Source organism: Veillonella sp. T34266-5 (genome assembly GCF_002959815.1).
GTDB classification, from domain to species: Bacteria; Bacillota; Negativicutes; order Veillonellales; family Veillonellaceae; genus Veillonella; species Veillonella atypica.
In genome coordinates this window covers 1-57671 of record NZ_PPCZ01000024.1, presented here as the reverse complement: position 1 = coordinate 57671, position 57671 = coordinate 1, and the positions used below count along the sequence as shown (strand labels likewise).

General features: G+C 38.4%; 56 protein-coding genes and 1 tRNA gene (1 of these 57 running past the window's edge). 54 read left to right on the top strand and 3 right to left on the bottom strand.

Annotated elements, in window-relative coordinates; all coding sequences use genetic code 11:
• From VIHSUH07_RS08280 to VIHSUH07_RS08200, 17 genes are all read left to right on the top strand, one after another.
• Positions 1-353: the 3' portion of a hypothetical protein gene (locus VIHSUH07_RS08280; RefSeq protein WP_105084588.1), read on the top strand. 106 nt of this gene lie to the left of the window's left edge; 353 of the gene's 459 nt are visible here — the last part of the coding sequence; its start codon lies beyond the left edge, outside the window; it ends in the stop codon at positions 351-353.
• Positions 354-376: 23 nt separating this feature from the next.
• Positions 377-781, top strand: a complete 405-nt coding sequence (locus VIHSUH07_RS08275; RefSeq protein ID WP_233187841.1) for a hypothetical protein — start codon at positions 377-379, stop codon at positions 779-781.
• Positions 744-1331 (top strand): hypothetical protein, encoded by a 588-nt coding sequence (locus tag VIHSUH07_RS08270; protein ID WP_105084587.1) that lies wholly within the window; start codon positions 744-746, stop codon positions 1329-1331. The genes VIHSUH07_RS08275 and VIHSUH07_RS08270 overlap by 38 nt, the downstream gene beginning before the upstream one ends.
• Positions 1270-1719 (top strand): hypothetical protein, encoded by a 450-nt coding sequence (locus tag VIHSUH07_RS09760; RefSeq protein WP_233187840.1) that lies wholly within the window; start codon positions 1270-1272, stop codon positions 1717-1719. The genes VIHSUH07_RS08270 and VIHSUH07_RS09760 overlap by 62 nt, the downstream gene beginning before the upstream one ends.
• Positions 1720-1732: 13 nt before the next feature.
• Complete coding sequence (locus tag VIHSUH07_RS08260; protein WP_105084585.1) at positions 1733-2587, top strand: hypothetical protein; 855 nt, start codon at positions 1733-1735, stop codon at positions 2585-2587.
• A gap of 121 nt (positions 2588-2708) precedes the next feature.
• A complete protein-coding gene (locus tag VIHSUH07_RS08255) occupies positions 2709-3143 on the top strand; it encodes a hypothetical protein (RefSeq protein WP_233187839.1) in 435 nt (144 codons plus the stop codon).
• A 10-nt stretch (positions 3144-3153) separates the two neighbouring features.
• Positions 3154-3546, top strand: a complete 393-nt coding sequence (locus VIHSUH07_RS08250) for a hypothetical protein (RefSeq protein ID WP_038148034.1) — start codon at positions 3154-3156, stop codon at positions 3544-3546.
• Between the two features lie 116 nt (positions 3547-3662).
• Complete coding sequence (locus VIHSUH07_RS08245; RefSeq protein WP_016475674.1) at positions 3663-4361, top strand: shikimate kinase; 699 nt, start codon at positions 3663-3665, stop codon at positions 4359-4361.
• Positions 4318-5232 carry an ATP-dependent 6-phosphofructokinase gene (locus VIHSUH07_RS08240; protein ID WP_233187846.1) on the top strand — a complete coding sequence of 305 codons (915 nt, stop codon included), beginning with the start codon at positions 4318-4320 and terminating at the stop codon, positions 5230-5232. Before VIHSUH07_RS08245 ends, VIHSUH07_RS08240 begins: the two co-directional genes overlap by 44 nt.
• A 92-nt stretch (positions 5233-5324) precedes the next feature.
• A complete protein-coding gene (locus VIHSUH07_RS08235) occupies positions 5325-6407 on the top strand; it encodes an efflux RND transporter periplasmic adaptor subunit (RefSeq protein WP_105084583.1) in 1083 nt (360 codons plus the stop codon).
• Positions 6408-6420: 13 nt separating this feature from the next.
• Positions 6421-7143, top strand: a complete 723-nt coding sequence (locus VIHSUH07_RS08230; RefSeq protein WP_105084582.1) for an ABC transporter ATP-binding protein — start codon at positions 6421-6423, stop codon at positions 7141-7143.
• On the top strand, positions 7136-8347 hold the full coding sequence (locus VIHSUH07_RS08225) for an ABC transporter permease (protein ID WP_105084581.1): 1212 nt from the start codon (positions 7136-7138) through the stop codon (positions 8345-8347). Before VIHSUH07_RS08230 ends, VIHSUH07_RS08225 begins: the two co-directional genes overlap by 8 nt.
• Positions 8348-8474: 127 nt before the next feature.
• Entirely contained in the window at positions 8475-8939 is a 465-nt protein-coding gene (locus tag VIHSUH07_RS08220) for a PaaI family thioesterase (RefSeq protein WP_016475671.1), read from the top strand.
• A 36-nt stretch (positions 8940-8975) separates the two neighbouring features.
• Positions 8976-9998, top strand: a complete 1023-nt coding sequence (pheS, locus tag VIHSUH07_RS08215) for a phenylalanine--tRNA ligase subunit alpha (RefSeq protein WP_105084580.1) — start codon at positions 8976-8978, stop codon at positions 9996-9998.
• Positions 9999-10007: 9 nt separating this feature from the next.
• Positions 10008-12536 (top strand): phenylalanine--tRNA ligase subunit beta, encoded by a 2529-nt coding sequence (gene pheT / locus VIHSUH07_RS08210; protein WP_105084579.1) that lies wholly within the window; start codon positions 10008-10010, stop codon positions 12534-12536.
• A 79-nt stretch (positions 12537-12615) separates the two neighbouring features.
• Positions 12616-15063, top strand: a complete 2448-nt coding sequence (locus VIHSUH07_RS08205; protein ID WP_105084578.1) for a DUF3656 domain-containing U32 family peptidase — start codon at positions 12616-12618, stop codon at positions 15061-15063.
• 14 nt (positions 15064-15077) lie between these two features.
• A complete protein-coding gene (locus tag VIHSUH07_RS08200; protein WP_105084577.1) occupies positions 15078-17456 on the top strand; it encodes an endonuclease MutS2 in 2379 nt (792 codons plus the stop codon).
• A gap of 121 nt (positions 17457-17577) precedes the next feature.
• Here the strand turns inward: VIHSUH07_RS08200 and VIHSUH07_RS08195 are convergent, their stop codons facing one another.
• Positions 17578-19665: a transglycosylase domain-containing protein gene (locus tag VIHSUH07_RS08195; RefSeq protein WP_105084576.1), complete on the bottom strand. Its 2088-nt coding sequence runs from the start codon at positions 19663-19665 to the stop codon at positions 17578-17580.
• Between the two features lie 157 nt (positions 19666-19822).
• On the opposite strand from VIHSUH07_RS08195, the gene tyrS reads away from it, so the two are divergent.
• The 5 genes from tyrS (at position 19823) to VIHSUH07_RS08170 (ending at position 26216) form a co-directional block, all read left to right on the top strand.
• Positions 19823-21031 (top strand): tyrosine--tRNA ligase, encoded by a 1209-nt coding sequence (gene tyrS / locus VIHSUH07_RS08190; RefSeq protein ID WP_005376034.1) that lies wholly within the window; start codon positions 19823-19825, stop codon positions 21029-21031.
• Positions 21032-21198: 167 nt separating this feature from the next.
• Positions 21199-23580, top strand: a complete 2382-nt coding sequence (ppsA, locus tag VIHSUH07_RS08185; RefSeq protein WP_009661174.1) for a phosphoenolpyruvate synthase — start codon at positions 21199-21201, stop codon at positions 23578-23580.
• Between the two features lie 106 nt (positions 23581-23686).
• Complete coding sequence (locus VIHSUH07_RS08180) at positions 23687-24334, top strand: helix-turn-helix transcriptional regulator (RefSeq protein ID WP_005379155.1); 648 nt, start codon at positions 23687-23689, stop codon at positions 24332-24334.
• Between the two features lie 3 nt (positions 24335-24337).
• Positions 24338-25159, top strand: coding sequence for a pyruvate, water dikinase regulatory protein (locus tag VIHSUH07_RS08175; RefSeq protein WP_016475662.1), 822 nt, complete (start codon positions 24338-24340; stop codon positions 25157-25159).
• A 67-nt stretch (positions 25160-25226) separates the two neighbouring features.
• Positions 25227-26216 (top strand): deoxyguanosinetriphosphate triphosphohydrolase, encoded by a 990-nt coding sequence (locus VIHSUH07_RS08170; protein WP_105084575.1) that lies wholly within the window; start codon positions 25227-25229, stop codon positions 26214-26216.
• 69 nt (positions 26217-26285) lie between these two features.
• Here the strand turns inward: VIHSUH07_RS08170 and rpmB are convergent, their stop codons facing one another.
• Entirely contained in the window at positions 26286-26474 is a 189-nt protein-coding gene (gene rpmB / locus VIHSUH07_RS08165; protein ID WP_005386334.1) for a 50S ribosomal protein L28, read from the bottom strand.
• A gap of 230 nt (positions 26475-26704) precedes the next feature.
• Between rpmB and recG the strand changes: the two genes are divergently transcribed.
• The 32 genes from recG (at position 26705) to VIHSUH07_RS08005 (ending at position 56268) form a co-directional block, all read left to right on the top strand.
• A complete protein-coding gene (recG, locus tag VIHSUH07_RS08160) occupies positions 26705-28747 on the top strand; it encodes an ATP-dependent DNA helicase RecG (protein ID WP_105084574.1) in 2043 nt (680 codons plus the stop codon).
• 126 nt (positions 28748-28873) lie between these two features.
• A complete protein-coding gene (locus VIHSUH07_RS08155) occupies positions 28874-29059 on the top strand; it encodes a 4-oxalocrotonate tautomerase (protein WP_005379145.1) in 186 nt (61 codons plus the stop codon).
• Positions 29060-29143: 84 nt separating this feature from the next.
• Positions 29144-30601 (top strand): IMP dehydrogenase, encoded by a 1458-nt coding sequence (gene guaB / locus VIHSUH07_RS08150; protein ID WP_105084573.1) that lies wholly within the window; start codon positions 29144-29146, stop codon positions 30599-30601.
• A 12-nt stretch (positions 30602-30613) separates the two neighbouring features.
• Positions 30614-31336 carry a WecB/TagA/CpsF family glycosyltransferase gene (locus VIHSUH07_RS08145; RefSeq protein ID WP_105084572.1) on the top strand — a complete coding sequence of 241 codons (723 nt, stop codon included), beginning with the start codon at positions 30614-30616 and terminating at the stop codon, positions 31334-31336.
• A 12-nt stretch (positions 31337-31348) separates the two neighbouring features.
• A complete protein-coding gene (locus VIHSUH07_RS08140) occupies positions 31349-31990 on the top strand; it encodes a phosphatidylserine decarboxylase family protein (RefSeq protein ID WP_009661204.1) in 642 nt (213 codons plus the stop codon).
• Positions 31983-32654 (top strand): CDP-diacylglycerol--serine O-phosphatidyltransferase, encoded by a 672-nt coding sequence (gene pssA, locus VIHSUH07_RS08135; RefSeq protein ID WP_016475657.1) that lies wholly within the window; start codon positions 31983-31985, stop codon positions 32652-32654. The genes VIHSUH07_RS08140 and pssA overlap by 8 nt, the downstream gene beginning before the upstream one ends.
• Before the next feature lie 18 nt (positions 32655-32672).
• Positions 32673-33935, top strand: coding sequence for a glycosyltransferase family 2 protein (locus VIHSUH07_RS08130; RefSeq protein ID WP_016475656.1), 1263 nt, complete (start codon positions 32673-32675; stop codon positions 33933-33935).
• 17 nt (positions 33936-33952) lie between these two features.
• Complete coding sequence (gene surE / locus VIHSUH07_RS08125; RefSeq protein ID WP_105084571.1) at positions 33953-34714, top strand: 5'/3'-nucleotidase SurE; 762 nt, start codon at positions 33953-33955, stop codon at positions 34712-34714.
• Between the two features lie 54 nt (positions 34715-34768).
• Positions 34769-34852 (top strand) — tRNA-Leu (locus tag VIHSUH07_RS08120).
• A gap of 91 nt (positions 34853-34943) precedes the next feature.
• Positions 34944-35708 carry a hypothetical protein gene (locus tag VIHSUH07_RS08115; RefSeq protein WP_105084570.1) on the top strand — a complete coding sequence of 255 codons (765 nt, stop codon included), beginning with the start codon at positions 34944-34946 and terminating at the stop codon, positions 35706-35708.
• An 82-nt stretch (positions 35709-35790) separates the two neighbouring features.
• Positions 35791-36159, top strand: coding sequence for a holo-ACP synthase (gene acpS, locus VIHSUH07_RS08110; protein ID WP_105084569.1), 369 nt, complete (start codon positions 35791-35793; stop codon positions 36157-36159).
• A 2-nt stretch (positions 36160-36161) separates the two neighbouring features.
• On the top strand, positions 36162-37730 hold the full coding sequence (locus tag VIHSUH07_RS08105; protein ID WP_105084568.1) for an NAD(P)H-hydrate dehydratase: 1569 nt from the start codon (positions 36162-36164) through the stop codon (positions 37728-37730).
• Between the two features lie 4 nt (positions 37731-37734).
• Positions 37735-38673 (top strand): ComEC/Rec2 family competence protein, encoded by a 939-nt coding sequence (locus VIHSUH07_RS08100; protein ID WP_105084567.1) that lies wholly within the window; start codon positions 37735-37737, stop codon positions 38671-38673.
• A gap of 168 nt (positions 38674-38841) precedes the next feature.
• The gene (locus VIHSUH07_RS08095; RefSeq protein ID WP_105084566.1) at positions 38842-39933 is read left to right on the top strand and encodes an N-acetylmuramoyl-L-alanine amidase family protein; all 1092 of its coding nucleotides are present in this window, start codon (positions 38842-38844) and stop codon (positions 39931-39933) included.
• A 2-nt stretch (positions 39934-39935) separates the two neighbouring features.
• Positions 39936-40496 (top strand): GerMN domain-containing protein, encoded by a 561-nt coding sequence (locus VIHSUH07_RS08090; protein WP_105084565.1) that lies wholly within the window; start codon positions 39936-39938, stop codon positions 40494-40496.
• Positions 40497-40594: 98 nt separating this feature from the next.
• Positions 40595-41572 (top strand): thiamine-phosphate kinase, encoded by a 978-nt coding sequence (gene thiL / locus VIHSUH07_RS08085; protein ID WP_105084564.1) that lies wholly within the window; start codon positions 40595-40597, stop codon positions 41570-41572.
• Positions 41565-42056 (top strand): tRNA (adenosine(37)-N6)-threonylcarbamoyltransferase complex ATPase subunit type 1 TsaE, encoded by a 492-nt coding sequence (gene tsaE, locus VIHSUH07_RS08080; RefSeq protein WP_105084563.1) that lies wholly within the window; start codon positions 41565-41567, stop codon positions 42054-42056. Before thiL ends, tsaE begins: the two co-directional genes overlap by 8 nt.
• The gene (tsaB, locus tag VIHSUH07_RS08075) at positions 42040-42795 is read left to right on the top strand and encodes a tRNA (adenosine(37)-N6)-threonylcarbamoyltransferase complex dimerization subunit type 1 TsaB (protein WP_105084562.1); all 756 of its coding nucleotides are present in this window, start codon (positions 42040-42042) and stop codon (positions 42793-42795) included. Before tsaE ends, tsaB begins: the two co-directional genes overlap by 17 nt.
• A 2-nt stretch (positions 42796-42797) precedes the next feature.
• The gene (gene rimI / locus VIHSUH07_RS08070) at positions 42798-43247 is read left to right on the top strand and encodes a ribosomal protein S18-alanine N-acetyltransferase (RefSeq protein WP_005378736.1); all 450 of its coding nucleotides are present in this window, start codon (positions 42798-42800) and stop codon (positions 43245-43247) included.
• The gene (tsaD, locus tag VIHSUH07_RS08065; protein ID WP_105084561.1) at positions 43244-44278 is read left to right on the top strand and encodes a tRNA (adenosine(37)-N6)-threonylcarbamoyltransferase complex transferase subunit TsaD; all 1035 of its coding nucleotides are present in this window, start codon (positions 43244-43246) and stop codon (positions 44276-44278) included. Before rimI ends, tsaD begins: the two co-directional genes overlap by 4 nt.
• Position 44279: 1 nt before the next feature.
• Positions 44280-45647, top strand: coding sequence for a sensor histidine kinase (locus VIHSUH07_RS08060; protein ID WP_105084560.1), 1368 nt, complete (start codon positions 44280-44282; stop codon positions 45645-45647).
• The gene (locus tag VIHSUH07_RS08055) at positions 45648-46217 is read left to right on the top strand and encodes an ANTAR domain-containing response regulator (protein ID WP_038122636.1); all 570 of its coding nucleotides are present in this window, start codon (positions 45648-45650) and stop codon (positions 46215-46217) included.
• Positions 46218-46444: 227 nt separating this feature from the next.
• A complete protein-coding gene (groES, locus tag VIHSUH07_RS08050; protein WP_004696047.1) occupies positions 46445-46726 on the top strand; it encodes a co-chaperone GroES in 282 nt (93 codons plus the stop codon).
• Positions 46727-46825: 99 nt separating this feature from the next.
• Entirely contained in the window at positions 46826-48451 is a 1626-nt protein-coding gene (gene groL / locus VIHSUH07_RS08045; RefSeq protein WP_005378685.1) for a chaperonin GroEL, read from the top strand.
• Positions 48452-48680: 229 nt separating this feature from the next.
• A complete protein-coding gene (locus VIHSUH07_RS08040) occupies positions 48681-49100 on the top strand; it encodes a DoxX family protein (RefSeq protein ID WP_105084559.1) in 420 nt (139 codons plus the stop codon).
• A gap of 56 nt (positions 49101-49156) precedes the next feature.
• Positions 49157-50413 carry a diaminopimelate decarboxylase family protein gene (locus VIHSUH07_RS08035; RefSeq protein ID WP_105084558.1) on the top strand — a complete coding sequence of 419 codons (1257 nt, stop codon included), beginning with the start codon at positions 49157-49159 and terminating at the stop codon, positions 50411-50413.
• A gap of 273 nt (positions 50414-50686) precedes the next feature.
• Entirely contained in the window at positions 50687-51430 is a 744-nt protein-coding gene (gene sufC / locus VIHSUH07_RS08030) for a Fe-S cluster assembly ATPase SufC (RefSeq protein ID WP_105084557.1), read from the top strand.
• Positions 51431-51438: 8 nt separating this feature from the next.
• Complete coding sequence (sufB, locus tag VIHSUH07_RS08025; RefSeq protein WP_005379968.1) at positions 51439-52848, top strand: Fe-S cluster assembly protein SufB; 1410 nt, start codon at positions 51439-51441, stop codon at positions 52846-52848.
• Between the two features lie 9 nt (positions 52849-52857).
• Entirely contained in the window at positions 52858-53904 is a 1047-nt protein-coding gene (locus tag VIHSUH07_RS08020) for a SufB/SufD family protein (RefSeq protein WP_105084556.1), read from the top strand.
• Positions 53905-53915: 11 nt separating this feature from the next.
• Complete coding sequence (locus VIHSUH07_RS08015) at positions 53916-55145, top strand: SufS family cysteine desulfurase (RefSeq protein ID WP_105084555.1); 1230 nt, start codon at positions 53916-53918, stop codon at positions 55143-55145.
• Between the two features lie 11 nt (positions 55146-55156).
• Positions 55157-55582 (top strand): Fe-S cluster assembly sulfur transfer protein SufU, encoded by a 426-nt coding sequence (gene sufU, locus VIHSUH07_RS08010; protein ID WP_005378700.1) that lies wholly within the window; start codon positions 55157-55159, stop codon positions 55580-55582.
• A 2-nt stretch (positions 55583-55584) separates the two neighbouring features.
• On the top strand, positions 55585-56268 hold the full coding sequence (locus VIHSUH07_RS08005; RefSeq protein ID WP_005378705.1) for an HAD hydrolase-like protein: 684 nt from the start codon (positions 55585-55587) through the stop codon (positions 56266-56268).
• Positions 56269-56361: 93 nt separating this feature from the next.
• Here the strand turns inward: VIHSUH07_RS08005 and VIHSUH07_RS08000 are convergent, their stop codons facing one another.
• The gene (locus tag VIHSUH07_RS08000) at positions 56362-57474 is read right to left on the bottom strand and encodes an IS256-like element ISVat1 family transposase (RefSeq protein WP_105084554.1); all 1113 of its coding nucleotides are present in this window, start codon (positions 57472-57474) and stop codon (positions 56362-56364) included.
• Between the last annotated feature and the right edge of the window lie 197 nt (positions 57475-57671).

Below are 57671 nucleotides of genomic sequence, written 5' to 3'. Positions count from 1 at the left end.
TTACCATACCATCCCGTCATGAGTTGAATAGAAGTACTGAAGAAGTCGTATTAGCTATTAAGAAGGTTCAATTATGGGCTATGTTAGGTCATCGGGATGAGCGGATGGCACAAGGTGAATTTATTTTAAAGAAACATTCCTATTCAATTCAAGAAGGGCTTATGCAGCATCATGTAGAGATAGAATTACCTGAACATATAGAAAGTGCTCATACGATGAAGCGCGTTTATTTTTCTGCGTATGGATTGCCTTATGATGGAACCGAATTTATTTTACAAGACATACAAACAGGTGCGACAAATCGCATATGGATCTCTGTACAAACAGGGCGTATTCGGTGGGAATCATTGTGATTATGATATGTGTACAAATAAGAATGTATTCAAACTACAAACATAGATTACGAACAGAACAATCTGGATTTTTATATGGTGATGCACTTATGGCGGTAACCTTAGTATTACTCATATTGCCAACCATTCTTTATGTCTTGAGCAGTACCTTATCGATGGTAAAGACTACATATACTCATGACTATATATTGCAGGATTCAGTATCTTATATAGAAGCAGGGAAAGCGGTATATGATGCTGGCGGTATACCAACAACAGGAATTATCTCATCATCGAATGGACATAATTTATCTAATATAACATTTAAACAAAGTGTTACAGAAGAAATGGTAAATGGTGTATCTATACTACGATTTAGCGTACAAGCCGTTGATAATGGAGTTACTCTTTATGAGATATCTACGTTTCTTGGACCGAGTCATCATTGAAAATCATAGGACAAAATCATTCAATGGATTTATATTACCATCTCTACTTATTAGCGTTTTGATTAGTTCCTTCGTGATTCTCGTAATCATGACAATATGCATGACGTGTTATATATGGACCGAGCGAATTGATGATAGCCTGGCCATGTTAGAGGATGGCCGTTATACAAGACGCGCCATCGTGTCTCATATTATTTGGAATCACTCTATGGTATCCATCAATGATAAGGGAGACCTGTTATCTATCAATGATACAAGCCGTACCGCGTTTACCGTTACTAGAAGAGCCTTATATAGAAAATTAAGTGATGGTAGCTTACAACCCTTGAGTGGAAGCCGCATCATAGGTACTGAAGATAAGCGTAAACTGGATGCTACCAAACCGTTTTCTATGAATTCTAATAGACTAGTTACTTTTAAATGGTCTATAAATAACCGTTTTAATAGTCAAACAGAGTATGCAAAAGGGTATGGAGGCATAGCACAGTATGAGGTGGCAACGGCGGTATCAACACATTCAGATTGGTTTAAAAGAACGAAGCATCTCTGACTATTCTTCTGGCATGGTTAGCTATGTAGCCATATATATTATGCTCATTTTATTAGTACTTATTTTAGGAATGAATAGGCTTGTAACCCTGTCACTAAGTAATACAACAGATGAAATGAGACTGATTGCATCTCATTATGCAGCAGAGCGTGGTGCACGATGGTTTTGTACATATTGCAATAACGATGGCCGTTGGGATTATAGCGAGGATATTGATGTGGAAAAAAACGATACTATCCATATATTTATTAAGGCAGATCCAAAGGTTACTAATCCAAAACATGTGATGAGCTATGCTGTATTAGATGGTGTATCAAGTCGTGTTCACATATATGTAAAAGAAAAAGAAAATCATACATTAGAGGTTATTAGTGTAAAACCATATTAAGGAGGACATCACTATGAAAGAGAAAAAACAGATACATACAGGGCTTTGTATTACTGACGATAGGATTGTTGCCACTACAGCACATATTGAAAATAAAACTATGATTATTACTGATGCAATGGAGATGAAACGGTCTAGCACAATTGATGAAGATATAGCTGAATTTATTAATACATATGATTTAGAAGAGGGTGAATATAGTATTGTCGCTTGTATACCTACGGAAATGACGATGGCTAGTTTTGATCCTCATGATTTTGATGTAAAGGAATTTATAAAGTGGAATATAGAAGATACATTTAATTTTGGCGAACATGAATTTGAACTTGATGCTTGTCGTAGAGAGTATCCACGACATAATTATTATTTGTTTTTAGCCGCCGTAGACCGGCATGAACTTGAATTACTACGCCAAGGTATACGCGATACATGTGCACCTGTTGATACTATTGATTGTTGGCCATTACCAGTTACGTATGGATTGATGCATAGAACAGGAACGGTTACGGGTATCGTAGAACCAGCCGGTATGCATTTATGGGCTTGGTGGAAGGATACTTGTGTGAAGGAATGTATTGTAAAGATAAATGGTGCAGATATTAGTACCGCATTGATTGAAATGGAAGAAATGTTGCAGCGATTTGGCGTAGAAGAAATTCAAGGTATACATTTTTATAATACTGATGATTTAAATGAAGAGCAGCGTATCGATATTAGTGCATTACAAGAGGTATACGGAAATACCGAATATATACCTATGATGTTTCTTGGACGAGGTCGCACGCGTTGCACATTAGGTGAATTGGATTGGGATATGGCGATTGGAATGGCTACGCGGGGGTTACGGTGGATTGGACAAGGATGGTAATGAAAGATTAATAAATTTTATGCCCCGTTCATTACGATGGTATATTTGGCTATGTAAATATAAGTTGTATATATACGCTACTGCAGGAGTGATTATATTACTCAGTGCTTTTTGTCTTGGTATGGGGGTCTATTCTTATAAAACTTATACTGAACAGGTAGCGAAGTACGAACAAATACAGATGGATGAACAATCCAAGCATATACGAGATCAATATCATGCTATGGAAGATACCATGTCTCGGTTATTACAACATGGCGCACAATTAGACAATCAATATTGTCTTGTTACATTATTGGATGGAGCTATGTCAACAAGAGGAACCATTACGTTACGACATATAGAATTTTCTGATGGAGGGTTTACTGTTGATGGTGATGCAACAAATGATGAAGCTTATCATTCGTATGTTCAATATATTCAAGCTCATATGAAACAGGTGATTTGTGATGGAAAACAACAAGTGGAAAAAGCAGATGGACCTTGTTCATTCCATTTGGATGGACATACAAAACAGCATGACACCAAACCTAAGGAGGATATTCCTAGCGTGTAGTATAAGTATTATGATTGCTTTTTCTTCATTATGGATATATAGATACTATACAGAGCAATGCGAAGCGGTGGTAGAGAACATTGAATATTACCAATTAGAAACAACAGTAAAAGAGCAATTTTTATCTTCTCATACATATGAGTTGATTTCATCCTTATTGCTGCATGAATATTGGGTAGATGATATATATCAAAGTATAAATAGAGAACCTTTAATTATAACGAGTAGTTCTCATCATGATGATGCATTAGATCTTACTCTAGTTGGAACCAGTCAATCCTTTTTATCTTGGTATAATATGGTGCAACAGAAGATAAAGTATTGTCATATACAGATTATGTCTATTGATACAAAAGGAAATAGTATATTTTTTACATGCAAGGTTACGCCATTAGTGATGTAAAGAAAATGAACATACAATAATGAGTAATAATTCTCATTATTGTATGTTCATTTTTGTTTTTATGCCAATTTTATAGTAAAATAAATTTTAACGTAAGAATAAGGGGCAATAGTAACATGATAGTAAAACGAAATATTATTCTCATTGGGTCCATGGGAAGTGGAAAAAGCCATTTTGGACGTAATCTAGCAGATTTAAAAGGATGGCAATTCGTGGATACCGATCGAGTATTGGAAGGTCGTTTTGGGTTGCCCATTGCAGAAATTTATAAAAAGATTGGCGAAAAAGCATTTCGTCGTGCTGAATTAGAGGTTCTAAAAAAAGTTTCCCTATATCACGAGGCGGTTATTAGTGTAGGTGGAAATTTTCCTATAGAGCATAGAACGCTTAGATCGCTTAAGAAATTTTCTTTTATTATAGGTATACGAGCGGCACAATACCGAATTGTAAGCCGCGTCAATCGTCGTGTGGGCAAACGACCAACGATGGATTATACCAATGTTTCTGCCTTTGTTCATAATATGATTCAGGCATGGAAGCCAGTATATAAACAGTGTGATTATGTATTGGATACGACTAATGGACGTACCTATGATTTTATGAAAGCAATTGAGCGTCAATTGGATACTATAGGTGTTCAATTTAAGGCGCGAAGACAACCCAAAACAACTGAAATTGTGTCTAAAGACATACAAGCTGAACCAAAGCAGCAGAAGGGAAATAGACATGAAAAAAATAGCATTACTAACAAGCGGCGGAGACGCACCAGGAATGAACGCAGCCATTCGCGCCACCACAAGAAAAGCAATCCATGAGGGCTTTAGCGTATATGGTATAGAACGAGGATTTGAGGGCATTATTAATAGTGAAATAAGACCCTTACACGCTCGTGATGTGGGCGGTATTATTACCACTGGCGGTACGATTCTTAGAACGGCTCGCTATCCAGAGTTTAAAAATTTAGATGTGCAGCAACGAGCCTATCGAATATTACAAGATTTTGGTATCGATCATTTAATCGTTATTGGCGGTGATGGATCACAAGCTGGTGCAGAGGCTCTGATGCGGCTCGGTCAATCTACGATAACCATTCCTTGTACCATAGATAACGATATGAATGGTACTCAATATACGATTGGTTTTGACACCGCACTTAATACTGTAGTTGATGCGGTAGGACGTATTCGCGATACATCAAACTCTCATGAACGAGTGGCTATAATCGAAGTCATGGGGCGTCATGCGGGACACATTGCATTACAAGCTGGGTTAGCGAGTGGTGCAGAGCTTGTATTAGTACCTGAATACCCAATGCCATTAGATGAGGTATGTGAACATATTAACAAAACCCATCAATTAGGTAAGGAATACAGTATTATACTCGTTGCTGAAGGGGCCTACTCTAGTGGTGAGGTTAAAGAGTATATTAAACAACATACATACTTTGATCCAAGTTTAACAGTTCTTGGCTATTTACAACGCGGTGGGGCACCATCTGCATTAGATGCCATTTTAGCCGCTCGTATGAGTGAGTTGGCAGTAGATTGCTTAGTACGCGGAGAGCATAACTGTATTACTGGGTATGTTGATGGCCAAATTCGAGCTATACCATATGATATTGCCAAAACAATGAAGTTTGGCATTGATAAACGTCAGTATGAATTAATCTCTATATTGAGTCATTAGAATGAATTCGTAAAATTATATTGTATAATCGATAAAATTCTAGTACAATATGGTAAATAATAATGAAATGACTCATTTATTAAGGAGTATATATGAAAGAATTATTTCAGAAGCACCGTAAACGTATTATTGGTGGTGTTATTGCTATCTGTATATTAGGTGGTGGTGGCTATTATTATGTTCATACAAATGATAGTGCACAGACTCAACAAAAATACACCACCGGTAGGGTTGAAAAGGGCGATGTAAAAACGAGCATCAGTGCTACAGGTACTATCAATCCTGTTAATTATGTGGACGTATCCACAAATGTAGCGGGTAAACTTGAAAAGGTATTGGTCAAGGAAAATGATCATGTTACGCAAGGTCAAATTATCGCCTATATTGATACACGACAATTACAAGCTCAGGTCGATAATGCAAAGGCGGCTCTTGATAAAGCACGCTTAGATATGAATCGTTATAAAGCGCTAATCGATCAAAATGCTGTAGCAGCGCAAACTTATGATGATGCTGTGACCGCATATGAACAAGCTCAATCTACATATGATAGAGTATCTGCTGACTTAAGTGATGCTACTATTACTGCACCTATGTCGGGTACCGTAGTAGGGACACCTCTTAAGGCGGGCCAAACGATTAGCACCGGTATTTCGACACAAATGATTATTGCGACTATTGCAGATTTGTCTGATTTAGAAATTTATTTGACAGTTGATGAAACTGATATTGGCAATGTAAAAAATGGCTCTAAGGTAGAATTTACAGTTGATTCTAAACCAGGTCAAACTTTCACAGGCTATGTTTCTGAAATTGCAAAGGGCACTAAGGGGAATATGGGTGTTACGAGCAATAGCGTAGTGTATTATACTGTGAAAGTATCCATTCCTGCTGATATATCTTCGAATTTCTTACCATCTATGACCGCACGTGCCACAATCTTTGGCGATGATATTAAAAATACACTTGTAGTACCATTGACGGCTGTACGTACTGATAAACAAGGTGAATATGTATATGTCATCAAAGATGGTCAACCTGTTAGAACTGCCGTTTCTACAGGTGTAACTGGAGATACAAATGTTCAAATCTTAAGTGGCGTTTCTGAAGGTGATGAAATTATTGTTAGCGGCGATGTAACAGGCCCTAAAAATAACTCTCATGGACCATTTTAAGCGTAGGTGAACTATGAATCATTCAGTTATTGATATTCAAGGTATCACAAAAACCTATGTAAATGGTAAATTAACGGTTCCCGTTCTACATGGCATAGATTTACAGGTACAAAAAGGCGACTTCGTGTCTATCATGGGGCCTTCCGGTTCTGGTAAATCAACGTTTATGAACATTTTAGGGTGCTTAGATAGACCTACGTCTGGATCCTATTGCTTGAATGGAAATGAAGTTGCTAATCTCAGTGATGATGAGTTAGCGTACGTACGTAACAAAGAAATTGGCTTTGTATTTCAAAGCTTTAATCTATTAACGAAATTAACGGCTATTGAAAATGTGGCGTTGCCCATGGTTTATGCAGGCATCGATAAAAAAACACGTACTGCTCGTGCAGAGGCTTTGCTTACATCTGTAGGCTTGGGTGACCGTATGGATCACTTACCGGCAGAACTATCTGGTGGTCAACGTCAACGTGTGGCGATTGCTCGTGCATTGGCCAATGACCCAGCTATCATCATGGCCGATGAACCGACAGGAAATTTGGATTCGAAATCGACGATTGATGTTATGAACATCTTTAGAGACCTTTATGATGAAGGTCGTACCATAATTCTTGTTACCCATGAACCTGAAATTGCAACCTATGCAAGTCGCAATGTAGTGTTACGGGATGGATTAATTGTAGAAGACAAGAAGAACTTAAATATGACTCCTGTTCAGGAGGTGACACATGTATAAAGAAAGTTTCTTAATGGCCTGGGCATCGTTGATTGCCAATAAAATGAGATCCATTTTGACGATGCTAGGTATTATTATTGGTGTAGCTGCTGTTATTGCCCTTGTGTCAATCGGGAATGGTGTAAAGCAGGATATTCAGAACTCCATTTCTAGTTTAGGTTCCAATCTATTGATGGTTATGCCGGGTGCTCCACGTACACCAGGTGTGCGTCCATCGCAAGGGTCAATGAAATCCTTGAAGGTTTCTGATTATCAAGCTATTAGTAAGTTAGATGGCGTTAAAGCAGCTAGCCCTTATACGGCTAATTCCTACGTATCTATATATCAAAGTAAGAACTGGACTACCACTGTTAGTGGTGTAAGTAGTAACTTTCAAGATGTAAATAACTGGACCATGTCGGAAGGTCGTTTTATATCTAGCAAGAATGTAGAAAATCGTGAGCGCGTAGCTGTTGTGGGTCAAACCGTAGTTAAGAATTTATTTGCTGGTGATGATCCAGTGGGTAAGGAAATACGTGTTAAAAATATTCCATTCCGCGTTATCGGTGTCCTTAACAGTAAAGGTAATGGAACTATGGGGAATGACCAAGATGATGTCATCTTTATTCCCTATACAACGGCTATGGAACGTGTAGAAGGTGTTGACTATCTTCGCATGGTTTACGTCGTTGCTAGTGACGATAATGGTATTGACCGTTTGCAATCGGATATAGAAAATCTGTTGCGCGTTCGTCATGGCATTAAGGATACAAACCTCGATGATTTCAACATTCAAAATATGAAATCGATTATGGAAACGATGGAGCAAACCACAGGAACCTTGACCTTGTTCTTAGGTGCTGTAGCGGCTATTTCCCTTGTTGTAGGCGGCATTGGGATTATGAATATCATGCTCGTTTCCGTTACCGAACGGACCCGTGAAATTGGCATTCGTAAGGCCCTAGGTGCTACATACTTTGTTATTGTTACACAATTCTTAATCGAAGCTGTTGTAATCAGTCTTATGGGCGGTCTCATAGGCATTGCACTCGGTATAGGTGCTTCAAAACTGATAGGTTTAGCATCTGGTATGAGTACAGTTATTTCGGTACCGACCATCATTTTATCTTTCGCATTCTCCATGGCCATCGGTTTGGTATTCGGTATTTATCCGGCTCGAAAAGCGGCTAAATTGAATCCAATTGATGCGCTACACTATGAATAGTATGGGTAGGTGCAGATATTTCAGGGCGTAATATTTCCATAAATTAATAGACGTATTCGCATATAGTGCGTTGCATGATACAATTAAGTATGATGTAACGCACTATTTTTAATTTAGTGAGGAAATTATGGCAACAACATTATTGGAATATTTTAATGAATTACGTACGCAGAATCCTTTTTCCTGGGTGAAAGATTCTGAGGTGACAACTGTAGAACCGGGTCATGCAGAAATGACGTTACAAACAAATGAAACCGAGTACTGCAATTTTAGAGGGCACTTGCATGGTGCTGTTTGTATTGGTTTTGCAGATAGCTTGATGGGAACAGCGTGTTTTACACTAGGAAAATCTGTGAGTACCATTGATATTAATGGTAATTATTTGAAAGCTGTCAAAGGTGGCACCGTATTGCGTGGTGTAGCGAATGTAGAGCACAGTGGTAAAACTACGATGGTAGCCACTGCACGTATTTATAACGAATTAGGTGAAGTGGTACATATAGCGAGAGGTACGTTTTTTGTGGTAGAAGAGCGTCCTTTACCGGATTTACCTTGGAGATTCATTGAAGAAGATGACCCAAATTTGATATAATGGGGGTTGAACTTTGTAATTTAGGAGGACGGTTGTATGGAACAAGAATTACAACGCATTAAAGAAGAAGCGTTATCTGCTATTAAAAGCGCTTCTGATGAACAAGCGTTGCAAGACGTACGCGTAAAATATTTAGGTAAAAAAGGTGAAGTAACGGCATTGCTAAAAGGGTTGGGGAAACTTTCCCCAGAGGAACGCCCTAAAATGGGGGCCCTTGTTAATGCAGTTCGTCAAGCATTAGAAGAAGAAATTGATGCATTAAAAACGTCTATGGAAGTAGCGGCTATGAACGCTCGCTTGGAAGAGGAAAAAATCGATATTACTCTACCTGGTAGAGCTCCAAAAACAGGTCATATTCATCCGTTGACAACAGTAAACGAAATGATTGAAGATTTCTTCATGAAAATGGGCTATACTGTTGAAGAAGGTCCTGAAATTGAACAAGACCACTTTAACTTTGAGTGTCTTAATTTACCAAAAGATCATCCAGCACGCGATATGCAAGACTCTTTCTATATTACAGAAAATTTCTTGCTTAGAACTCATACATCTCCTGTACAAGCACGTACCATGCAACGTCATGAGCCGAACAGTCCGATTCGCATGATTGCGCCTGGTAAGGTATATCGCTGGGATTATGATGCTACGCATTCCCCAGTATTCCATCAAGTAGAAGGCTTGATTATTGATGAACATATTACATTCGCTGATTTGAAAGGAACTATCGAAACATTCCTACGTCATATGTTTGGCGATGACACAAAGGTACGTTTCCGTACAAGCTTCTTCCCATTCACAGAACCATCTGCAGAGGTAGATATTTCCTGTGTAATGTGCGGTGGTGAAGGCTGTCGTGTATGCTCTCATACAGGCTGGCTTGAAATCCTTGGCTGTGGTATGGTACATCCTCGTGTACTTGAACTTAATGGCTATGATCCTAATAAGGTGAAAGGTTTTGCCTTTGGTATGGGCGTAGAACGTATTGCTATGTTGCTATATGGTATTGGCGATTTACGTCTATTCTTTGAAGATGATATCCGTTTCTTGGAACAATTTTAGGAGGTAGAAATGAAAGCAAGCTTACAATGGATGAATGAATACGTACCTCTTGATCTAAATCGTCCTGCCCAAGAATTAGCGGATGAATTAACACAAGCAGGTATTCCTGTAGAAGAAGTACTTTCTATGGATCCAGGTTTGAAAAAAATCTATACTGGTAAAATCGTAGAAATTACAAAACACCCAGATGCAGATAAATTACAAGTATGCCAAGTACAATGCTTATCTGAAGATGGGGAAGAAATTACTAAGCAAATCGTTACCGCTGCTACTAATGTAGCTGTAGGTCAAATCGTACCAGTTGCGTATCATAAATCTCGTTTGGCAGATGGTACAGAAATTAAAAAAGGTAAATTACGTGGTGTTGTATCAGAAGGTATGTTCTGCTCTGTTGCTGAATTTGGTATTTCCAGTGATTTGGTAAGACCAGAAGAAGCACAAGGCATTTATATTTTCCCTGAAGGCACACCAATCGGTTTAGATATTAAAGAAGCACTTATGCTTAACGATACTGTGTATGAATTTGAATTGACAGCTAATCGTGCAGACTGCTTCTCTATGGTAGGTTTGTCCCGTGAATTTGGCATCATGACAAATCAAAAAGCTTTATTCCCAGTTATTATGGTGAATGAAAATGGTGAGTCCATCGAAGGTAAAGCATCTGTAGCTATCGAAGCGCATGATCTTTGTACGCGATTTACATCCCGTCTTGTTACGAATGTTACCATCGAACCATCTCCATTGTGGATGCAAAATCGTTTGCGTAATAGCGGTATTCGCCCTATCAATAACGTAGTAGACGTAACAAACTACGTTATGCTTGAATTAGGTCAACCAATGCATGCTTACGATTATGATTGTGTAGCGGACCATACCCTTATTGCACGTCGTGCAAAAGCCGGTGAAACACTTACTACATTAGATGGTAATGAACGTGAACTCAATGAGTCCATGCTTATCATTGCAGATACAAAGGGTCCAATCGGCGTAGCTGGCGTTATGGGCGGTCTTACTAGTGAAGTAACAGATAAGACTATGAACGTCTTGTTCGAAGCTGCTGTATTTAATGGACCATCTATTCGTCGTACATCTAAAGCATTAGGTATGCGCTCTGAAGCATCTGGTCGTTTTGAACGCGGTGTAAACCATAAATATACGGCATATGCTATCGACCGTGCCGCACAATTGTTGCAACAAATCTGTCCTTCTTGTAAGGTAAGTGTTGGCGTTGTTGATGTATATCCTGAACCAGTAGAACAACGCACTGTAACTTTCACAGCAGAACAAATCAATGACTATCTTGGCACTTCTATTGAAAAAGATAGAATGATTGATATTTTAACGAAGCTTGAATTTGGCATTACTGAATCTGGCGATACCATCGAAGCACTCGTTCCAACATGGCGCGATGATGTCACTGTTATGCCTGATATTGCTGAAGAAGTGGCGCGCATCGTAAGCTATGATAATATTGCACCAACAATTCCTGTGGCTATATTATCCTCCGGCGGTATGACACCTAAGAAAGCGTTAACGAAAGAAGTAACGCATTACTTAGCCCATGCTGGTTTAAGTCAAATTATTACATTTAGCTTTATGCATAAGGATGGTCTTACAAATATGATGTTGCCAGAAGGTGACAGTCGTTATACGGCAATTCCAATCTTGAATCCTATTTCTGAAGAGTTCCCATATATGAGAACTACGTTGGTACCAGCTGTTATTGAAGCAGCTAAACGCAATATTGCACAACAAAACAAGGATTTGTGGTTGTTTGAAACGGCTAATGTGTATGAACCAAAAGCATTGCCATTAACAGAAGTACCGCATGAACGCCCTATGGCATGTGGTATTATGATGGGCAAGGTTACCGAGGCTGCATGGAATCAAGCACAACGTGATACTGATTTCTATGATGTAAAAGGTGTAGTAGACGGTTTACTAGCTAAACTAGGATTAGCAGAGTCTCTAAATAATGCAACTTATAAAGATCCTATTCAGAGTAAAACTATTGCAACACATTTATTAAATAAGGGTAATTTGAATGTTGCTGATATTCAACCATCTAGTGAAAGCTATTACCATCCAGGTGTAAGCGCACATTATACAGTCAATGGTATAACGATTGCAAACTATGGTGAATTACATCCACAAGTGGTTAAAAACTTTGATTTGTCTGGTAAAGTGTATATGTTTGAAATCGATTTGGAAGCAGTATTGTCTATTACAGTACCACCATTTAGATATCAATCATTCAGTAAATTCCCAGGTACAAGTCGTGACTTGGCTATTGTAGCACCAGTATCTGTTACAAGTGGTGAAATTGTAGCACTTATTAAGGAGCATGGCGGAGAATACTTAGAATCCGTATCTATCTTCGACGTTTACGAAGGGGAACATATTGAAGCAGGCTATCGTAGCTTAGCTTATAACTTACAATTTAGGTCGATGGAAGGCACATTAAATGATGAAGACATCGATGGTGCAATTCAAGCGATTATTGATGCACTAACAACTAAAAATTGTAAATTACGATAAGTCATCGTGAAAGGGTTTACCTTATGGTAAACCCTTTTATGTCTATCTATCCCCTGTTGTATAATAGAAGGTATAGGTAATGAGTCAGAAAGGATTTATTATGGAATTATTAGCACCAGCGGGTACGATGGAAAATTTTATGGCCGCCTTGGAATCAGGGGCGGATGCTATATATTTAGGAGGCAAGGTCTTTAATGCACGGGCTCATGCAGCCAACTTTGGTATCGATGAATTGCGCGAGGCTGTACGGTTAGCACATATTTTAGATGTGTCTGTGTACGTAACCGTTAATATTTTAATCGGCGATACGGAACTGAAGGATCTTGAAAACTATATTAAGGATTTAGATTCCATTGGCGTAGATGCTATTATCGTGCAGGACTTAGCTGTTGCAGAAATTGCAAAACGTGTTGCACCGAACATCCACCTTCATGGGAGCACACAAATGACGGCGGCTACGCTTGATGCTGTTCGTTTTTATGAAAGTCTAGGCTTTACGCGCGTTGTACTGGCCCGTGAATTGAGTCTTAAGGAAATTCAGCATATATGCAAACATTGTAAGGCTGAAATTGAGGTATTTGTTCATGGTGCTTTGTGTGTATGCTACTCCGGTCAATGTTTGATGAGTTCCTTTATCGGCGGACGAAGCGGCAATCGAGGTGCTTGTGCACAACCTTGTCGGTTGCCTTATGAATTATTGGACTCTAAAGGGACTAGCGTATTACCAAAACATGAATCTTATTTGTTAAGTCCAAAGGATCTTAATTATAGTGAGCATATGAACGAACTGGTAGCGGCTGGTGTTACATCCTTTAAGGTAGAAGGGCGTATGAAAAAAGTGTCCTATGTTCGCCAAGTTATAGGTACTTATAGAGAGATATTGGATGAAGCCTCGATTCATGAGAACCAACGTAAAGCACTAGCCTCTGGATTTAATCGTGGATTTTCTACGGCTTATTTAGAGGATACGGTAGGTCGACAAATGATGACCGTCGTAGCGCCAAATCATCAAGGCAAGCCAATCGGTGAATCCTATACGAAAAAAGGTGAGGTCTACTTATCCTTAACAGAACCTATTGAACAAGGTTCATTAGTTAAGATATTACAATCCAATGGTAGCGTTACCTATTATACGGTAGATGATGAATGGACACGTGTATCCGATACGCTGTATAAGGGACAACCTGCAGAGGGCTCTGCTATAGGGCAACTGTATTTGGCATCGACTCCAAAGAATACAAAGTCTCGAGGTTTACAAGAGTTTACTCGTAAGTACGATATGTCTGTATATCTCGGTATAGGTTCTGATGGGGAAACAAATTATACAGAACTAACTGCTATTTTAGATTCTGGACTTAGTGTAACTGTTACTAATGAGTATGTGCCAGCTATTGCGAATAAAGTACCAACCTCATTAGAAAAGGTATCTGAACAATTGGGGCGTTTAGGAAACACATTATTTAGACTTTCCTATGTAGATATTCCTGATGGGCCGTATATGTGGCCTGCTAGCGTTCTTAATGCATTACGCCGAGATGCCGTAGCTGCTTTGGAAGAGGCCTTAATTTCACATCACGTAGAATCATGGCAAGCATTGCAAGTTACAGGTGATGTAGCGTATGATTTCAAGGCACAACATAGCTTATCCTATGATAATTGTCCGATGATTTCAGCTCGTGTTGATGAAATAGAAGGTGTGAAAGCAGCAATTGCTGGTGGAGCACAGAAAATCGTTTTTGGTGGTGATAGACTCAGTCGTACACCATATGCGTTATCTATATATGATGAGGTAGCCCGTTTATGTGCTACATCTGATGTGCTTTGTACCTTTGTAACACCACGAGTTGTGAAAGATGATGAAGTAGAAGCATATAAACATACATTAGAGGCAATCGTAAAGGCTAATCCAGATAGTATTTCTATCCACGTGCCACAAGCATTACTTTGGCTTCGTGAATTAGGTTATACCGGTGCCATTGAGGCTGATACAGGTCTTAATATTTTCAATACCCCTACATTGCATTTCTGGGAACAGTTACACATCAGTTGTGTAAATCCATCTCAAGAGTTGACCTTAAAACAAATTACAGACATAGCTAAACATAGTCATGTTCCTATTGAGACGATGGTGCATGGCTATACGGAAATGATGATTTCAGAATATTGTGCTATTGCAAGTTTTGTTGGAACCGGTAGCAAAGTAAATTGCCCTATGCCATGTGTTAAGGAATCGTATTCCTTAAAGGATAGAAAGGGTGAAATATTCCCAATTCGTACGGATCCATACTGCCGTATGCACATCATGAATAGTCATGAAATGGATATGCGAGCCTATGTTCCTATGTTATTGCAAAAAGGTATTTCCATATTGCGTGTAGATGGTCGTCATATGGAGCCAAGTTATGTAAAAGCCATTGTATCCCAATATGTCGGTATAGCAAAGGGTACGATGGAGGCCCCACCTAAGAAAATAGATTCCCAAGGCGAATCTATTACGCGGGGCCATTATTTTAGAGGTATTTTATAGAACGAGGTAGTACATTGTTTAATGAAGATGTATTAGATTTTATAAAAATTAAAGAAGAATTAGCCAATCATTGTAGTTCTATTATTGCTAAAGAAATGGCTTTAGCGTTAGAACCTATGACGAATCGAGAAAAGATTCAAGAGGCTTTAGATGAAACCGCAGAAGCACTGCGCTCTTGGCAAACAGAAATTGAGCAACCGTTAGGCGGCACGCGGGATATACGCGAAGCTTGTAAAAAGAGTCGCAAGGATTTTGTGCTTTCACGAGAAGCCATATGGGATGTATATATAACTATAGGCGCCTACAAGCGTATGGTGAAGTTCTTTAGGGCGAAATATATGGAATATCCATTATTGTCCTTATGGATGCAAGACATGCCGAATATGGATCGTGTAGAACAGCGATTAAAACGGGTGTTTGATGATAAAGGGGAATTGCTCGATACAGCATCCCCTAAATTAGCGAGCTTGCGGAATACGATTAGTAAGACGCGGGACCGTATCAAACACGATATTCAAGCTATATTGCATGACAAGGATAATCAGAAATATTTCCAAGAAACGATTATTACGCAACGTAACAATCGGTATGTAATTCCTGTTAAGCAAGAGTATCGCCAATATTTTGATGGTTTGATTCACGACCGTTCTGCAACAGGGCAAACATTATATATTGAACCAATGCGACTTGTAGAACTCAACAATGATTTGCAAGAAGCTTTGATAGGCGAGGAACAAGAGGTCTTACGCATTTATAAGGAACTGTCAGCCCTTATCAAACAACATAGTAACGATTTGATGGATGCCTGTGAAAAGGTATCCCATATTGAGTTTGTCTATGGTAAAGCAAAACTCGGTATGGCTCAAAAGGCGGTGCAGGCCACATTGAGCGAAGGGCGTGACGTCAATTTAATGCGTGCTCGCCATCCGTTGATTCCTGCTAATACAGTGGTACCAACGGATATTCGCTTGGGGACGGACTATCGAATTCTATTGATTACAGGCTCCAATACGGGTGGTAAAACGGTGTCCTTAAAAACACTTGGTTTATTATCCCTTATGAACCAAAGTGGTTTATTTATCCCTGCTGACCACGGTTCTATATTGCCGATTTTCCACAATATTTTTGCAGATATTGGGGATGAACAAAGCATTGAAGCTAGCTTGAGTACATTCTCTGCACATATGACACAAGTGATTTCTATTATTAAACATTGCGGTCCTAATGATCTTGTATTGCTCGATGAACTCGGCTCAGGTACGGATCCAGAAGAAGGTAGCGCATTAGCTGTATCCATACTTGAATTCTTCCGTCAAAAAGGAACACTTATGATGGTAAGTACTCACTATAATGAGTTAAAGAACTATGCGTACCATACTACCGGTATCGAGAATGGTCACGTTGAATTTGATGAGCGTACTTTAAAGCCTACCTATCGATTACATATTGGCGTAGCTGGTAGTAGTCATGCATTGAGTATTGCGGCACGCTTGGGGCTACCAAAGGAAATCGTTAATCGCGCTCGTGATTACAAATCTAAGTTTGGTAGTAGTGAAATGGAAAATGTTTTATCCGATTTGAATGAACAATTACGTAAATCATCGGAACGTGAACGAGCACTCAAAAAAGAATTAGATGAAACACGACGCATGCGCGGTCAATTGGAAAAAGAAAAGAAGCAGTTTAATGAAAAACGCAAACAGATGTTAGCGAAGGCACAGGCCGATGCGGAATCTATGAAACGCAGTCTCCGTGTAGAAGGGGAGGCTATCATTAAACAATTAAAAGCTCAATTCTCTGAAACGAATAAGGATAAGCGTCAATCCGCCATCAATGCAGCCCGTAAAGGTATTTCTAATGTCCACGTGCCAGATGCCCCTATAGACGATAATCGTAAAGAGTTGACTATAGATGCTATTGCTATTGGTCAAGTTGTATATGTTACGTCATTGCGTTCACTGGGTACGGTTTTATCCATCAAAGGTAATCGTGTGACTGTAGATATCAATGGTTTATCTGCTACTGTGAAAGTAAGTGAATTGCAATCTACTACACGAGAAGAGTCCAATAAGATTCAACGCGACAATCTTAAGGCGCAACCTAAAACTCGTAAGAGAGCAGGGGGCTCTGCCGTACAACGTCAAAAAGAGGTACGTACAGAGATTAATATTCTAGGTCAAACCGTAGATGAAGCAGTAGTTTCTGTCGGTCGTTTTATAGATCAAGCGTTACTTGGCGGTGTTAATCAGGTCCGAATCATTCATGGTAAGGGCACTGGTGCATTGCGTGAAGGCGTACATCAGTATTTACGAACATTACCTCACGTAGCACATTTTGAAACTGCCGGCTATGATGAAGGCGGAGCAGGTGCTACAAACGTAGTGTTAAAATAACATACTATTTTTAAGATAATGCAATAAAAGAAGCAGACTCACATGAGTTTGCTTCTTTTTTGTAATAGAAAAGAGGCAAAACCATGTGGTTTTGCCTCTTAGCATGTCGATCTACTATAAGTTAGCGATCTTTCTTCTTATCTTTTTTAGACTTCGATTGACTAGGTTTAGAATCGGTAGATTCTACCTTGGATGATGAGTCATCATCTTTTGAGATTGCATCATTTTTATCCTTATCATCCTTTTTATCTTTGTCATCTTTTTTGTCTTTGTCGTCTTTTTTCGGAGCTTCTTTCACCGGATTATAATGTCCTTCACTAACAGCTGCTTGAGCGCTAGCTGGTACATTAAAGTCGGAAGCAGGGGTATTGGCTAATGCGGCCGACATAAATTGTCTCCACATTACAGCTGGCGTTGAACCACCAGTAATACCTAATGTTTCAGATCCGTAGTCATCACCAATCCAAACAGCAGCAACTAAATCAGGCGTATATCCAACGAACCAAGCATCTTTTTCATCATCTGTTGTACCTGTTTTACCAGCTGCAGGTCTACCGATAGCAGCATTGCCACCAGTACCACCATTGATAACGGACTCTAACATATCTGTGATGATAGCGGCATCTTTCTCTTCAACGACGCGTTTTTCTTGGATGGAATTTTCTTCCACTACTTGTCCGTTGCGGTCTACGATTTTTATGATTGCTGTAGGTTGAACCTTAACGCCACCATTAGCGAGTACGCCATAAGCTTCTGCCATTTCTAATGGTGAAACACCATGAGTTAAACCACCAAGTGCTGTTGATAAGTTGTTATCTTCATCAGTTAAGGTAGTAATACCCATCTTCTTAGCTAAGTCGATAATCTTAGACATACCTACTTCATCAGCAATTTTTACAGCTGGTACGTTACGAGAATGTTGTAATGCATAACGGTAAGTAATATTGCCTTCATAGTTTCGTTCATAGTTTTGAGGACGCCATCCATTAAAATCAACAGGGCTGTCATCAACAATGGAACCTGGAGTTTTACCAGATTGAATAGCAGCTAAGTAAACAAATGGTTTCATAGCAGAGCCTGGTTGACGTTCCGCTTGTGATGCACGGTTAAAGGCATCATCTCCACGACCACCGACCATGGCAACGATATAACCATTATGTGGATTCATTGCTACGATAGCACCTTGTGGTTGGTGTAGACCATTTTGGTCAGTATACATAGTTGGTAGATTTTGCATTGCTGCAACAGCAGCATTTTGTGCATCCATATCGAGAGTGGTATAAATTTTTAAACCATCTTTGTAGATTGCATCATCGCCATATTTTTCAGAAATTTGAGCAATTACGTAGTTGATAAAATAGGATGCATTGTTGTTTTCGTGAGTTTGCTCTTGTTTAGCAACCAAACCTAAATCTGCTTCGCGAGCTGCATCGGCTTTATCTTGTGAGAGGTAACCATACTTAACCATTTGGCCCAATACAACGGCTTGGCGTTTTTTACCAGCTTCTAAGTTGTTGAATGGGGAATAGTAGTTAGGACTTTGAGGTAACCCAGCAAGCATAGCACATTGGGCTAATGTTAAATCGCGTACATCTTTACCGAAGTAAACATGAGCAGCAGATTGAACACCATACGCACCTTGACCAAAATAAATTTGGTTCATATACATTTCAAGAATTTCTTGTTTTGTATAGTGTTGTTCAATTTTAAGTGCTAATAAAGCTTCAGAAATTTTACGTTTGAGCGTTCTGTCTTGGGAAAGAAATGCATTACGAGCCAATTGTTGTGTGATTGTGGAACCACCTTCGGCTACACCACTATGCACAACATTAACCCAGATAGCACGTAAAATACCGATAGGGTCGATACCATGATGGCTATAAAAACGAGAGTCTTCAGTAGCTACAAAAGCATCTTGTAATTCTTTTGGTACTTCGTTAATTGGAACTGGCAATCGATTCTCTGTGGAATGAACCGTAGTAATTAAATTGCCATGTACGTCATAGATCTGAGACGATGCAGATGGTCGTACATTCGATACATCTGGAAGGTTAGACATGGTAGCACTTATAAATCCACAACCGCCACCGGCTACAATAAGAACAAGTAATAATACAATCATCCAAATCGTCTTTTTAGTTGATGCCTTTGGATTGCTCGGGTTAGGAGCTGGTTTACGACGAGCTCTCATATTTGAGTTATTACCCATAGAGTCACCTCTTTTTTAAAGTAAATATAACGTAAAATATATTACGCAGTTATAAATAGTATACCATAAAAGACATAAAACAAACACTATATATAATTGTGAAAGCCTATTTATAATGGTATACTATAGAGAACAGATTTTATGTAGGAGGATTTCCATGATTACAGCACAAGAACAAGTGCGCCAAATTACACATGGCGTATCTGGAATAATTAATGAAGAAGACTTAGTCAAAAAAATAGAACGATCTATTAAAGAAAATAAACCATTGATCGTAAAATTGGGCCTCGATCCTACGGCTCCTGATATTCATTTGGGTCATACTGTACCACTTCGTAAGCTTCGCTTGTTCCAAGAGTTTGGCCATCAAGTGGTTATTGTAATCGGCGGTTTTACAGCTCGTATTGGTGACCCTACTGGTAAAAGCGTAACACGCCCCCCACTTACTAAGGAAGAAGTATTAAAAAATGCGGAAACCTATAAGACACAAATCTTTAAGGTACTAGACCCTGAAAAAACAATTGTACGCGATAATAGCGAATGGCTTGAATCCATGAACTTTGCTGATGTACTTCGCTTGGCAAGTTCTTATACAGTAGCGCGTATGATGGAGCGCGATGACTTTGATAAACGTTACAAAGAAGGTCGTCCTATTGGTGTACATGAATTTATGTATCCATTGATGCAAGGTCAAGACTCTGTAGCATTGCATGCAGATGTTGAATTTGGTGGTACAGATCAAACTTTCAACTTACTTATGGGTCGTCACTTGCAAGAATTGGCAGGACAAGAACCTCAAGTAGTTATTACTATGCCATTGCTCGAAGGCCTTGACGGCGTTCAAAAGATGAGTAAATCCTTGGGTAACTACATCGGTATCGATGAAGCACCTAAAGATATGTATGGTAAAGCCATGTCTATTCCTGATGAATTGATGATGCGTTATTTCATGCTTGTTACGGATATGTCTATCGAAGATCAAGACGATATGGAAGAACGTTTAGAAAATGGCACATTGCACCCACGTGATGCAAAAATGCAATTGGCAAAAACTATCGTTCGTTTATATCATGGTGAACAAGCAGCGCAAGAAGCGGAAGATGAATTTAAACGCGTATTCCAACAACATGCATTGCCAACAGATATTCCTGAATATGCTATTGATAAACCTAGCGAGGCTATTTTCGTACCACAATTTTGTACGGATGCTGGTTTGACTGCTTCTAATGGTGAAGCACGCCGCTCCATTAAAGCTGGTGCATTCAAAGTCAATGGCGAAAAATATGGCGAAGAAAACCTAGTTCTTGAAGATGGTATGATTGTTCAAGTAGGTAAGCGTAAATTTGTAAAAATTAAATTTAACTAATATAAAACTGTGATGAGGTTTAGAAATCTTATCACAGTTTTTTATTTTAGTTGAGTTTTATTTGTATAATAATGCCCATAAAAATTGACATAATTTTGATTAAGGTATACTATTTATATGTAAAAGGTTTAATGTGTTGCACTAATTACAAAACAGGAGGTTCTCACATGAATCGCGAAACAGCTTATGTATTATGGTTTGATGAATTAAAACGTGAAGACGTAAATTTAGTAGGTGGTAAATCCTCATCATTAGGTGAATTAACATCTTCTACGAATGTACCTGTACCTTATGGTTTTGCAACAACTGCATATGGGTATCGTGAATTTATGAAAGAAACTGGTCTTGAAGATCGTATTCGTCAAGAGTTAGATGATTTGGATGATGTAGAAAACTCTGCATTGCTTCGTGAAGTTTGTACAAAAATTCGCCGCATGATTTGCCAAGAAGAAATGCCTGCTGCATTGGCTGAAGCTATTCGCAAATCTTATGAAGAACTAGGTGAAAAGGTAGGCGAAAAAGATCCTTTCGTAGCTGTTCGTTCTAGTGCAACTGCAGAAGACTTACCAGATGCTAGTTTTGCTGGTCAACAAGATACATATTTAAATGTTCGTGGTGCAGATACAATCATTGAAAAAGTAAAAGAATGTTATGCATCTACATTTACTGATCGTGCAACATATTACCGTGTAAAACAAGGCTTTGACCATATGACAGTAGCATTGAGTGCAGCTGTTCAAATGATGGTATTCTCTAAAGCTGCTGGCGTTATGTTTACGGTTGACCTTGTAACAGGTAATGACAATAATATCTTAATCGAAGGTTCTTGGGGCCTTGGTGAATATGTAGTACAAGGTACAGTTACGCCAGATAACTTCCGTGTAGATAAACAAAAAATGGTTATCACTGATCGCATGATTAATGATAAAAATATTCGCCTTGTACGTAAAGCTGATGGCGATTGCATAGAAGAAATCGTACCTGCTGATGAAGCTAATAAACAAGTTATTTCCGATGAACAAGTATTGGAATTAGCTGAATATGCTAAAGCTATTGAAAAACATTATGGTTGCTACATGGATATGGAATGGGGCGTAGATGAAAGAAATGGTAAAATCTGGATTCTTCAAGCTCGTCCTGAAACAGTATGGTCCAGAAAAGATAAATCTGAACAAACTGCAGATACAAGCGTAGCAACTACTACAGATCGTGAAATCGTAGTTAAAGGTTTACCAGCATCCCCAGGTAAAGCTGCTGGTAAGGCACATGTTATCATTAATCCTGAAGATATTGATGAGTTCAAAGAAGGCGAAATCCTTGTTACAGCTATGACAGCACCTGACTGGGTTCCAGCTATGAAAAAAGCCAAAGCTATCGTTACAGATGCTGGCGGTATGACTTGCCATGCGTCCATCGTTAGCCGTGAACTTGGTATTCCTTGTATCGTTGGTACTAAGAGCCGTAGCCATGAAGCTACAACTTCTATTAAAGAAGGCCAAATGATTACTGTTGATGCAACTAATGGTATTGTTTATGATGGCGTATTAGAAGATGTTGTTAAACCAGCTGCACCACAAGAACAAGCTGTTGTAGCAAGTGAATATATCCCTGTAACGGGTACTAAGATTTACATGAACTTAGGCGATCCAGACTTGGCTGAAAAATACGGTGTATTGCCTTGTGATGGTATCGGTTTGATGCGTGAAGAGTTCATTTGGACTACATTCATCCATGAACATCCATTGCACCTTATCGAAACAGGTCGCAGTGATGTAGCCGTTAATACATTGGCAGAAGGTATGCGTAAGGTATGTCAAGCATTAGCGCCTCGCCAAGTAGTAGTTCGTTTGAGCGACTTTAAATCCAGCGAATACCGCGACCTTAAAGGCGGAGACAAATATGAACCACATGAATCCAGTGCATTGCTTGGTTGGCGTGGTGCTTCCCGTTACTATGACCCTAAATACACACCTGCTTTCAAATTAGAATTAGAAGCAATCAAAAAGGTGCGTAATGAATTTGGTTTCAAAAACTTACAAGTTATGATTCCATTCTGCCGTACTGTTGAAGAAGCTGAACTCGTAACTAACTTGATGGCTCAAGAAGGACTTGTACGCGGTAAAGATTTCAAAATCTGGCTCATGGCTGAAATCCCAGCAAATATTATCCTAGCTGACCAATTCAACAAATACGTAGATGGTTACTCCATTGGTTCTAACGATTTGACAATGCTTGTTCTAGGCTGTGACCGCGATAATGAAACAGTCCAACACATTTATGATGAACGTAATTTAGCCGTTCGTAGAGCTATTCGTCATCTTATCGAAGTGGCTCATAAAGATGGTAAAACTGTATCTATCTGTGGCCAAGCACCAAGTGTTTACCCTGAACTTTGTGAATTCTTAGTTAAGAGTGGTATCGATTCCATCTCTGTTAACCCAGATGCGGTTAAAAATACTAAGAAAATGGTGGCTCAAATCGAGCAACGTATGATGATGGATGCACTTACAGGTCGTGGTCGCCAAGATGTAGAAGACCTTGAATGGTAATAAAGATATACTTTATTTGATGATGTAAAGAGGAGGCGATTGAGCCTCCTCTTTTTCTAAAATGATACATAGGATATAATATTCATATGTGAAAGGAGGGACGGGTGTGAAACTTTCAAAACGACAAGAAGCAATAGCCCATATTGTACGTGAAAAAGGACCTGTTACGGGAAGTGCTATAGCGGAACATTTGGATGTGACACGATCTGCATTGCGTTCGGATTTAGCCGTGCTTACCATGATTGGCGTTCTCGAAGCAAGGCCTAATGTAGGATATTACTATGTTGGCTTGTCGCCTAAGGACCAAACTGCTGAAATTTTAAGGTCTTATAGCGTACATGATGTGCTTTCACAAGCCGTAATCGTATCGCCAGAGACTAATCTATATGATACAATCGTAACCATTTTTACAGAGGATGTGGGAACGATTTTGGTTTGCGAAGGTTCCTATCTACAAGGTGTTGTATCACGCAAAGATTTATTGCGTGCCTCCATAGGTCAAACCGATGCACATACAATGCCTATCTCAATGATTATGACACCCGTTAGCAAAGTTATCACCGTAGAACCATCGGATTCGTTGGCTGTGGCGGCGCAAAAAATGATTGACTATGAAGTCGATTGTTTACCTGTTATAGTTAGAGAAGACGATGAATCACAAGACAGTCCTAAGAAACGATTAAAGGTGGTAGGACGTGTATCTAAAACAACTGTGACTAAGGCGTTTTTAGAATGTAGTACACAAGAGGTATAAAGAATGGCAGAAAAAATTATTTATGCGATATCTGACTCCTTAGGCGAAACTGCAGAGGCCGTTGCGAGAGCAACAGCAAGTCAGTACGATAAGGAACAAATTGAAATTGTTCGCATCCCATATATTGAAGATAAGGCTCAAATTGATGAAATTATACGAGATGCCAAAAATGGTAATCACGTAATTTGTCATACAATTGTGTCGTTAGAATTGCGGAACTATTTACACGAAAAAGCGGCAGAGAATAATATTCCTGCCGTTGATATTATGGGCCCTGTATTGGATGCTGTAGGTACAGTGGCATCTACCAAGCCACGTATGACAGCTGGTATGGTTCATAAGCTAGACCAAGAATATTTCAAAAAGGTAGAAGCTATTGAGTTTGCAGTTAAATACGATGATGGTAAAAACCCATCAGGATTCGAAAAGGCTGATGTTGTGATTATCGGTGTATCTCGTACAAGTAAAACGCCGTTATCCATGTTTTTAGCGTATAAGAAAATTAAAGCGGCTAACTTACCACTAGTTCCTGAGGTGCCATTGCCAGAGGAATTATTTAAGATTCCGCCTAAGAAAATTGTGGGGTTGATTATTGACCCATATAAATTGAATAATATCCGCAGTGAACGTTTGCGTGCTATAGGCTTAGAAGATGAGGCTAATTATGCCTCTATTGAGCGCATTAATTCTGAATTAGAATATGCAAAAGCCATTATGCGTCGTCTACATTGCCAAGTGCTTGATGTTTCTAACAAATCCATAGAAGAAACAGCATCTCTTGTTATGCAATTAGTAGATAAAAATCGCATGACTGCCGGAAAATAAATAGGGGAGGCGCAAGCCTCCCTATTATTAAATATTATATTGTTAACATTTTTGATAAAGAGGTACTATGAATATTAGAGAACGTATAGAAGAACGAGAAGATATGATCTTATCTCCCTATGCGGCGAGAAGCAGTATGGCATTGCGCGATATTGATGAAGAACCAGATCCACTACGTACCGCATTTCAACGGGATCGGGATAGAATTATACACAGTAAGTGTTTTCGTCGCTTAAAACATAAGACACAAGTATATATTGCACCTGGTGACCATTATAGAACAAGAATGACGCATACCCTTGAAGTAGGACAAATCGGTCGTACTGTTGCGCGTGCTCTTAGACTTAATGAAGATTTAGTGGAAGCCATTGCGATGGGGCATGATGTAGGGCACACCCCATTTGGTCATGTCGGAGAATATGCATTGCGCGATATGGTGGGCCATTTTAACCATAATGAACAAAGTTTGCGCATGGTCGAAGTATTAGAGAAACATGGTAACAGACAAGGCCTTAATCTTACAAAAGAAGTGCGGGATGGCATTTTAGGCCATACGGGACCAACCATACCATCTACATTAGAAGGGCAGATTATACGTATTGTAGATCGTATTGCGTACTTGTGTCATGATTATGATGATGCACAACGGGCTGGTATGCTAGAAGCTAACGATTTACCAGAAGAAGTGCGATTTTATTTTGGCGATACTCCGTCTAGTATGATTACGGCCATGGTGAAAGATATGGTTGAACAATCGTTGGATAAGCCAGCGATTCAGATGTCTGCTGATATTGAAAGCACGATGAATGTTTTTAGACAGTTTATGTTTAAAAATGTATATCTAGCACCTGCATTAATTCCTGACCGTAATAAGGCAGCTCATGTAGTAAAAAATTTATTTACATACTTTATGGAGCATCCAGGTGATATAGAAACCGATGTAGAACGAAATGGTGTGTATTCCACTGTTGATATTGTTGATTATGTGGCAGGATTAACAGATCAATATGCTATAAAATTATTTAAAGATTACTTTATTCCAAATATTACGCTGTAATAGAGCGACAAAAAGACCGTTACCATTTGGTAACGGTCTTTTTGTTTAAGAGTACATGTACTATTTATTTTACGCGCGTGTAATTTTATTAGAACGAAGGCAGCGTGTGCATACATTTACTTTTTTTGTAGCACCGTCTACAACCGCCCGTACTCTTTGAATGTTCGGTTTCCAAGTTTTTCTTGTGCGAATGTGAGAGTGACTCACGTTCATACCGCTAGATGTGGATTTGCCACATACTTCGCAAAGGTTTGCCATAGTTTCCACCTCCAAGCTTAATCTATAACATAACAAAAGTATATTATCATAAAGACAAGGTTTAAGCAAGTGTTTTTACTACATGCATTGATATTTTATGAAATATACTACAATATTTGGTATACTATAGCTAATATTGTAGTCGAAATCTATGAGATATGGCAAGAGAAATATAAAAATGGATATATTTTCACTATATTCATTAAGTATGTTATATGTGAGGCATTATAATGAACGAAGCACTGACCTCTATTAAGGGAATTGGACCAGGTCGAGAAAAACAACTTCATAAATTAGGCATTGATACTGTATCCAATTTATTGGCTTATTTTCCACGTTCCTATGAAGATAGACGTAAAATTTATTCCATAAAAGAATTGGAAACTGGTATTACTGCGGGGGTTGTAGGTACTGTCGTATCCATTACGGAAAAACGTCCACGGCCTCGCTTATCCATTTTAGAAGTTATCATCACAGATGGCACTGGTCCGATGAAGATTGTATTATTCAATCAAGGATATAAAAAGAACTTTTACAAAAAAGGACAACGCCTCTATGTGTACGGTAAGGCCGAATTTCAATATGGTTCTATGCAGATGAATTCTCCTCAAATAGAAAATCTTGGGCCAGATGCTATGCCGGATACGGGCATTGTCCCTATTTATCCCTTGGTGGATGGCGTTTCTCAATATGTGGTGCGCGCATCGATTCGAAATTGGTTCGAAGCGCATCATACAATGGATGAAATTTTACCGCCTGAAATCATGAATTATCATGCGAGTATGAAGCGATATGATGCATTTAAAGAAATGCATTTTCCTTCAAGTAGTGAAAGTCATGAAAAAGCACGGTATCAATTAGCCTATGAAGAACTATTTATCATGCAGTCTGGATTGGCTCTGCTTAGAAATAAAGAGCAATGTCATGTAGGACCCAAGATGGAGCCCGATGGTACATTGATGGAACAATGTAGGACGAATTTACCCTTTCAGCTAACGGGTGATCAAGAACGGGCGGTAACAGAAATTTCACAGGACATGCAAGATGAACGGCCGATGCAACGATTATTACAAGGTGATGTAGGCTCTGGCAAAACTGTTGTAGCTACATTGAGCCTTGTAAAAGCCGTAGAAAATGGATACCAAGCTGTTATCATGGCACCTACAGAAATCTTAGCGACTCAACATTATGAAGGGATAACTGAATTTTGTAAAAATTTACCTATTAATATTGCATTGCTTACAGGATCCACATCTAAAAAAGAAAAGGATAGAATCTATGATGAGTTAGCAAATGGAACCATTCAATTGATTATCGGTACCCATGCGCTCATTCAGGACAAGGTTCAATTTAAGAACCTAGGATTAGTTATTATCGACGAACAACATCGTTTTGGTGTTAATCAGCGTGCCGCATTACAACATAAAGGAGTATATCCTCATGTTTTAATTATGACGGCTACACCGATTCCAAGAACGATGACGCTATCCGTATATGGTGATTTAGCGGTATCCCTCATTAAGGAAATGCCTCCAGGACGCAAACCGGTCAAGACATATGTAGTAGATAGTTCATATAAAGAACGATTGCGTGTGTTCTTTGGTAAAGAAATGACCGCAGGTCATCAAGTATATGTGGTTTGTCCTCTAGTAGAGGAATCCGAAAAACTAGATTTGCAAGCAGCAGAAGAACTCTTTTTGGAATTGAAAGACTATTTTTATAAAAGTTTTGAAGTGGGGCTCGTACATGGTCGTATGAATCCAAAAGAAAAGGACGAGGTTATGCAAGCTTTTCATGATGGACGCATTCAATTGCTCGTGTCTACAACTGTTATAGAGGTTGGCGTTAATGTTCCTAATGCGACTATCATGTGTATAGAAGGGGCGGAGCGGTTCGGATTATCCCAACTACACCAATTACGGGGACGTGTTGGACGTGGTGACATCCAGGCGTATTGCATATTAGTTAGCGACTCCAAGGGAGATGTCAGTCAAGAACGGCTGCGGTTAATGGAATCCACGCAAGATGGATTTGAATTAGCCGAACAAGATTTATTACTGCGTGGATCTGGCCAATTGTTTGGACTTGCGCAATCAGGATTACCTGATTTACGGGTTGCTAATATCATAAAAGATATAGATATACTAGTTACAGCACGTAATGATGTACTGTCATATATTCGAGAATTTGGTATTGATCAACTAGAAATTCGAATGAAAGAAGAATTATCAAAAAGATTTGGTGAAAAATTTCTTAGAATATTGTATAATTAAGAGGTAGGGCTAATAATTCTATAAGGTGCGATAATACTAGGTTTTATCTAGGTTTTCCCCTTGTATATAACGGCCTATTCTCGTATAATATAAAAAACAATATTTTTGTATCTATGGAGGTGCCATATGCCATTAATTCATGTTGAACTCGTTGAAGGTCGTACAAAAGAACAAAAAAAACAATTAGGTGAAGCAATCACTAAGGCTACTGTAGACATCGTAAAGGTTCCTGCAGAAGCAGTTAAAGTTATTTTTGTAGATATGAAAAAAGATGATTTTATGGAAGGCGGCATTTTGCGGTCTGAACGCTAATGAAAGCTACGATTATCCGTTCTAGCCCACTGGGCTAGAACGGGTCGTAGTTTTGTTTTTTATTATACGAGAAAGGAAAAACAAATGAGAGACGATAAATTCGGTATGCGTGGATTGACTTTTGATGATGTATTGTTAGTGCCGGCAGCATCTGATGTATTACCATATCAAGTAGATTTAAAGACACAATTAACACGTGATATTTCACTAAATATCCCAATGATTAGTTCTGGTATGGATACTGTTACTGAGTCCCGTATGGCCATTGCCATGGCTCGTGAAGGCGGTATGGGTGTTATTCATAAAAATATGTCTATCGAGGAACAAGCTCATGAAGTTGATACAGTTAAACGTTCTGAGCATGGTGTTATCGTTGATCCGATTTTCCTAAGCCCTCAGAACCTTCTCTCTGATGCAGAAGAGTTGATGCGTAAATATAAAATCTCTGGTGTACCTATTACAGAACATGGTAAACTAGTAGGGATCATTACAAATCGCGATATGCGTTTTGAAACTGATTTATCCCGTCAAATTGGCGAATGTATGACAAGTGAAGGTTTAGTTACAGCTCCTGAAGGTACTTCCTTGGAAATGGCTAAATCCATTTTGAGCAAACATCGTATTGAAAAATTACCATTAGTTGATAAAGATAGTAATTTAAAGGGTTTAATCACTATTAAAGATATTGAAAAAGCTACAAAATATCCTAATTCTGCAAAGGATACTAGCGGCCGTCTATTAGTTGGTGCTGCTGTTGGTGTTTCTAAAGATATGTATGATCGTCTAGATGCTCTCGTAGCAGCTAAAGCCGATGTTATCATCGTCGATACTGCCCATGGTCATTCTGCAGGTGTATTGCGTACCTTAAAAGAAATTAAACAAGCATATCCACATATTCCAGTTATTGCTGGTAATGTGGCTACGGCAGCTGGTACAGAGGCTCTTATTGAAGCTGGTGCGGATGCTGTTAAAATTGGTATTGGACCTGGTTCTATTTGTACAACACGTGTCATCGCTGGTATTGGTGTACCTCAAATTACTGCTGTCTATGAGTCCGCTCAAGTAGCAAGACGTTATGGTATTCCAATCATCGCTGATGGTGGTATTAAATATTCTGGTGACATTGCGAAAGCTATTGCAGCTGGTGCCAATGTTGTAATGATGGGGAATATTCTTGCTGGTACTGATGAAAGTCCAGGGGAACAAGTTATTTACCAAGGTCGCTCCTATAAGGTTTACCGTGGCATGGGTAGCTTAGGTGCTATGAAACTTGGTAGTAAAGATCGTTATTTCCAATCAGAAGCTAAGAAATTAGTTCCTGAAGGTATTGAAGGCCGCGTACCTTATAAAGGTATGTTGGCAGATACTATTTTCCAAATGGTTGGTGGTTTACGTGCAAGTATGGGATACTGTGGTTGCCATAATATTAAAGAAATGATTGAAAACACTCAATTTATTCAAATTACGGCAGCAGGCTTGAAAGAAAGTCATCCACATGATGTAAGTATCACCGTAGAAGCACCGAACTATAGTGGTTTATAATGGAGTATTATTTTGAGTAAACGTATTTCGGTATTATCCGTCCCTATTGATTGCATCACTATGGACGAAGCAGTTTCAAAAATTATAGAGATGACGAAGCAATCAGGGCTACATCTTGTAGCAACTGCCAATGCTGAAATGGTTATGCTAGCCAATCAGGATCCCGTGTTACACGGGATCTTGAATTCCGCTAGTCTAGTTGTTCCTGATGGAGCTGGTATATTATGGGCAGCGGAACGCATGGGTGAAAGAGTGCCTGAACGCGTTACTGGTGTTGATATTACCAAAGAATTGTTTAAACAAGCTGTAAGCAATCAAATCCCCATATATTGTTTAGGTGCTGCGCCTGGTGTAGCACAACAAGCAGTTTCTAATTTACAAGCAATGTATGGTACTATTAATATAGCTGGCATCCATGATGGGTTCTTTGATGAAGCAGAGGAACAACGTATTATTAACGATATTAAAACTTCGGGTGCTAAGCTCGTATTTGTTGCATTAGGTGTGCCAAAACAGGAACAATGGATTTCAGAAAAACTATCCTCTTTACAAGGCGTTGTAGCCATTGGTATAGGAGGGTCTTTTGATGTATTGGCTGGAAATATTCCACGCGCACCTCATTGGATGCAACGTAATCGTTTAGAATGGTTATATAGATTATATCTGGAACCTAAACGTATAGGCCGAATGTTGTCTATACCAAAGTTTATGTGGACTGTTATTAAGAATAAATAGGGGAGTTTAGTTGTGCCTACAGGACCAATAATAAAAGAAGGATTTCCTTTAATCGGAGTGATGCTCTTCATTACGATTATAGCGGTGTATTTTGGATATTATAGTATCGCAATCATTACATTTATTTTGGCATTATTTTTTGTGAACTTTTTTAGAAATCCAAAACGCAACATTCCTACTGACCCAGATGCTATTTTATCTCCAGCTGATGGCAAGGTAATGGAAATTGAAGATGTATATGAAGATTTGTATTTACATCGAGAATGTAAAAAGGTAACAATCTTTTTATCTGTTTTTGATGTGCATGCCAATCGAGCTCCTATTGAAGGTAAAATTACATATCGTCATTATACGATGGGGAGTTTTTTACCTGCTTTTAAAGAAGATGTGGGGTTTGAAAATGAACGTCACACAATTTGTATAGAAAACGATAAAACAGAAGTTCTGGTAACACAAATTGCAGGTTTATTGGCTCGTCGTATCGTTTCATGGACAGATCTTGATAGTGTATTACAACGTGGTCAGTTATATGGTATGATTAAATTTGGTTCATGTACTGAAATTTACATGGATAAAAATGTAGAGATTTGCATTGAAAAAGGTCAACATATTACTGGTGGCGATACAATTATCGGGAGGCTCCGTCATGAATAAATCAGTTATTCCAAATTTATTTACTAGTTCTAATTTAGCATTTGGTGTTATTGGGATTACATTGTCTGCTACGGGCAATACCTTTGGGGCAGCTATTTGCGTGATACTATCACTGATTGCAGATGGTTTAGATGGACGTGTGGCACGTGCGTTAGGCGTAGCAGGTCCTATGGGACGTGAATTAGATTCCTTATCCGATGTAGTTGGGTTTGGCGTTGCCCCTGCTTATATGCTGTATGTTAACGATTTACAAGGATTAGGCTGGCTTGGCTATGTTCCGTTATTGGCCTTTGCTGTTTTAGGTGCTTTTCGTCTAGCTCGTTTTAATATTAAAACAGATGAAGTTCATGGTTATTTTGAAGGCCTTCCTATTCCAGCAGCAGGTTGTTTAGCTGCTACCTATATTTTATGTGGTGTGCAAGTTCCACAACTAGTTGTGTTTGTGTCTATGATTCTTGTTGGTATCTTAATGGTTAGTGAAGTAAAATATCCTGACTTTAAAGGCCACAGTGCAGTTCGTATTAGAAAAATTGCTATTGCATTAGTTGCTATTATCATTATTGCTGCATTGGTATATGATTGGCATACATGGGCTGTTATGATTTTTACTGGTTATGTGTTGTTTGGTCTGTTTAATACGGCGTTAAATATAGTGCGCAAATAGACTGTGGAGGTTTGTCTTATGGATTACCTACTGGATCTGATACTGATTCCTATGCAGGTAATAATCGTAATTTATACGGTTTATTATTTCGTACTTGCCGTTATAGGTATGTGGCGGTCTCGAGTTCATAAAAACTATACGCCAAAGAATTCATTCGCCATTGTTGTGTGTGCTCATAATGAAGAGGCTGTAGTAGGAGAACTCGTAAAAAACTTAAAAGGTTTAGATTACCCAGACGAGTTGTATGATATTTTTGTTGTAGCTGATAACTGTACTGATAAAACGGCTGAAGTGGCCAGTGCTGCAGGAGCTAATGTACATGAACGTTTCAACAAAGAAGAGGTTGGTAAAGGGTATGCCATGGGGTGGATGTTTGACCGCGTGGATAAAATGGATAGGAAATATGATGCATTCCTCATTTTTGATGCTGACAACTTGGTACATCCTCAATTTATGTTAGAAATGAACGATCATCTCGAAAAAGGTGAATCTGTTATTCAAGGCTATCTTAACTCAAAAAATCCAACTGATTCATGGGTGGCTGGTACTTTTTCCATCATGTTCTGGATGGTTAACCACATGTGGCATTTAGCTAAATATCGCATTGGTTTATCCACAGCATTGGGTGGTACAGGCATGTGTATTCGTACATCTATTATTAAAGAATACGGATGGGATTGTACAAGCTTAACAGAGGACATGGAGTTCTCTATGAAGCTATTAACACATGGCATTAAGACGACATGGGCTCATGATGCCATCGTGTATGATGAAAAAGTAACGACTATGATGGCCTCTTGTAAACAACGTTTGCGTTGGGCACAAGGTCAATTTGATTGTGCAGATCGTTATATTCCTAAATTATTTGCAGCGGGCATTAAGCAAGGTAATATTGTTATTTTAGATGGTATTTTGCAAGTTAGTCAGCCATATTTCTTGTTGTTGACGACCGTATATTTGGTATTTTCTTATATCAATGCATATGTACCAATTTATACTAATATTTTGTACCAAATTATGCCTATGTCCGTATGGCAAATTATAGGTATTGGGCAATATCTATTCCCATTAATTGTATTATTGAAAATTAAGGTGCCACCTAAAATTTGGTTCTACTATTTGTTATATCCAATCTTTGTATATTCATGGGTTCCAGTAAATATTTTAGGATGGTTCCGTCGGCATAATAAGGAATGGTCTCATACGGTGCATACAAGAGCAGTTGGCTTGGGTGATGTGAAATTAACTCGTATGGGCGATATGAATAAGAATAAAAAATAGAATCTATAGGAGTGACTATGCATATCTTAATGTGTAACGATGATGGCATTTTAGCTGATGGCTTACGCCAATTAGCGACGTATTTAAGTCAATATTATCGTGTTACCGTTGTAGCACCAGCTACTGAACAAAGTGCTAAATCCCATGCATTGACGACTGAGATTCCTTTAAAATTAGATGCGTACAATGGCGAGGATGAAAATCCTCGCCTTTATGCACTTACAGGAACTCCATCAGATTGTATGAAATTTGGCCTCAGTTATTTATTAGCCGATGATATGCCTGATCTTGTTATTTCAGGTATTAATCATGGTTTTAATTTAGGTTCTGATGTATTGTATTCAGGAACTGTATCGGCAGCTATGGAAAGTGCTTTTTATGGAATTCCTGGTCTTGCTTTATCTGTAGAGCGGTATTCTGTTGAGCGTGGCCATGAAATGCATCCGTTTATTCATGAATTGATTGAGAAGGTTTATGTAAATGGTAATTTTGAAGGCCTATTAAATGTTAATTTTCCATTGCGCGGTATATGTGATTGGGACCATTTTAAATTAGTGAGCCAAGGACTTCAAACTTATAGTAATATCATTGATGCTAGAATTAATTCACGAGGACAAGATTATTATTGGTTAGCGGGTGACTTGGATTGTGGAAAGGAAGACGTACCAACAGATGTTGAATACGCTCGAAAAGGTTATATTACAGGTGTTACTTTGACCTGGAAACAGCAAGATAATGCGGCGATGCATACACTCACAAATATTTTAGAAAAAATATAAAAAATTTGTTGACAGACCTTTGTTATTCCTATATAATTACAAATGTTCCGAGACGCCGGAGTGGCGGAATGGCAGACGCACTTGACTCAAAATCAAGCGGGTAACACCGTGTGGGTTCAAGTCCCACCTCCGGCACCAACTACAAGCGGAAACGCTTGAACAGGTGATAAGAGTAATCTTATCACCTGTTTTTTGTTTATATGATTCAAGTAGAATGATAGAGGTCTATATGGATATACAACACATCATGGATTATCTACCAACAACATATGCACTGCAGCAACAAGATGTTAGTAAGGCGATAGTTGATCTAAAACTATTAAAAGAGATACCCATTGATAGTTCTGTCAATCAATGTCAAGGATTCTGTTATAACTCAAAAAAAGATGTATTTGTGTTGGCCTGTATTAATTCTGAAAATACGCGACAAATTATATATGAGCTAGATCCAAGAACATTTGATATTGTTGGCACCTATAAGTTTCGTGATGCTAGTGTATTAGCACATATGAATACGCTTACCTATAATCCGGATACTAATTTGTTATACACCACGAATGCCATGGTTAATGGTCATCGTATTACTACAATAGATGCAGATACAATGAGTATTGGCAATACTATTACGATTCCTGAACGGGTATTTAATTTAGCCTATGATAAAAAGACGAATCAGTTTATATCGATTGTCCCCATAGATGCCACAATGAGACGTATCAATTATTATAACTCTCAGTTTCAACTAATTCGGTCTAAAGATATAGATGCCCATCATGATGATTATAATAATAATGGCGCATTTGCTAATGATGGTAAGACTATATTCGCAACATTATCTACAGTTGTTACAGTAGATAAAACTGGTAATGTTACAAAGATTTCTTCGTTTCCAAAAGATCTTGAAATTGAAGATATGGATATGTGTCATAACATAATGTATGCAGCTGTTAATATGAATCATAAGGTTTTTATTTATAGTATGCTTAACTATTAATGGTCTGCACTTCATCAATGATTAATCTAACAAAATTGTGTATAATAAAATGATAGATAATCAACACATAAGAGGTTATGATATGAGATTAGGTACAGATATTATAGAAATTGATCGAATTAAACGGGCCATAGACAGGTCAGATCGCTTTCGACTGCGCGTATACACGGAACGTGAAATCGCTTATTGTGAAAGTAAACGTACAGGGGTATGCCAATCTTATGCTGGTATTTATGCAGCCAAAGAGGCTTTTTTGAAAGCATTGGGAACTGGACTGCGATATGGATCATGGCAAGATATTGAGGTGTGCCATGATGAATTCGGGGCACCATTTCTGAGCATAACAGGGGCTTTCAAAAAAATCATGCAAGAACGAATGTATACGGAATGTATAGTTTCTATTAGTCACTGTCGGTCGTACGCTATGAGTACGGTCATCATAAAGGGGTAATTATGTACAGTTTAACGAGAGAAGCATCACAACATATTGATGCCTATGTACCGCGTCATCTACATGTGCCATTGGAAGTGCTCATGGAAAATGCAGGTCGAGGTATAGCCGATGCGTTGGTAGATGTAGAAGGAGACCGTTTTCACGAGGATCCTTTTACAGGTATGGTTCTATTTGTGTGCGGTGTTGGTAACAATGGAGCCGATGGACTGGTAGCGGCTCGTCATTTAATGGAACAAAGAATTCCCGTTACCATTGCATTAGTAGGCAATGTGTCACATGGTAGTGAGCTATTTAATAAACAACTAACCATGGTTCGTGCCATGGGAATTGATATTGTTTCTTTTGAAAGTTTTAGTGATTGGTCCCGTGTTCATGTTGTCGTAGAAGGTTTGATGGGAACTGGTTTTCAAGGTGAATTACGTGAATCTATAACCTCTGTGCTACATGACATCGATGTGGAACGCAACCAATATGGATTTTCCCTATGGGCTATCGATGTGCCCGCTGGTGTTGATGCTACTACGGGGCAGGCTTCGGATTATACATTATCCTATGATGCGACAGTGACCTTTGGATCTATTAAAGAGGGGCTATTGTTATATCCAGGCAAATCCTTGGCAGGTACAGTAATCATCGCACCGCTAGGGGTGCCTTGGGAATTAGCATTAGAATCAGAGGCGCCGTTTAACACATCTCATTATGTTTTATATGATCGTTTAGCTTCATTGGAACTTAGTGATCGAATGCCACAGGCCCATAAGGGTGTTAATGGTAATGCTTTAATTGTGGGCGGTTCTGAATCAATGGTAGGAGCACCTATCATAAGCGCAGAGGCGGCCGTACACGGTGGGGCCGGTAAGGTTTCATTAGCCGTTCTTAATAGTGTGCGATTTATCGTACAGTCTAAATGCATACCAGAAATCATGGTATTGCCATTAGAAAATATAGGTTCCACCAATTTACAATCTTATGATGTCGTTGCCGTTGGCCCTGGATTAGGACGCACAGATGACGCCAAAGTATTGGTAAATTCTTTGTTAGAACGACAATCGGGACATATGATTATCGATGCTGATGGATTATATGCTCTTGGCACCATAGGACATGTTTATGCACATGGGGATAAGACTATTACTTATGAAGGCAATATGCAGTTTAAAAATTGTATTATGACACCTCATTTAGGCGAGTTTAGCCGTCTTATTGATACATCCATTAATTTTATAGAGAAGCATTATGTAGAGTTAGCGATTCAATTTGCTGTAGCTCATAATGTAGTGCTCGTTTTAAAAGGAATTCCTAGTTTAGTTGCCTTTCCTACCGGTGAAGTATATATCAATATGATAGGCAATCCTGGTATGGGAACAGGAGGAATGGGTGATAGTTTAACGGGGATTATAGCTGCCTTTGTAGCACAAGGTTATTCTTTACAGTCTGCGGCCTTATTAGGTGTCTATGTACATAGTCGAAGCGCTGATATATTGGCTAAAGAAAAACCTTGGGGCTATACACCAAGTGATGTAAGCCAATCCGTTGGTTTGGTACTACAAGAGTTATTGAAAGGATAGGTATATGACGCGATTACAACGAATACTACTCTATTTAATAGCTTTATTAGTGCCACTGTTTGTGCTAGCAGGTTGTTCGAATTCAGATGTATCCAAAGCGGCTACACAAGCCGTGTCGGCATCATCCAATTATTCTATTGATACAAAGCAGACTAATGCAGAAGGGCATGTTGATATCTATATGCTAGATATCGGCCAAGGGGATGCAATACTTCTTAAAGTTGGTGATGAGTATAGCATGATTGATACGGGAGATATAGAACATCGTGAAAATATTGTAGCCCAACTACATAACCTCGGTGTTACAAAGCTTAAAAATGTCATCATCACACATCCTCATGCAGATCATATGGGTGGTTTTTTAGCTATTGCAAAAACGATGCCTATAGAACATGTATATGATGATGGTATTTCTGTTGACAATAATATGTATAAAACATATGAAAAATGGATTGAGAAAAAGAATATTCAACGCACTACGTTAAAGAAGGGTAGTACTGTTGATTTTGGTCATGGAGCAGTATTTGTAGTATATGCGCCTTGGGATGATATATTAGTAGATAAAAAAGGGCAACCGGATTTAAATAATAATTCTATTGTTGGTAAATTTATATTTGGTAAATTTTCTATGCTCTTTACAGGTGATGCAGAATTACAAGAAGAACAACGGCTTATAAAAGAGCAAAATAGTAAGCTCTTTGCTCGTATTTTGAAGGTGGGGCATCACGGATCACGGACAAGTAGTTCTGAAGATTTCCTAAAATCCGTCAAACCAGAGAGTGCATTAATCTCTTGTGGGTTATATAATAAATATGGTCATCCTCATGATGTGACATTACGTCATTTGAATGAACACAATATCGCCATTTATCGTACAGATACGATGGGACGTATTCATATTAGTACGGATGGGAATGAATGGCAAATTTCTACAGAACGATGATAGATATGTATAATCCGTATACCTATCTTCATGTTTGTATGAAATAATCTATCTATAATCTAACATTAGTTTATGGATAGATTGGAACGATGAGACGAAACATTAGTATCATCGGCTCATCTCTATGGTTTGGACAAAAAGTATGTCAGTTAGATTGGAGTGAATGTATTGCGTAAACTATTTTTAATTTGCTTTGCTTTTCTCATGGCTGTACCACTGATGTTAAGTCAAGCAAAGGCTGCTAATTTACAGGATGCTCGTTGGGTAACGAGAACTGATGCACCTGTTCCATATGTACGTATGGTTATGGATTTATCTACTCCTGTAAAAGCGGCAGCATCCATCAGTAAAGATGGAAAAACGACAACGGTTACTTTGAAGAATACGAAGCTAAAAACGACGAAGAATACTATTTATATGGATTCTTCCATTGCTAGCGTAGCTCAACTTTCACAAGTAGGCAAAGATGTGGCAGTTACGATTAAAACTCCATCCGCATTGGATACTAATGATGTGAAGGTTTTCTCTTTGAAGAAGGATACAGTCAATCAAAAGCCGTATCGAATTGTTGTAGATGTACAGAAAAAAGGCGTGGCTCCAAAACCTATCAATTATGGTAAGAAACCATCTCCAGCTACAGCGCCAGCAAGTAGTAAAGGGTCCGGTAAATACTCTGTATCAGGAGGCTTATCCGGTAAGGTGATTACTATTGATCCAGGTCATGGTGGTAGCGACCCAGGTGCTATTGGCCCTACAGGGTTCCAAGAAAAAAGTGCAACATTACCGATTGCTAAATATTTGAAATCAGCTCTAGAAGCTCGCGGTGCAAAGGTATTCATGACGCGTACTACAGATGTCGATGTATATGGTCCTAATGCGAGTGGTGTTGATGAGTTGGGTGCTCGCGTTAATGTGGCAAATTCTCATAATTCGGATGCTTTCGTAAGTGTTCATATTAACTCCTTCAACAACCCAAGTGTAGGTGGCATTGCTACATACTACTATTCTAAAACTGGTAATGACGCTCGCTTAGCACAAAAAGTACAAGATCAAATTGCTAATGTACCAGGTTTCAATGGTGACAGAGGTATCCAAGAAGGTAATTTGTATGTATTAAGACATACAAATATGCCGGCTATTCTCGTAGAATTGGGCTTTATTTCTAATCCTAACGAAGAGCGCGCTTTGAAGAGTGAACAAACAGAACAAGACTTTGCTAATCGTATTGCTGCTGGTATTGCTAATTACTTTGGAGGCTAAGGATGAATATTCGAAATCAAATGGCAGTGATTGCTTGTATTGGTATCCTAGCTTTTTCAGCAGGCTGTAATTCCAATCAAATACCTAATAATGGTTCTCCTACAGTAAGTCAAGAGGTGAAGGTCAATAAAGATGCTGAAACAGCTAAGGCTTCTAGTGAAACTGTTAAAATGGTATTCTTTGTTCCTACTGAAGATGGTTCAGGTGTGAAACAACAATCCGTGGATATTGCAGCTGATAAGGTAACACCAAAGGCGGCATTGCTTGCCATGTTAAAAGCTGATCGCCAACAAAAGTATCCTATCTTTGATAAAGCGATAGAAATCAACTCTGTAACAGTTAAAGATGGAGTTGCTTCTGTAGAGGTAAATAAAGCTTTTGTTGATGGTAAAGGTGGCGACTTAACTGTTAAGTTGCAAATGGCTGCTATTGTTAATACATTGACCTCTTTTGATAATATCAATGGAGTGCTCTTTGTATGTGATGGCAAAAAGGTTCCTATCGTAGGTGCATTTGATACGAAGAGCCCTGTTAAACGGATGGAACAACTCATAAAAAAATAATGTACGAATCGACCTCATCGGTATGATGAGGTCGATTTTTTTTGCATTCCTATATATGTTACAATACATATAGTGTATAAGATAAAAAAGGTGATATTGTGGAACTTAAAACTCTTGGTGAATTTAATTTCATACATAGTATTGAATCGGATACAATATATGACAATAAGACGGTGGTGCAAGGCATTGGTGATGATTGTGCCATTTATAAAGCTAGTGAAGGGTATGATCAGCTCATAAGTACGGATACCATGGTGGAAGGTGTTCATTTTAGCTTTCATTATATGGTGCCCTATGATGTAGGATATCGTTTGATGACGGCTAATTTGAGTGATATTGCTGCTATGGGAGGTATACCACGTCAGGTTGTATTATCTGTATCTGCACCAGGTCATATTGACACGCGAATTTTAGATGAAATTTATAGAGGGATTAAGGATCAGTGCCAACGATATCATGTAAATCTTATTGGCGGTGACACGGTCAGTATAGATGGCCCCATGGTGTGGACCATTACTATCATAGGCGAAGTGCCTAAAGGTAAAGCGATACTACGAAGTGGTGCTCGACCTGGGGATGTGGTGGGCGTTACTAATTATATTGGTTATGCTGCCACAGGGTTAGGATCCTTATCATATAACCTTGATGGCTATCCTATGACGCGTATCGGTCATCAACGACCAGAACCTCAAATTGAATTAGGCCAATCGTTACGCGAACTTGGTATTCACAGTATGAATGATATTAGCGATGGCCTTAGTAGTGAGTTGAATGAAATTGCAAAGGCATCACATGTTTCAATCGTCATTGATGAAGCACTTATCCCATTGCATGAAGAAACATATAAACTAGCTGCTGTATTACATACTAATCCTGTTGATTATGCCTTATTGGGTGGTGAAGATTTTCAGCTCGTATTTACGGCGCCTAAGGAACTTTCACATACATTAGAACAGTTAGGTTCTATCACGCTTATTGGTGAGGTTATAGAGGGGAAACCGATGGTACAATCGGTGACTAAGGATAAAGAGATACGCTTATTAGAAGCGAAAGGATATAATCATTTTCATGAGTAAAAATAAAGTTACATTAGAAACATATTCTGTAGAGGATACCCAATGCTTTGGTGAACGCCTAGGGCAGTGGGTCAAAGAGTCTGCTAGTCCACTATGCATGGCATTAATCGGCGATTTAGGGACTGGTAAGACTCATATGTCTCAGGGCATAGCAAAGGGTCTTGGCGTGTCGGAGGATATTACAAGTCCTACATTTTCTCTTATGAATACCTATATGACATTGGCTGGTGAAATATACCATTTTGATTTATATCGCATGGATGATGTAAGTGAATTAGAAAATATTGGATTTTATGAATTTACAGAGGATCAAGTTGCCATTGTAGAGTGGGCGGATAAGTTTGAAGATGAATTGCCCGATGAAACGTTATGGATATATATTGATTCGATTGATACTCACTCTAGACGGATTACATTAGAGAGCGATGTACTTGACGTTGAAACATTGAATACTTTAGGAGGTATGTATGTGGTTGGGAATTGAAACGAGTTCTGTCGTTTCTAGTGTTGCTGTGATGAATGAAAGTCAGTTACTTGGTGAAATTACTATACAAGCAGGATTGACTCATTCTGAGCAGTTGGTACCACATATTCAATCATTGCTAGAGATGACGAGGGTTGAAAAATCTGATTTAAAAGGAATCGTTGTTGCTAGTGGTCCCGGTTCCTTTACGGGTTTACGCATAGGAATGGGGACGGCAAAGGCGATGGCTTATGCATTACATATACCTTTATATGGGGTTATGACTATGGATGGATTAGCGCGTAATATTCCATACAATACTGATACGATTTGCACGGTTATTGATGCGCAAAAGAAACATGTCTATGCTGCTCTGTATACATATGATGGAGAGTATTTACGGATTAAAGAAGAGCCATTCGTAGTGGAAGCTGCTTCATTAGTAGAACGATTACGAAACCAACATAAACGCGTCATATTTGTGGGCGATGGTATTAAGCGGATTGCTCCACTAGTAGAAGATGATGAGTTATTAATCATTGGTGATCCTATCTATCGCATACCTAAGGCTAGCTCTTTATTATTAAGCGCCCACTCTATGATTGAACGAGGTGAAAGTGCTGATCCTATGGATATGGTACCGTACTATATTAGACGGTCTGAAGCAGAAGTATTGTGGGAAGAAAAGCATAAAGATAATCCTGCTATGTTAAAGGAGAATCCTACAGTCACTGTAATCGAAGCGGCAGGTGAAAAATAGACATGACAGTCCGTAGAGCAACGATTGAGGATGCAAAGGAAATTTTTGCTATTGAAATGGAATGCTTTTCTGTTCCTTGGAGTTTAGATTCCATAGAAACAGAATTACTGAATGAAGATAAAAAACTCTATTATGTTGTAGAAGATGCCAATGGTGTTGTAGGTTATGCAGGAGCGTGGCTCGTATATGATGAAGGGCAAATTACGAATATTGCGATACGTCCATCTGCAAGACGTCAAGGCTTTGGTGCTAAACTTACAAGTGCATTGATAGAGGAATGTTTTAAACGAGGCATGCATGAAATCTTTTTAGAGGTTCGTATATCTAATTTGTCTGCTTTATCTTTATATCGACAATTGGGGTTTACTGTAAAAGGTATGCGAAAAAATTATTACTCGGAGCCTAAAGAAGATGCGTATATCATGTCTCTTATTAAAGAGGAAGGAAAATGAGTGTATATACATTAGCATTAGAAAGTAGCTGTGATGAAACATCGGCAGCTGTACTTAAGGATGGCCGTACAGTACTTTCTAATGTCATATCGAGTCAGGTGCCAATTCACCGAAAATTTGGTGGTGTAGTGCCAGAAATTGCATCCCGCCATCATATAGAACAAGTTATCCCTGTTATTGACCAAGCATTAGCGGATGCTCATGTCACATTGGATGACATTGATCATATAGGGGTTACCTATGGCCCTGGATTAGTAGGGGCCCTATTAGTTGGTGTAGCAGCTGCAAAAGGATTATCCTTTGCTACGGGGATTCCTTTAGTACCTGTTCATCATATGGAAGGTCATATTTTTGCTAATTTTTTAGCTAATCCTACATTAGAACCACCATTTTTAAGCCTTGTTGTATCCGGTGGTCATACTATGTTAGTTCATGTGAAAGGCTATGAAGAATTCGAGATTTTAGGACAAACACGGGATGATGCGGCCGGTGAAGCCTTTGATAAAATTGCCCGTGTTATGGGGTTTCCATATCCTGGAGGACCTCATATTGATGCATTAGCAACAGAGGGAAATCCAGATGCTATTGAGTTTCCGAAGGCACTTAGTGAGTCGGGAAATTTTGAATTTAGCTTTAGTGGCTTAAAATCAGCTGTTTTGAACTACTTAAATAGTAAATCTCAAAAGGGTGAAGACATAAATAAGGCTGATGTGGCAGCGTCCTTTCAAAAGGCCATCGTAGATGTCCTCGTAGAAAAAACTAAGGATGCAGCTCATACACTAGGGGAAACTAAAATAACCATTGCTGGTGGTGTATCTGCTAACCAAGGCTTACAAGTAGCATTAGAGAATATGTGTAATGAAGAAGGGTTTACGTACTATAAACCAGGTAAAATTTTAGCTACTGATAATGCGGCTATGATTGGATGCCGTGCTTACTATATGGCACAAGCCGGAAAGTTCTGCGATTTACATTTAAATGCTAAGCCTAGTGTGCCAATTGGTACCGTTGCATGGGTAGAAGGTAACTAGTATGACTGTACATATATATGATGAACTTGTTAAGGAAACAAATCTATCTAGTTTGCAAGCAGCCCTACTAGTTCATATTAGTCATATGATTCGCTTTGGCCAATCGGTGAGTAAACATAAGATTGTTTTGTTTACAGAGATTGCGAATGATGACATGATGTGTATATATGAGTCTAATGACTCATTAGTTACATCACGCATACCTAGTTCTGATATGTGGAAAAAACTAATCACCACCGGTGAAAGCTTTCAACAATCCACACAAAATGGATTTGAATATCTATTTCCTATTGTCGATAATGGCGGTAAGACTATAGGAGGCATTTCCTTCTCTTATATAGCACCTGCCAATGGTGAGGAAGGTAAACGAGGATTTATCGTAGCCGATACGATGCAACGATTAATGTTGACGGCCACAGATGAACAAATTAAAGAATATGAGCCTATATCGTATTTGGATGGGCTCATCATTTTTGACCAAAATGGGACTATCCTGTACGGCAATGATACGGCGTTACACTTGGCGGATATTGTCGGTGTTGATCGGCGGTTGGTGGGCACATCTATTTTTGGTAGTTCTTTAAAAATATCTGCTATTCATCGTGTCATAGATGAAAGAAATGATTATGTGTCTGAAGAAATCTATCACAATATGGTATTAAGACAGCATATGATACCCATTCCGATGGGGCGCAATGAATGTCGTTGCTTTTTGATTCTTCACGATTGTACCCGTGAAAGTAAACAGCAACAAGAACTGCTTGTTAAAAACTCCATTATTAAAGAGATACATCACCGTGTAAAAAATAACTTACAAACGGTAGCTGGTTTACTACGAATGGAAGCACGCCGTTCAGATTTACCAGAGGTAAAATCGGCCTTACAAGAAGGTATTTCTCGTATTGAAAGCATGGCTCTTGTCCATGATTTAGTATCCCATTATGACGAAGACTATATTTCTATACGGTCTATATATGATGAATTGTGCCGATTATTACGTCAGAGCATGGTAGAGCGTAATCAACATGTAGAATTTCGCTATCATGGAGACGATTGTATTATTTCATCTCATCAAGCCAGTTATATTTCTCTTGTATTCAATGAACTGATTTCTAATAGTATTGTGCATGGGTTGGATGGGACTGATGGTGTAATTTCATTATCTGTATCCAGTATGAATGATACTATTGCTCTAGTATTTACAGATTCAGGTAAAGGTTTGCCTCATGATTTTGATATGGCTAAAAGTAAGCGATTAGGCATGCAAATTATTAATAATTTGGTGACTCATGAGCTACAAGGTTATATGACGATTGAAAATGGTGATGTTGGGGTTATTGTTACAATTCATATTCATAAGGAGCAATAAATGCGTATTTTAATCGTTGATGATGAATCTTTAATCCGCATGGATTTGCGAGATATTCTAGAATCTGAACAACATGAAGTGGTTGGGGAAGCATCGAATGGTGTTGAAGCTATTACGATGTGTAAAGAACTAAAACCTGATGCGGTGTTAATGGATGTGAAAATGCCTGAGCTAGATGGCATAGAAGCAGCTCGTCAAATTGGATTTAACCACTTGGCACCTGTTGTACTTCTAACTAGTTATAGTCAACAGGATTTAGTGACAAAAGCTCGTGAATCTGGTGTATATGGGTATTTAATAAAACCTGTCAGAGAAGAGCAGCTGATTCCAACATTAGAAATGGCATGTGGTCGATTTTTAGATGATTTAGAATCACGTCAACAAATGGCTGATTTAGAGAAAACTCTAGAAGAACGAAAAATAATACAAAAAGCGACAGGAATTCTTATGGATTTATATAAAATTACGGAGGACGAATCATATAATCGAATTCGGCAATTAAGTATGAAGAAACGAGAGTCTATTGTCAACATATGCAAGCTAATCATTCAACAAGCATCGTCTAATTAATAAAAACTATAGGGCGATACATATAACCTTCTATATAAGATATAAAAGCTTATATAGAAGGTTATTTTATATGAATTAGTACTTGTAAAAACTAAAAAGTCAAAAAATCAAAATTAATACTTGCAATTATTTTGACATAGGTTATAATAATACATGTGATTAGCACTCGATAAGTTAGAGTGCTAATGAATTATGAATAATACATAGTAAATAAGGAGTGACATCATATGTTAAAACCATTAGCTGACCGCGTTCTTATCCGTTTAGAAGCAAAAGAAGAAAAAACTAAAAGTGGTATCTTCCTTCCTGATACAGCAAAAGAAAAACCTCAAGAAGGTGTTGTTGTAGCAGTAGGTGCTGGTAAAGTATATGACAATGGTCAACGTGTAGCTCCAGAAGTTAAAGTTGGCGATACTGTTATGTTTGCAAAATACGCTGGTAGTGAATTAGAAATCGATGGCGCTACTCACTTGATTATTAGCGAACGCGATATTTTAGCAGTATTATAATAGCTTTCAAGGCTATATATGTTAATGATACATTCTATATTGCCTTAGGGCATATATTTCTTTACATTGGATAGTGTTACTATCTAGGAGGTAATACATATGGCAAAAGAAATCTTGTTTAATGAAGAAGCTCGTCGTGCATTAGGTCGTGGCGTTGATCAATTGGCAAATGCTGTAAAAGTTACATTAGGACCAAAAGGCCGTAATGTCGTATTGGATAAAAAATTCGGTTCCCCAACAATCACAAATGATGGTGTAACTATTGCTCGTGATATCGAACTTCCAGATCCATTTGAAAACATGGGCGCTCAATTGGTAAAAGAAGTTGCTACTAAAACTAACGACGTAGCAGGTGACGGTACTACTACTGCTACAGTATTGGCACAAGCTATGATCCAAGAAGGTATGCGCAACGTCGCAGCTGGTGCTAACCCAATGATCTTGAAAAAAGGCATTGAAACAGCAGTAAAAACTTTGGTTGAAGAAATCAAAAAACGCTCCATTAAAGTTTCTGGTAAATCTGAAATTGCTCAAGTAGCTAGCGTATCTGCTGCTGACGAAGAAATTGGTGGTTTGATTGCTGAAGCTATGGAAAAAGTAGGTAACGATGGCGTTATCACTGTAGAAGAATCCAAAGGCTTGCAAACTGCATTAAACGTAGTAGAAGGTATGCAATTTGACCGCGGTTACATTTCCCCATACATGGTAACTGATCCTGACCGTATGGAAGCTGTTATGGATAACCCATACATCTTGATTACTGACCGTAAAATCAGTGCTATCGCTGATATGTTGCCAACACTTGAAAAAGTGGTAAAAGTAGGTAAAGAACTTCTTATCATCGCTGAAGATGTAGAAGGTGAAGCATTGGCTACATTGGTAGTAAACCGTTTGCGTGGCACTTTCAAAGCAGTAGCTGTAAAAGCTCCTGGCTTCGGTGACCGTCGTAAAGCTATGCTTGAAGATATCGCTATTTTGACTGGTGGTACTGTAATTACTGAAGATATGGGCCGCAAACTTGATTCTGTAGAACTTACTGATCTTGGTACAGCTCGTCAAGTTCGCATCACTAAAGATGAAACTACAATCATCGATGGTGTAGGCGATAAAGACGTAATTGCTAAACGCGTTAGCCAAATCCGTGCACAAGTAGAAGAAACAACTTCTGAATTCGACCGTGAAAAATTACAAGAACGTCTTGCAAAATTATCTGGTGGTGTTGCAGTTATCGAAGTAGGCGCTGCTACAGAAGTTGAAATGAAAGATAAAAAACTTCGTATTGAAGACGCATTGAATGCAACTCGTGCTGCTGTTGAAGAAGGTATCGTAGCTGGTGGTGGTACTACATTTATCGATATCATCCCTGCATTGAACACATTGGAAGCTACTGGTGATGTTCAAACTGGTATTAACCTTGTAAAACGTGCAGTAGAAGAACCACTTCGTCAAATCGCTTACAATGCTGGTCTTGAAGGCTCCGTTGTAGTAGAAAAAGTTAAAAATACAGAAGCTGGCGTAGGTTTCAATGCTTTGACTGAAGAATATATCGATATGGTAAAGGCTGGTATCGTGGATCCTGCAAAAGTAACACGTTCTGCGCTTCAAAATGCTGCATCCATCGCTTCTCTTGTATTGACTACTGAAACAATCGTAGCTGATAAAGTAGAAGAAAATGCTGCTGCTCCTGCAATGCCTCCAATGGGTGGCATGGGTGGTATGATGTAATCAACTGCTTTAGCGATACATAGATAATATATTAAAATCCTAATGAATGTAGATTGCTACATTCATTAGGATTTTTTATTCTTCGAATGAGTCTTGATAAATTGATTTCATAAGCAATTTATGATATAATTCTATAGAATTTTATATAAGAGTCTTGGTTTGACAGACACTAGTATATAGCATATAATTTTTATATCTAAAAATATCTATATAATAAAGAGGTGTTACTATGTTGAACTTTTTATTTAAAAGTAAACCTGATTATATTAATTTTGGGCTTTTATTCTATCGCCTTGCATTAGGTATTTCTATGTTCTATCATGGATACTTAAAATATGTAAGTGGTGAACAAGGTCTTTATAAGGTAGGGGCCATGTTGTCCGCCTTAGGTGTACCAAGTGGCTTTGAGGTTATATTAGGTACCATCGCATCTTATGCAGAAATGGTCGGCGGTATTCTTCTTATTATAGGCCTGTTTACACGTATTGGCACGCTTCTAGTTGTAGGTACCTTGGCGGTAGCGACCATATTGAATCTTAACGGCAATTTCTTTAGTTGGGATTATCCATCGCAAATGGGCTTTGGTGCTATCATGCTGTTCTTTGCTGGTGCAGGCCGCTATAGTTTAGATAAGGCATTATTTAAATAATCAGTTAATTAGAAGACTCATCATAGATGAGTCTTTTACTATGTAGAGAGGTTATTATGAATCAAAAAACAGTTCCATTTACATCTGAACAATTAGAAGCAATTATTGCTAAATATCCGACTCCATTTCATATTTATGACGAAGAAGGTATCGTTAATAATATGAAAAGATTTATTTCCGCATTCTCTTGGAATAAGGGATTTAAACAATATTTTGCTGTGAAAGCTACTCCAAATCCATATATTATGCGTGTGTTACAAAAATTAGGAGTAGGTGCTGATTGCTCTTCTTTAGCTGAATTACTTCTTTGTGAAAAAGTAGGTATCACTGGACATGACATTATGTTCACATCCAATGACACACCTTATGTAGAGTATAAAAAGGCGTTAGATTTGGGGGCTATCATTAATTTAGATGATATTACTCATATTGAATACTTAGAAAAACATCACGGATCTCTACCAGATACATTCTGCGTACGTTATAATCCAGGTCCTTTGAAAGAAGGGGGCAATACGATTATCGGTCTTCCAGAGGAAGCAAAATACGGTATGACTCGTGAGCAAGTATTTGAGGCATATAAGCAATTACAAGCAAAGGGTGTAAAACATTTTGGTTTACATACTATGGTTGTATCTAATGAGCTTGATATTGATGGATTGGTGGGCACCGCTGAAATCTGCTTTAACCTAGCTGTAGAAATTAAAGAAAAATTAGGCATCGATGTTGAATTTATCGATCTTGGTGGTGGTGTAGGCGTAGCATATAAACCAGAACAAACGCCTGTTGACTTTGAAAAATTGGGCGAACGTGTTCATGAAGCTTATGATCGAATCATTAAAGGCAATGGTCTTAAGGATATTGCTTTGGCCTACGAATGTGGTCGTATGGTAACTGGTCCATTTGGATATCTTGTTTCCACAGCTATTCACAAAAAGGACATTTATCGTCATTACATCGGTTTAGATTCTTGCATGGCGAATTTAATGCGTCCAGCATTGTATGGTTCTTATCATCATATTACGGTAATGGGTAAAGAAAATGCTCCTAAAAATCATGTGTATGATGTAACTGGTTCCTTGTGTGAAAATAATGATAAATTCGCTATTCAACGAGAATTGCCAAAAATTGATATTGGTGACCGTATCATCATTCATGATGCAGGTGCACATGGTCATTCGATGGGCTTTAACTATAATGGCAAATTACGTTCTGCTGAATTGTTACTGCACAAAGATGGTTCTGTTACACAAATTCGTCGCGCTGAAACATACGATGATTTGTTTGGTACATTAGACTTCTCTAATTTATAATATTGAGAATTAACTAGAGTTGAGAACTACTATTAATAAACTATAAGATATACGAATATATAGGGTTTTTTTCTAATCCCTGTATATTTTAGTAGGAATATCTTGCTATCATTTAGATAAGAATGTATAATGAGTATAGATTGTTATGCACATACTTGCTAAAGTGGCGAGAGAATACGGCGGTATCACCCTTGTGCGTACCGCCGTTTTTCTATGTGACTATAAAGTTTTAATCATATAATCAGATTATCTGATACGAAGGAGTGAAATATTTTGGCTGAATTACTTCAGATTAAAGATTTGGAAGTGTCTGTAGAAGAGAAGAAAATTCTTAAAGGCATTAATTTAACAATAAATAAAGGTGAGATTCACGTCGTAATGGGTACGAATGGTGCAGGTAAATCCACATTGGCAAATGCTATTATGGGTAACCCATTGTACACAGTCGATAAAGGTTCTATCGTATTTGATGGCAAGGATATTACAAAAGATGCTGTAAATGATCGTGCAAAAGCAGGCATCTTTATGTCATTCCAAAGCCCAATTTCCGTTCCTGGTATTACTGTAGAAAACTTTATCCGTACTGCAAAATCTACAATTACAGGTGAAAATGTACGCGCGTTGGCTTTCAAAAAAGAATTGAAAGAAAAAATGGATGAATTGTCCTTTGACACATCCTATGCACAACGTTATGTAAACGAAGGTTTCTCCGGCGGGGAACGCAAGAAAAATGAAATTCTTCAAATGTCTATTTTAAATCCAAAATTGGCTATTCTTGACGAAACTGACTCTGGTCTTGACGTTGATGCTGTTCGCATTGTATCCGAAGGTGTTAATCGTTTCCACAATGAAGATAATGCAGTATTAATCATCACTCACCACAATCAAATTTTACAAAAATTAAAACCTGATTTTGTACATGTTTTGATCAACGGTAAAATCGTTAAGACTGGTGATGCTTCATTGGTTCGTGAAATTGAAGAAAAAGGTTACGACGCATACAAAGCATTAGCATAGGAGGCAACATGGAAGAAAGAAAGAAAACCCAAGTTGCGGATATGGACCGTGGTGTCTATGATATAAAGAATAATTTTGAGTATTCCTATATTGCTGATGCTGGGTTAACAGAAGATATTATCCGTGAAATTTGGTCTAATAAAAATGAACCGGAATGGATGCTTGACTTCCGTTTGAAATCCTTAGAGATTTACAATCGTATGGAAATTCCTAATTGGATTCCTGATATTTCTGGCTTAGATATGGAACATATTTACACATATGTAAAGCCTAAAGTAGATATGAAGGGCGATTGGAATGAAGTACCTGATGATATTAAGAGCACATTTGATCGCCTCGGTATTCCAGAAGCAGAAAAAACATCTCTTGCAGGTGTAGGTGCCCAATATGACTCCGAAGTCGTATATCACAGCATTCAAGAAGATCTTGTAAAACAAGGCGTAATTTATACTGATATCGAAACAGCTCTTCATGAACATGAAGAAATCGTAAAAAAATACTGGATGACATTGATTCCTCCTACCGATCATAAATGGGCAGCTCTTCATGGTGCCGTTTGGTCTGGCGGTTCCTTTGTATATGTTCCAGCAGGCGTGCAAGTGGATATTCCATTGCAATCCTATTTCCGTTTGAATGCACCAGGTGCTGGTCAGTTCGAACATACGATGATCATCGTAGAAGAAGGCGCGAAGGTGCACTTTATCGAAGGTTGCTCTGCTCCTAAATACGATGTATCCAATTTACATGCAGGCGCTGTTGAGTTGTTTGTTAAGGACAACGCTACATTGCGTTATTCTACAATTGAAAACTGGTCCAAGAATATGTACAACCTCAATACAAAACGTTGTGTTGTAGGTAAAGGCGGTACTATTGAATGGGTATCTGGTTCCTTTGGTTCTCACGTATCCTGTTTGTACCCAATGAGTATTCTTAATGGCGAAGGTGCTCATGCTGAGTTTACAGGCGTAACATTTGCTGGTGAAGGTCAATTCCTTGATACTGGTTGTAAGGTGGTTCACAATGCACCATATACGACAAGTAATGTAAACTCTAAATCTATCTCCAAATCCGGTGGCGCTGCTATTTATCGTGGCTTGTTGAAAATTGGTCCTAATGCAGAACATGCAAAAGCAACTGTATCCTGTGAATCCTTGATGTTGGATGAAATTTCTCAATCCGATACAATTCCAGCTATCATTGTAGAAAATGATAATGTCGATTTAGGTCATGAAGCTAAGATTGGCCGTATTTCTGATGAAGCTATTTTCTACCTTATGACGCGTGGTATTAGTGAAGAAGAAGCTCGCGCAATGCTTGTTCGTGGTTTCGTAGAACCAATTTCTAAAGAATTGCCATTGGAATATGCTGTTGAAATGAATAATCTAATCAATCTTGAATTAGAAGGTTCTATCGGTTAAGGAGGTACTATGAGCGAATTACTATTTAATGAACTTCCTAGACCTACCTTTAGATGGTTGCGTGTTAACCATACTCCAGCAAGTCTTTGGGGAGAATCAGACAAAACTACAGCTGTATTGGTAAAAGGTAATGATGCCATTATAAGCCCATTGCCAGCTGGTACAGCTTTGATGAATACAAACTATAAAGGTGCTAATGGTGAGGCTGTAGCTAAGCTTGTAAGCGAAGCTGAAGGCTATCGTATCCATGTGCCTGCTAAGGCAAAAGAAGTGGTAGGTATTCGCATTGATGCGAGCGCACGTATTGCCAGTCGTTTCCAATTTATCGTCGAAGAAGATGCGCAAGTAGAAGTACAATTCTTCTTAGATGGCGGTACAAAAGAGGCGACTAATATTCAATATCTTAATGAATACGATGTAAAATCTAATGCCAAGATTGTCGTTAAAAAAGTAAATCTTTTAGACGAAACTGTACAGCATATCGAACATCGCTATACAAAACTAGAGGATAATGCCGATGTGGAATACATCAATGTAGAAATTGGTGGCAAAGAAAACTTCCTAAACTATGAACATGATTTACAAGGTGAATCTAGTAAAATCGTTCACGATATTGCTTATTTAGGCAATAAGGAACAAAAATTTGATATTGCTATGCTCATGACACATGGTGGTAAAAAATCTTTTAGTGATATTCATACATTAGGTGCCTTAAGCGATACATCTAAAAAATCCTTCCGTGGTACATTGGATTTCCTTCGCGGTGCTGTTGCCTCTGAAGGTGCTGAAGAAGATACATGTTTATTGTTAGATCCTACTGTTAAATCTATTTCTCTACCATTGTTATTGTGTAAAGAAGATAATGTAGTAGGTAATCATGCAGCTAGTGCAGGACAAATTGATCAAAATAAATTGTTCTACCTCATGAGCCGTGGTTTTAGTGAAGTAGAAGCTAAACATATTATTGTAGAATCAATGATTCGACCAATCATCGATCGCATTGGTGATGACGTGATTGAAGAAGCTGCTTTGACTGCAGTACGAAATAAGATTTAAGAGGATTGACTATGAGACCTATTACAGAAGCATATAAGGATTTTCCTATTTTACATAAAGAACATAATGGTCATCGCCTTATCTACTTAGATAGTGGTGCAACGGCGCAAATTCCTCAAATGGTAATGGATCGCCTTACAGACCATATGCTTCATCACAATGGTAATCCACATCGCGGTTCTCATATCCTCGCTATTGAAGCGTCGGAAGCGTATGAAAATGCACGTGACCGCGTTGTTGAGTTTATCAATGCCCGTGAGCGAGAAGAGGTTGTCTTTACCCGTAATAGTACGGAATCGATGAATTTAATCGCTCATAGCTATGGCGCTAATTTTGTTGAAAAAGGCGATAAGATTGTCATTACTGTTGCAGAACATCATGCCAATCTTGTTACATGGCAATATGTTGCTGAGAAAACAGGTGCTATATTAGAGTATATGTACTTAGATGAATCGGGCCATTTGAAAGATGGTGAAATCAATAAGATTGATGAAAGTACTAAAATAGTGGCATTTGCCCATGTGAGCAATGTTCTTGGCATGGAATTTCCTGTGAAAGAATTGACTGAAAAAGCCCATTCTGTAGGGGCTATTGTGGTTCTTGATGGAGCTCAGTCTACACCTCATATGAAGGTAGATGTACAAGCCTTGGACTGTGATTTCTTTGTATTCTCTGGTCATAAAATGTGCGCTTCTCAAGGTATTGGTGTGCTCTATGGGAAACGAGAATTACTTGAAAAAATGCCACCGTTCTTACTCGGTGGTGATATGATTGAATATGTAAAAGAACAATCTACTACATTCAATGAATTACCATATAAATTCGAAGCTGGTACACCAAATGCTCATGGTGCTGTAACATTACATGCCGCTATTGATTATCTCGAATCTTTCGGCATGGATGCTATTGAGGCACATGAAGAAGAATTGGTATCCTATGTATTGCCTAAGATGCTTGAAATCCCTCATGTTCACGTATTGGGATCTCAAAACCCTCGTGAAAAACATGGCGTTATCGCTTTTACAATAGATGATGTACATCCTCATGATGTAGCGACTATCCTTGATTCTAAAGGTATCTGTGTACGCTCTGGACATCATTGTGCACAACCTTTGGGCGCATTCTTTCACGTAGCTGCATCTACACGCCTCAGCATGTATTTATATACGCGTAAAGAAGATTTAGATGCATTCTTAGAAGTATTAAAAACTGTTCGTTCGGTAATGGGCTTTAAAGATTAGGAGACATTCACATGGAAATGGATCAATTGTATACGGAACTTATTTTGGAACATAATCAAGATAAGCGTAATAAACGTGAGTTAAGTGAGTTTACTGCTTCCGAACATGGCCACAATCCAAGTTGTGGTGATGATTTGACGCTACAAATTGATGTACAAGATGGCATTATTAAAGATGCAGCTTACACAGGCTCTGGTTGTGCTATCAGCCAAGCTTCAGCATCCATGATGATTGATATTATCAAGGGTAAATCTGTAGAAGAAGCATTGCGTTTGGTAGAATTATTCTTGGGTATGATAAAAAAAGAGGTTACCGACGAATCTAAGCTTGAAGATTTGGAAGATGCTATGGCCTTACAAAATATTTCTAATATGCCTGCTCGTGTAAAATGTGCTGTATTAGCATGGCATACATTAAAAGAGGCTTTAAAGAAATAATTATGAATAAGACCATTATTTTTGACTTGGATGGAACCTTAACAGATTCAGAAGAAGGAATTTTGAAGAGTGTCACATATGCACTGGAATCCTTTGGATATGAAATTCCACCTCATGAAACATTGTTATTATTCTTAGGCCCTCCACTTGTAGATTCATTTCAAGAACACTGTGGCATGGCATTAGAAGAAGCAGAAAAAGTATATAAAAAGTTTGGTGAACGCTATGGTACCATTGGTAAATTCGAAAATCAATTGTATCCTAACATCATCGACCTATTGGACAAGGTTAAAAATGAGCATTATACTGTGGCTTTGGCTACAGCAAAGCCAGAAGTGTATGCACGCGAGATTTTAGATCATTTTTCTATTACACAATACTTTGATGTCATTGTAGGAGCCAATTACAAAGAAGGCTTGGTTCATAAGAAAGAGATTCTACAAAAGGCTATCGAATTGTGTGGTAATCCATTAACTGATGATACGGGACGTCGTCTCGTATACATGGTAGGGGATAGAAAATACGATGTTGAGTCAGGCAATGAATTAGGTTGTATATCTATAGGTGTTACCTATGGATATGGTACCGAAACAGAGCTAAACGATGCAAATGCAGAATATCTTTGCGATGATGTAGATGATATTGTTATGACCTTGGACTTAGAGGAAATGCTTGTTCGTAGATAAGACTATTAACGTTCATATTAAAAGGCTAGAGATTCGTCTCTAGCCTTTTTTACACAGTAAAAAGACGGGTTATAGGACAAAAAGTGTGTGTGACTAATCCCAATAAGTTGGAAAATCTGTAGACATATGTAGCTCATTCCAAACAGGAGCATCGCCCCATTGAGGGATTGAACGATCTATTTGGTAATAATCAGATAACCGTTTGTAGATAGCAGCAATCGATTCATCTGTAGGCATACAATTTAATATATCTGAAATAGAAAGCGGTCTTGGTGAGTGCATATAGCACCACCAATAGACCGCTTTTAGTCTTCTTTCAAGTGAAAGGCCCCTATGAGCCCGTAACATACTTCTTAGTTGAGCATTTACTCCACCTTCAATACGATTATTTGTTGTAGGTACTGTAATATCAATGCATTCCAAAAATGTAAATAAAGTTTGTTGCCTAATCAGGCGCCATAATGATGATTCAGCTTTAAGCAAACGCTCATGTGTAGAGCGTTTGTTTCCGAATTCATCAATCGTCATTTCTCGTAAAAAATCAGAATATGTCATTCGCCACGCTGAAAGCTCATTAATCCATATAAAGGCTTGATCCATTGTTTTCACGTTAAATAAAGCTTTGGCAAGACTATAAAGGTCCTTCCCAGCTAACGTTTTAGGTCTACTTGTCGTATATCGTCTAACCTGACAAAAAATGTGAAACAGGCATCTTTGGTGACTGCTATGAGGCCAAACTTTACGTAATGCTTTAGGCAAACCATTAGCACCATCAGACACAACGACTTTAGGTTCAGCAATCCGTTCCATTAAACACTGCCAAGCTCTAGCATGCTCATAACGGCAGACATACCATCCTAGAACATGAGTATCATTGCAACAAATCAACACACATAAATTCCTAGCTAAGTAAATTCCATCAAGATATACCACATCATGTACTTCTTCCACTTTTGGAGGCAATGGCCATATAGACCAAAACTTAGCGGTTTTACGCCTGAATGTACGACCTTTACCAGGCATATCAGCTTGAATATCGGTGCTGAATAACCAACTCAAGAATAGGTTTAACTCTTTACTTAAATTATTAATTTTAACGGTAAATGCCACCTTACAATGTTTACAAAACCAACGTTGAGAACCAGATTTTAAAACACCATGTTTAATACATTTTTCATTACAATCAGGACATTTTATTTGTCGCATAAACTCTTCCTCCATATTTGTTTATATATAGGAAGATATAACCTCATTTTAATCAGTAATTACAAGGGTTAATTGATGTTTTCACCCACACTTTTTGTCCACCCTCAAACTTCTCCAGAAAAAGATTAAACCCTTATAACACTAGTAAATATCTAGTGTTATAAGGGTTTTCACACACACTTTTTGTCCTATAAGCC

Coding starts and splice junctions, on each gene's coding strand:
- VIHSUH07_RS08275 (WP_233187841.1), top strand. CDS start 377: ATGTATTCAAACTACAAACATAGATTACGAACAGAACAATCTGGATTT.
- VIHSUH07_RS08270 (WP_105084587.1), top strand. CDS start 744: ATGAGATATCTACGTTTCTTGGACCGAGTCATCATTGAAAATCATAGG.
- VIHSUH07_RS09760 (WP_233187840.1), top strand. CDS start 1,270: ATGAGGTGGCAACGGCGGTATCAACACATTCAGATTGGTTTAAAAGAA.
- VIHSUH07_RS08260 (WP_105084585.1), top strand. CDS start 1,733: ATGAAAGAGAAAAAACAGATACATACAGGGCTTTGTATTACTGACGAT.
- VIHSUH07_RS08255 (WP_233187839.1), top strand. CDS start 2,709: ATGGGGGTCTATTCTTATAAAACTTATACTGAACAGGTAGCGAAGTAC.
- VIHSUH07_RS08250 (WP_038148034.1), top strand. CDS start 3,154: ATGATTGCTTTTTCTTCATTATGGATATATAGATACTATACAGAGCAA.
- VIHSUH07_RS08245 (WP_016475674.1), top strand. CDS start 3,663: ATGATAGTAAAACGAAATATTATTCTCATTGGGTCCATGGGAAGTGGA.
- VIHSUH07_RS08240 (WP_233187846.1), top strand. CDS start 4,318: ATGAACGCAGCCATTCGCGCCACCACAAGAAAAGCAATCCATGAGGGC.
- VIHSUH07_RS08235 (WP_105084583.1), top strand. CDS start 5,325: ATGAAAGAATTATTTCAGAAGCACCGTAAACGTATTATTGGTGGTGTT.
- VIHSUH07_RS08230 (WP_105084582.1), top strand. CDS start 6,421: ATGAATCATTCAGTTATTGATATTCAAGGTATCACAAAAACCTATGTA.
- VIHSUH07_RS08225 (WP_105084581.1), top strand. CDS start 7,136: ATGTATAAAGAAAGTTTCTTAATGGCCTGGGCATCGTTGATTGCCAAT.
- VIHSUH07_RS08220 (WP_016475671.1), top strand. CDS start 8,475: ATGGCAACAACATTATTGGAATATTTTAATGAATTACGTACGCAGAAT.
- pheS (WP_105084580.1), top strand. CDS start 8,976: ATGGAACAAGAATTACAACGCATTAAAGAAGAAGCGTTATCTGCTATT.
- pheT (WP_105084579.1), top strand. CDS start 10,008: ATGAAAGCAAGCTTACAATGGATGAATGAATACGTACCTCTTGATCTA.
- VIHSUH07_RS08205 (WP_105084578.1), top strand. CDS start 12,616: ATGAGTCAGAAAGGATTTATTATGGAATTATTAGCACCAGCGGGTACG.
- VIHSUH07_RS08195 (WP_105084576.1), bottom strand. CDS start 19,665: ATGGGTAATAACTCAAATATGAGAGCTCGTCGTAAACCAGCTCCTAAC.
- tyrS (WP_005376034.1), top strand. CDS start 19,823: ATGATTACAGCACAAGAACAAGTGCGCCAAATTACACATGGCGTATCT.
- ppsA (WP_009661174.1), top strand. CDS start 21,199: ATGAATCGCGAAACAGCTTATGTATTATGGTTTGATGAATTAAAACGT.
- VIHSUH07_RS08175 (WP_016475662.1), top strand. CDS start 24,338: ATGGCAGAAAAAATTATTTATGCGATATCTGACTCCTTAGGCGAAACT.
- VIHSUH07_RS08170 (WP_105084575.1), top strand. CDS start 25,227: ATGAATATTAGAGAACGTATAGAAGAACGAGAAGATATGATCTTATCT.
- rpmB (WP_005386334.1), bottom strand. CDS start 26,474: ATGGCAAACCTTTGCGAAGTATGTGGCAAATCCACATCTAGCGGTATG.
- recG (WP_105084574.1), top strand. CDS start 26,705: ATGAACGAAGCACTGACCTCTATTAAGGGAATTGGACCAGGTCGAGAA.
- VIHSUH07_RS08155 (WP_005379145.1), top strand. CDS start 28,874: ATGCCATTAATTCATGTTGAACTCGTTGAAGGTCGTACAAAAGAACAA.
- guaB (WP_105084573.1), top strand. CDS start 29,144: ATGAGAGACGATAAATTCGGTATGCGTGGATTGACTTTTGATGATGTA.
- pssA (WP_016475657.1), top strand. CDS start 31,983: ATGAATAAATCAGTTATTCCAAATTTATTTACTAGTTCTAATTTAGCA.
- VIHSUH07_RS08130 (WP_016475656.1), top strand. CDS start 32,673: ATGGATTACCTACTGGATCTGATACTGATTCCTATGCAGGTAATAATC.
- surE (WP_105084571.1), top strand. CDS start 33,953: ATGCATATCTTAATGTGTAACGATGATGGCATTTTAGCTGATGGCTTA.
- VIHSUH07_RS08115 (WP_105084570.1), top strand. CDS start 34,944: ATGGATATACAACACATCATGGATTATCTACCAACAACATATGCACTG.
- acpS (WP_105084569.1), top strand. CDS start 35,791: ATGAGATTAGGTACAGATATTATAGAAATTGATCGAATTAAACGGGCC.
- VIHSUH07_RS08105 (WP_105084568.1), top strand. CDS start 36,162: ATGTACAGTTTAACGAGAGAAGCATCACAACATATTGATGCCTATGTA.
- VIHSUH07_RS08100 (WP_105084567.1), top strand. CDS start 37,735: ATGACGCGATTACAACGAATACTACTCTATTTAATAGCTTTATTAGTG.
- VIHSUH07_RS08090 (WP_105084565.1), top strand. CDS start 39,936: ATGAATATTCGAAATCAAATGGCAGTGATTGCTTGTATTGGTATCCTA.
- tsaE (WP_105084563.1), top strand. CDS start 41,565: ATGAGTAAAAATAAAGTTACATTAGAAACATATTCTGTAGAGGATACC.
- tsaB (WP_105084562.1), top strand. CDS start 42,040: ATGTGGTTGGGAATTGAAACGAGTTCTGTCGTTTCTAGTGTTGCTGTG.
- rimI (WP_005378736.1), top strand. CDS start 42,798: ATGACAGTCCGTAGAGCAACGATTGAGGATGCAAAGGAAATTTTTGCT.
- tsaD (WP_105084561.1), top strand. CDS start 43,244: ATGAGTGTATATACATTAGCATTAGAAAGTAGCTGTGATGAAACATCG.
- VIHSUH07_RS08060 (WP_105084560.1), top strand. CDS start 44,280: ATGACTGTACATATATATGATGAACTTGTTAAGGAAACAAATCTATCT.
- VIHSUH07_RS08055 (WP_038122636.1), top strand. CDS start 45,648: ATGCGTATTTTAATCGTTGATGATGAATCTTTAATCCGCATGGATTTG.
- groES (WP_004696047.1), top strand. CDS start 46,445: ATGTTAAAACCATTAGCTGACCGCGTTCTTATCCGTTTAGAAGCAAAA.
- groL (WP_005378685.1), top strand. CDS start 46,826: ATGGCAAAAGAAATCTTGTTTAATGAAGAAGCTCGTCGTGCATTAGGT.
- VIHSUH07_RS08040 (WP_105084559.1), top strand. CDS start 48,681: ATGTTGAACTTTTTATTTAAAAGTAAACCTGATTATATTAATTTTGGG.
- VIHSUH07_RS08035 (WP_105084558.1), top strand. CDS start 49,157: ATGAATCAAAAAACAGTTCCATTTACATCTGAACAATTAGAAGCAATT.
- sufB (WP_005379968.1), top strand. CDS start 51,439: ATGGAAGAAAGAAAGAAAACCCAAGTTGCGGATATGGACCGTGGTGTC.
- VIHSUH07_RS08020 (WP_105084556.1), top strand. CDS start 52,858: ATGAGCGAATTACTATTTAATGAACTTCCTAGACCTACCTTTAGATGG.
- VIHSUH07_RS08015 (WP_105084555.1), top strand. CDS start 53,916: ATGAGACCTATTACAGAAGCATATAAGGATTTTCCTATTTTACATAAA.
- sufU (WP_005378700.1), top strand. CDS start 55,157: ATGGAAATGGATCAATTGTATACGGAACTTATTTTGGAACATAATCAA.
- VIHSUH07_RS08005 (WP_005378705.1), top strand. CDS start 55,585: ATGAATAAGACCATTATTTTTGACTTGGATGGAACCTTAACAGATTCA.
- VIHSUH07_RS08000 (WP_105084554.1), bottom strand. CDS start 57,474: ATGCGACAAATAAAATGTCCTGATTGTAATGAAAAATGTATTAAACAT.